The 57,671-nt window shown below is 64.8% G+C and carries 44 protein-coding genes; 18 read left to right on the top strand and 26 right to left on the bottom strand.

The genetic code is table 11. The features are described from left to right. Positions 1-6: 6 nt before the first annotated feature. A complete protein-coding gene (locus MPN20_RS07585) occupies positions 7-522 on the bottom strand; it encodes a hypothetical protein (protein ID WP_242780896.1) in 516 nt (171 codons plus the stop codon). A gap of 149 nt (positions 523-671) precedes the next feature. On the opposite strand from MPN20_RS07585, the gene MPN20_RS07580 reads away from it, so the two are divergent. Continuing rightward, complete coding sequence (locus MPN20_RS07580; RefSeq protein WP_242780895.1) at positions 672-1,460, top strand: LysM domain-containing protein; 789 nt, start codon at positions 672-674, stop codon at positions 1,458-1,460. Then, positions 1,457-1,951 carry an Rv3235 family protein gene (locus MPN20_RS07575; protein ID WP_242780894.1) on the top strand — a complete coding sequence of 165 codons (495 nt, stop codon included), beginning with the start codon at positions 1,457-1,459 and terminating at the stop codon, positions 1,949-1,951. Before MPN20_RS07580 ends, MPN20_RS07575 begins: the two co-directional genes overlap by 4 nt. A gap of 4 nt (positions 1,952-1,955) precedes the next feature. Here MPN20_RS07575 and secA read toward each other — a convergent pair whose 3' ends face one another. The 7 genes from secA to mtrA all read right to left on the bottom strand — a co-directional run bounded on the left by secA (position 1,956) and on the right by mtrA (position 11,826). Next, entirely contained in the window at positions 1,956-4,652 is a 2,697-nt protein-coding gene (gene secA / locus MPN20_RS07570; RefSeq protein WP_242780893.1) for a preprotein translocase subunit SecA, read from the bottom strand. A 54-nt stretch (positions 4,653-4,706) separates the two neighbouring features. Then, positions 4,707-5,951, bottom strand: coding sequence for a crosslink repair DNA glycosylase YcaQ family protein (locus MPN20_RS07565; protein WP_242780892.1), 1,245 nt, complete (start codon positions 5,949-5,951; stop codon positions 4,707-4,709). A gap of 204 nt (positions 5,952-6,155) precedes the next feature. Next, the gene (raiA, locus tag MPN20_RS07560; RefSeq protein ID WP_242780891.1) at positions 6,156-6,815 is read right to left on the bottom strand and encodes a ribosome-associated translation inhibitor RaiA; all 660 of its coding nucleotides are present in this window, start codon (positions 6,813-6,815) and stop codon (positions 6,156-6,158) included. Positions 6,816-6,881: 66 nt separating this feature from the next. Continuing rightward, positions 6,882-7,604, bottom strand: coding sequence for a phosphoribosyltransferase family protein (locus tag MPN20_RS07555; protein ID WP_242780890.1), 723 nt, complete (start codon positions 7,602-7,604; stop codon positions 6,882-6,884). 57 nt (positions 7,605-7,661) lie between these two features. After that, positions 7,662-9,383, bottom strand: coding sequence for an LpqB family beta-propeller domain-containing protein (locus tag MPN20_RS07550; protein WP_242780889.1), 1,722 nt, complete (start codon positions 9,381-9,383; stop codon positions 7,662-7,664). After that, a complete protein-coding gene (mtrB, locus tag MPN20_RS07545; protein WP_242780888.1) occupies positions 9,383-11,149 on the bottom strand; it encodes an MtrAB system histidine kinase MtrB in 1,767 nt (588 codons plus the stop codon). Before mtrB ends, MPN20_RS07550 begins: the two co-directional genes overlap by 1 nt. Further along, complete coding sequence (gene mtrA / locus MPN20_RS07540) at positions 11,146-11,826, bottom strand: MtrAB system response regulator MtrA (protein ID WP_242780887.1); 681 nt, start codon at positions 11,824-11,826, stop codon at positions 11,146-11,148. Before mtrA ends, mtrB begins: the two co-directional genes overlap by 4 nt. A gap of 158 nt (positions 11,827-11,984) precedes the next feature. On the opposite strand from mtrA, the gene MPN20_RS07535 reads away from it, so the two are divergent. From MPN20_RS07535 to MPN20_RS07515, 5 genes are read left to right on the top strand one after another with little or no spacing between them, the layout of a single operon-like run. Continuing rightward, positions 11,985-13,040: a hypothetical protein gene (locus MPN20_RS07535; protein ID WP_242780886.1), complete on the top strand. Its 1,056-nt coding sequence runs from the start codon at positions 11,985-11,987 to the stop codon at positions 13,038-13,040. Beyond that, the gene (locus MPN20_RS07530) at positions 13,037-13,750 is read left to right on the top strand and encodes a DUF4129 domain-containing protein (protein WP_242780885.1); all 714 of its coding nucleotides are present in this window, start codon (positions 13,037-13,039) and stop codon (positions 13,748-13,750) included. The genes MPN20_RS07535 and MPN20_RS07530 overlap by 4 nt, the downstream gene beginning before the upstream one ends. Then, a complete protein-coding gene (locus MPN20_RS07525) occupies positions 13,747-15,003 on the top strand; it encodes a DUF4350 domain-containing protein (protein ID WP_242780884.1) in 1,257 nt (418 codons plus the stop codon). Before MPN20_RS07530 ends, MPN20_RS07525 begins: the two co-directional genes overlap by 4 nt. Continuing rightward, positions 15,000-16,070 carry a MoxR family ATPase gene (locus MPN20_RS07520; protein WP_242780883.1) on the top strand — a complete coding sequence of 357 codons (1,071 nt, stop codon included), beginning with the start codon at positions 15,000-15,002 and terminating at the stop codon, positions 16,068-16,070. Before MPN20_RS07525 ends, MPN20_RS07520 begins: the two co-directional genes overlap by 4 nt. Then, positions 16,071-17,357 (top strand): DUF58 domain-containing protein, encoded by a 1,287-nt coding sequence (locus tag MPN20_RS07515; protein WP_242780882.1) that lies wholly within the window; start codon positions 16,071-16,073, stop codon positions 17,355-17,357. 10 nt (positions 17,358-17,367) lie between these two features. On the opposite strand, the gene MPN20_RS07510 is transcribed toward MPN20_RS07515, so the two are convergent. Then, positions 17,368-18,366 (bottom strand): stage II sporulation protein M, encoded by a 999-nt coding sequence (locus tag MPN20_RS07510; protein WP_242780881.1) that lies wholly within the window; start codon positions 18,364-18,366, stop codon positions 17,368-17,370. Between the two features lie 93 nt (positions 18,367-18,459). On the opposite strand from MPN20_RS07510, the gene MPN20_RS07505 reads away from it, so the two are divergent. Further along, positions 18,460-19,284, top strand: a complete 825-nt coding sequence (locus tag MPN20_RS07505) for an RDD family protein (protein WP_242780880.1) — start codon at positions 18,460-18,462, stop codon at positions 19,282-19,284. An 85-nt stretch (positions 19,285-19,369) separates the two neighbouring features. Here MPN20_RS07505 and ahcY read toward each other — a convergent pair whose 3' ends face one another. From ahcY to MPN20_RS07490, 3 genes are all read right to left on the bottom strand, one after another. Beyond that, positions 19,370-20,830: an adenosylhomocysteinase gene (ahcY, locus tag MPN20_RS07500; RefSeq protein WP_242780879.1), complete on the bottom strand. Its 1,461-nt coding sequence runs from the start codon at positions 20,828-20,830 to the stop codon at positions 19,370-19,372. A gap of 148 nt (positions 20,831-20,978) precedes the next feature. After that, entirely contained in the window at positions 20,979-22,433 is a 1,455-nt protein-coding gene (gene manB, locus MPN20_RS07495) for a phosphomannomutase/phosphoglucomutase (RefSeq protein ID WP_242780878.1), read from the bottom strand. After that, positions 22,430-22,807, bottom strand: a complete 378-nt coding sequence (locus MPN20_RS07490; RefSeq protein ID WP_347566808.1) for a DUF3499 domain-containing protein — start codon at positions 22,805-22,807, stop codon at positions 22,430-22,432. The genes manB and MPN20_RS07490 overlap by 4 nt, the downstream gene beginning before the upstream one ends. An 82-nt stretch (positions 22,808-22,889) precedes the next feature. On the opposite strand from MPN20_RS07490, the gene MPN20_RS07485 reads away from it, so the two are divergent. Beyond that, entirely contained in the window at positions 22,890-23,252 is a 363-nt protein-coding gene (locus MPN20_RS07485) for a metallopeptidase family protein (protein WP_242780877.1), read from the top strand. A gap of 15 nt (positions 23,253-23,267) precedes the next feature. Here MPN20_RS07485 and MPN20_RS07480 read toward each other — a convergent pair whose 3' ends face one another. From MPN20_RS07480 to MPN20_RS17305, 3 genes are read right to left on the bottom strand one after another with little or no spacing between them, the layout of a single operon-like run. Further along, positions 23,268-24,725, bottom strand: a complete 1,458-nt coding sequence (locus MPN20_RS07480; protein ID WP_242780876.1) for a DUF5719 family protein — start codon at positions 24,723-24,725, stop codon at positions 23,268-23,270. After that, a complete protein-coding gene (locus tag MPN20_RS07475) occupies positions 24,722-27,997 on the bottom strand; it encodes a glycosyl transferase (RefSeq protein ID WP_242780875.1) in 3,276 nt (1,091 codons plus the stop codon). Before MPN20_RS07475 ends, MPN20_RS07480 begins: the two co-directional genes overlap by 4 nt. Then, entirely contained in the window at positions 27,994-28,437 is a 444-nt protein-coding gene (locus tag MPN20_RS17305) for a WhiB family transcriptional regulator (protein WP_347566807.1), read from the bottom strand. The genes MPN20_RS07475 and MPN20_RS17305 overlap by 4 nt, the downstream gene beginning before the upstream one ends. A 590-nt stretch (positions 28,438-29,027) precedes the next feature. Here MPN20_RS17305 and MPN20_RS07465 point away from each other — a divergent pair. The 4 genes from MPN20_RS07465 (at position 29,028) to MPN20_RS07450 (ending at position 32,487) form a co-directional block, all read left to right on the top strand. Continuing rightward, positions 29,028-30,155, top strand: a complete 1,128-nt coding sequence (locus MPN20_RS07465; protein ID WP_242780874.1) for a coenzyme F420-0:L-glutamate ligase — start codon at positions 29,028-29,030, stop codon at positions 30,153-30,155. Positions 30,156-30,278: 123 nt separating this feature from the next. Then, positions 30,279-31,052, top strand: a complete 774-nt coding sequence (locus tag MPN20_RS07460) for a hypothetical protein (protein WP_242780873.1) — start codon at positions 30,279-30,281, stop codon at positions 31,050-31,052. Next, on the top strand, positions 31,040-31,810 hold the full coding sequence (locus MPN20_RS07455; protein WP_242780872.1) for a CoA transferase subunit A: 771 nt from the start codon (positions 31,040-31,042) through the stop codon (positions 31,808-31,810). Before MPN20_RS07460 ends, MPN20_RS07455 begins: the two co-directional genes overlap by 13 nt. An 11-nt stretch (positions 31,811-31,821) precedes the next feature. Further along, complete coding sequence (locus tag MPN20_RS07450; protein ID WP_242780871.1) at positions 31,822-32,487, top strand: 3-oxoacid CoA-transferase subunit B; 666 nt, start codon at positions 31,822-31,824, stop codon at positions 32,485-32,487. Between the two features lie 340 nt (positions 32,488-32,827). Here the strand turns inward: MPN20_RS07450 and manA are convergent, their stop codons facing one another. The 9 genes from manA to MPN20_RS07405 form a co-directional block, all read right to left on the bottom strand. Beyond that, positions 32,828-34,144 carry a mannose-6-phosphate isomerase, class I gene (gene manA / locus MPN20_RS07445; protein WP_242780870.1) on the bottom strand — a complete coding sequence of 439 codons (1,317 nt, stop codon included), beginning with the start codon at positions 34,142-34,144 and terminating at the stop codon, positions 32,828-32,830. Between the two features lie 276 nt (positions 34,145-34,420). Next, a complete protein-coding gene (locus tag MPN20_RS07440) occupies positions 34,421-37,201 on the bottom strand; it encodes an NlpC/P60 family protein (protein ID WP_242780869.1) in 2,781 nt (926 codons plus the stop codon). A 264-nt stretch (positions 37,202-37,465) separates the two neighbouring features. Then, complete coding sequence (locus tag MPN20_RS17495) at positions 37,466-38,986, bottom strand: LCP family protein (RefSeq protein WP_242780868.1); 1,521 nt, start codon at positions 38,984-38,986, stop codon at positions 37,466-37,468. Positions 38,987-39,358: 372 nt separating this feature from the next. Further along, positions 39,359-40,507 carry an acyl-CoA dehydrogenase family protein gene (locus tag MPN20_RS07430; protein WP_278189732.1) on the bottom strand — a complete coding sequence of 383 codons (1,149 nt, stop codon included), beginning with the start codon at positions 40,505-40,507 and terminating at the stop codon, positions 39,359-39,361. 37 nt (positions 40,508-40,544) lie between these two features. Beyond that, on the bottom strand, positions 40,545-41,129 hold the full coding sequence (gene purE / locus MPN20_RS07425) for a 5-(carboxyamino)imidazole ribonucleotide mutase (RefSeq protein WP_278189731.1): 585 nt from the start codon (positions 41,127-41,129) through the stop codon (positions 40,545-40,547). 1 nt (position 41,130) lies between these two features. Further along, complete coding sequence (locus MPN20_RS07420) at positions 41,131-42,378, bottom strand: 5-(carboxyamino)imidazole ribonucleotide synthase (protein ID WP_278189730.1); 1,248 nt, start codon at positions 42,376-42,378, stop codon at positions 41,131-41,133. A gap of 37 nt (positions 42,379-42,415) precedes the next feature. Beyond that, positions 42,416-43,684 carry a class I SAM-dependent methyltransferase gene (locus MPN20_RS07415; RefSeq protein ID WP_242780866.1) on the bottom strand — a complete coding sequence of 423 codons (1,269 nt, stop codon included), beginning with the start codon at positions 43,682-43,684 and terminating at the stop codon, positions 42,416-42,418. A gap of 82 nt (positions 43,685-43,766) precedes the next feature. Continuing rightward, positions 43,767-44,930 carry a nucleotide pyrophosphatase/phosphodiesterase family protein gene (locus MPN20_RS07410; protein ID WP_242780865.1) on the bottom strand — a complete coding sequence of 388 codons (1,164 nt, stop codon included), beginning with the start codon at positions 44,928-44,930 and terminating at the stop codon, positions 43,767-43,769. Then, positions 44,930-45,652 (bottom strand): DUF5998 family protein, encoded by a 723-nt coding sequence (locus tag MPN20_RS07405; protein ID WP_242780864.1) that lies wholly within the window; start codon positions 45,650-45,652, stop codon positions 44,930-44,932. The genes MPN20_RS07410 and MPN20_RS07405 overlap by 1 nt, the downstream gene beginning before the upstream one ends. Between MPN20_RS07405 and MPN20_RS07400 the strand changes: the two genes are divergently transcribed. The 3 genes from MPN20_RS07400 to MPN20_RS07390 all read left to right on the top strand — a co-directional run bounded on the left by MPN20_RS07400 (position 45,651) and on the right by MPN20_RS07390 (position 52,177). Beyond that, positions 45,651-48,323, top strand: coding sequence for a bifunctional GNAT family N-acetyltransferase/acetate--CoA ligase family protein (locus MPN20_RS07400; RefSeq protein ID WP_242780863.1), 2,673 nt, complete (start codon positions 45,651-45,653; stop codon positions 48,321-48,323). The two genes, MPN20_RS07405 and MPN20_RS07400, sit on opposite strands and share 2 nt — an antisense overlap. 299 nt (positions 48,324-48,622) lie before the next feature. Next, entirely contained in the window at positions 48,623-49,177 is a 555-nt protein-coding gene (locus tag MPN20_RS07395; RefSeq protein ID WP_242780862.1) for a TetR family transcriptional regulator, read from the top strand. A gap of 201 nt (positions 49,178-49,378) precedes the next feature. Further along, on the top strand, positions 49,379-52,177 hold the full coding sequence (locus tag MPN20_RS07390; protein WP_242780861.1) for a DNA topoisomerase IV subunit A: 2,799 nt from the start codon (positions 49,379-49,381) through the stop codon (positions 52,175-52,177). Between the two features lie 498 nt (positions 52,178-52,675). On the opposite strand, the gene MPN20_RS17490 is transcribed toward MPN20_RS07390, so the two are convergent. Together MPN20_RS17490 and MPN20_RS07380 are read right to left on the bottom strand one after the other, a co-directional pair. Continuing rightward, positions 52,676-53,974 carry an adenylate/guanylate cyclase domain-containing protein gene (locus MPN20_RS17490; protein ID WP_242780860.1) on the bottom strand — a complete coding sequence of 433 codons (1,299 nt, stop codon included), beginning with the start codon at positions 53,972-53,974 and terminating at the stop codon, positions 52,676-52,678. Positions 53,975-54,495: 521 nt separating this feature from the next. Continuing rightward, positions 54,496-55,521: a biotin--[acetyl-CoA-carboxylase] ligase gene (locus MPN20_RS07380; protein WP_242780859.1), complete on the bottom strand. Its 1,026-nt coding sequence runs from the start codon at positions 55,519-55,521 to the stop codon at positions 54,496-54,498. Between the two features lie 67 nt (positions 55,522-55,588). Here MPN20_RS07380 and MPN20_RS07375 point away from each other — a divergent pair, with 67 nt between their 5' ends. After that, positions 55,589-57,169: an acyl-CoA carboxylase subunit beta gene (locus tag MPN20_RS07375; protein WP_242780858.1), complete on the top strand. Its 1,581-nt coding sequence runs from the start codon at positions 55,589-55,591 to the stop codon at positions 57,167-57,169. Beyond that, complete coding sequence (locus MPN20_RS07370) at positions 57,166-57,444, top strand: hypothetical protein (protein ID WP_242780857.1); 279 nt, start codon at positions 57,166-57,168, stop codon at positions 57,442-57,444. The genes MPN20_RS07375 and MPN20_RS07370 overlap by 4 nt, the downstream gene beginning before the upstream one ends. The last annotated feature ends 227 nt before the right edge of the window (positions 57,445-57,671 follow it).

Raw genomic sequence — 57,671 nt, 5'->3', positions numbered from 1 at the left:
GGGCCCTCACCCGAACGGGTTGACCCGCGCCCGGACGACGGCGATAGATCCGAACGGAATGATCCTGCCCGCGATTTCGACGTAGTCGGCGGCGATCATCTCGCTGCGCCCGCGAACCACACCTCCGTCACCGGTCAGTTCGACCGCGATCTCCTCATGGTCGGCCGCCAACCGGCGCAGAGCCGAGCCCATCCCCAACCTCTCGAGGGAGCCGGCCTCGTCTCGATGCCGAGTGGACCGAGTGCGGATCACGCGGATGTGGGCGACCGCGATGATCGCAATCTCCGCGCCCGAGATCACAAGGATCCCATCGCCGAGGAAGACCGCGGTGCCCGAGATCTCGCGGTCGCCGATCAGTACCTGAACCGTCTGTCCGATCGCACCTCGCAGACGCTCTCTCAATGTCAGCTCGGCTGCATGCGCCGCCACCTCATCGCCGAGTTCGCCTCGTCTGGCGTGACGCTGCTGCGCGCTGTGCATCGCCTCCATATCGGACAGGAGGGCATCGATCCGATCGTCCATATCGTGAAGCTTGCCCGAGGCTGCGATGACAATCAAGATGTGCGCACGTGCCGATCGAAACTACACGAACGTATTTATGAATCGCCTATTGACAGCAAATGATATCCAACTGCATTATAAAGAGACGTTGACACCGAAGGACGTCTTTTATGTATCTGCTGATAGCGTGTGGCACATCATGGCTCTGCCTTCTCGGGGCGTTCACGACCACGTGGATGCTGCTTCCGAGTCCGCGCAGCACCACCGATCTCGTTGTGATCATCGTCGTCGGCGCGGCGGCTCTCGCGTTCACCCGGCTCGGCATGGCCTCCCTGTTAGCCCTCGTGATTCGAGCTCTGCCTGCCGGACGCATCCGCACGGCAGCTACAGCGGCCGCGCTGCGCCTGGTCCCGGCGCTTCTGCGCTCGAGCGTTCTCGCAGCCGTCTCGGCAAGCCTGGTCGTCGGTGCCGCACACGCCGCTCCCGTGCCCACCGGCGGGTTCGGAGCTGTGGCCGCCGAACGCCCGCTAGCCCAACCGTCCTCCACACCGCCCGACCCCGGCTGGCCGACGGTGCCGAACGAACCGGCGCCTTCGCCGCATCCGCCTTCACCGTCATCGCCGGCCGAAACACGTCACCCAGCCCCCTTGGACCCGGGTTGGCCCTCCTCACCACCGAGTGACTCTGATGCCGAGGAGCCGCCCGATGACGCGACAGGCGCTCCCGACGACGTCGCACAGCCGGACACACCGCAGCCGGACACACCGCAGCCGGGGACAGAGTCGGACACCCACATCGTGGCCGCGGGAGAGAGCCTATGGTCGATCGCCGCCCGCCTCTCGGACTCGAACAGCTCCGCTTCCGATCTCGCCGATGAGATCTACGCCGACAACCGGGACATGATCGGAGCCGATCCGAACCTCATCATGCCCGGACAACGATTGGAGATCCAGCCATGACCGCACCACTCATCCTCACCCGCCCCCAGGCGGCACCGCCGACGCGCACACGGGTCTCGCCTGTCCGATCATCGGCAGATGGCCAGCCTGATCAGACCCACCGCAGCCCCTCGGGCAGCAGCCCGAGTCGCGCACCGGATCAGGAGCTCGGACGGATAGCGGCCACAGCGACATCTCTGGCAGTTGCCTGCCTCGAGATCTTCTCCGGAGTTCGCCGCAGTGAGTCCATCGCCCGCTGGGTCGAGCGCAGTCTGCTCGAGAAGATCGACCATCGTGCCCAGCTGCGGGCAGAGTTGGCTCCGGCCAAACCGTTCGGCGAACTCTCACGAAAGCGCACGCTCCAGGCCGGCAATGCCCAGGTCTGCCGTGTCACCGACACCGTCGCCGAGGTGACGGTCGTCGTCCGCACTCAGAACCGCTGCCGGGCGGTGGCAGTCCGCTTGGAACTGCTCACCACCCGGTGGACGATGACTGCGATGCAGACGATGTGAGGCGTCAGCGCCCGGCTTTCCGCTTCGCGCGGCGCTGGGCGCGATTGACCGGCTGCGAGTCGTCTGCGGACTCATCCTCATCCTCTGATGCCATTGCCGAGCCGTCCTCCGACGGAGCCGAAAGCTGCATCTTCGGTGTCGTGTGGCGCAGTTCTGCGGCGTCGACCTCGACCTCGGACTCGTCGTCGGACACATCGGCGCTGCGGTTGACAGTCACTTCCAGGGTGTTCGTCAGGCGGACAACGTCCTCCTTGATTCCATCCTGCATGGTCTTGAACATGTCGAAGCCCTCACGCTGGTACTCCACCAGAGGGTCCTTCTGCGCCATCGCACGCAGTCCGATGCCGTTCTTCAGATAGTCCATCTCGTAGAGGTGTTCACGCCAGCGCTTGTCGATGACGGAGAGGACGACTCGGCGTTCGAGTTCACGAGTGGCCTCTTCGCCGAGCTCCTCCTGACGCTGCCGATAGAACACGTCGATGTCGGACTGGATCTCCTGATTGAGTCGGTTCTTCGTCAGGTTTCCGAGTCCGCCGACCTCTTCGGCCAGGTCCTCCTCCGTGATCGAAGGCGTGTAGATCTTGCCCAGGGCCTCGAAGAGATCGCCGATCTTCCAATCCTCGACCGGACCGGTCGTCGCCGAGGCCACGTAGACGTCGATGACCTCCTCACGGAAGCCCGCGACCTGCTCCTCGAGGTCGGCTCCTTCGAGCACGCTGCGACGCTCATCGTAGATGACCGTGCGCTGACGGTTGAGGACGTCGTCGTATTTGAGGACGTTCTTGCGCTGTTCGGCGTTGCGCTGCTCGATCTGCGACTGGGCAGAGAGGATCGCGCGGGACACCATCTTCGATTCGAGCGGCACATCGTCGGGAACGTTGGCTGTGGCCATGATGCGCTCTGCCGCTCCGGAGCCGAAGAGCCGCATCAGGTCATCAGTCAGGGACAGGTAGAAACGGCTCTCGCCGGGGTCACCCTGACGTCCGGAACGACCGCGCAGCTGGTTGTCGATGCGGCGTGATTCGTGACGTTCGGTGCCGAGCACATAGAGACCGCCGAGCTCGGTGACCTCTTCGGCCTCGCTCTTGACGCGCTTCTCAGCCGCCTTGAGCACGTCCTGCCATTCGGCTTCGTACTGCTCTTCGTCCTCCTGCGGGTCGAGACCCCGCTTCTCCATCTCGGACACGGCGATGAACTCGGCGTTTCCGCCGAGCATGATGTCGGTACCGCGGCCTGCCATGTTGGTGGCCACCGTGACGGCGCCTTTGCGGCCGGCCATCGCGATGATGGAAGCCTCACGTGCGTGGTTCTTCGCGTTGAGCACCTCGTGGCGGATTCCCCGCTTGGCCAGGTGCTTCGAGAGGTATTCGCTCTTCTCGACGCTGGTCGTACCGACGAGCACCGGCTGACCGGTCTCGTGGCGTTCGGCGATGTCGTCGACGACCGCGTCGAATTTCGCGACCTCGTTCTTGTAGACGTAGTCGGACTGGTCGACGCGCTTCATCGGCTTGTTCGTCGGAATGGCGACGACGCCCAGCTTGTAGGTCGACATGAACTCCGCAGCCTCGGTCTCAGCCGTACCGGTCATGCCCGACAGAGTCTCGTAGAGTCGGAAGAAGTTCTGCAGGGTGATCGTCGCCAGAGTCTGGTTCTCGGCCTGGACCTTGACACCCTCCTTGGCCTCGATGGCCTGGTGCAGGCCTTCGTTGTAGCGACGACCCTTGAGCACACGACCGGTGTGCTCGTCGACGATGAGGACCTCCCCGTCGATGACCACGTAGTCCTTGTCCTTCTTGAACAGCTCCTTGGCCCGGATGGCGTTGTTGAGGAAGCTGATGAGCGGAGTGTTCTCCGCATCGTAGAGGTTGCCGATGCCCAGGTAGTCCTCGACCCGTTCGATGCCGGGCTCGAGCACGCCGACGGTGCGCTTCTTCTCGTCGACTTCGTAGTCGCGATCGGTCTTGAGCCGCTTGACGACCTTGGCGAACTCGTCATACCAGCGGTTCGAATCACCTTCGGCGGGACCGGAGATGATGAGCGGGGTGCGCGCCTCGTCGATGAGGATCGAGTCGACCTCGTCGACGATGGCGAAGGAGTGGCCGCGCTGGACGAGCTCTTCGGACGACCATGCCATGTTGTCGCGCAGGTAGTCGAAGCCGAATTCGTTGTTCGTGCCATAGGTGATGTCAGCGGCGTACTGCTTGCGGCGATCGTCCGAGGACATGTTGGCCTGGATGCAGCCGGTCTCCATGCCGAGGAACCGGAAGACGCGGCCCATCAGCTCGGACTGGTAGGTGGCCAGGTAGTCGTTGACCGTGATGACGTGGACGCTGTTGCCGGTCAGCGCATTGAGATAGGCGGGAGCAGTGGCGACGAGCGTCTTGCCCTCACCGGTCTTCATCTCGGCGATGTTGCCCAGGTGCAGGGCGGCGCCGCCCATCAGCTGAACGTCGAAGTGTCGCAGTCCCAGGGTACGGCTCGACGCCTCACGAACGGTCGCGAAGGCCTCCGGCAGCAGCGAGTCAAGCGATTCGCCATCCTGGTAGCGCTTCTTGAACCGATCGGTTTCCTCCCGGAGCTCAGCATCCGACATTTCGCTGAACTCATCGGACAGCGCATTGATGGCGTCCGTGTACCGGCGGAGCTTCTTCAGCGTTCGGCCCTCACCGGTGCGCAGAAGCTTCTCGAGGAAATTAGCCACTTTTCTCCTAATCGGCATGAATGCCTGACAACAACTCGAACGACTGTATAGTCCCTAGCTTAATGGCAGGTGAGTGCCTTCCACATCCACCGCTCCCAATCCGAGCCACCTCGCCATCTCGCAGAGTTCGTCCGTGAGCTCCTCCCAATGCTCCTCGCCCGGCTCCCACGTCACCCGATGGGCTCGCAGCGTGTTCGCGGCCGCATCTCGGTGGAGGTCAACACGGGCGACGAGACGCTCGCCGAGGAGGAACGGCAGCACGTAGTAGCCGTAGACACGTTTCGGTGCCGGAGTGTAGATCTCGATGCGGTAGTGGAAGTCGAAGAGCCATTCGATCCGGCGCCGGTAGAAGACCAAGGGATCGAATGGTGCCAGCAGCGTCCGTGCTTCGACTCGCCTCGGGGTCCGCGCCGCGTGCCATTTCAGAGCACGGGTGCCCTCGACGTCGGTCTCGATGAGTTCGCCGGAGTCCACCAGAGCCCGGACCGCCTCGTCTGTGGGGGCACGCTGCTGGCGGAAGTAGTCGGCCAGGCAGTCCGGGCGGGCGATGCCCAGTGCCCGTGCGGCCGTGCGAGTGAGTTCGAGGACGTTGTTCTCCGCACCTGAGATGCCTCTCCGTCGAGAGGCGACCGGGTCGATGAGGCTCAGTTCCGGTGCCTCACTCGGCCCATAGGCCAAGGGTGTCTGCGGCAGGACATCGCTGACGTCGCGCGGGAGTGCATAGATGCGTTCGAAGTGGTCATTGCGACCGGTGGCGCTGACGATTCCACCGGCGAACAGCGCTTCGAGAGCCATCTTGACCTGACTGGGATTCCAGCCCCAGTGTCCCCTGTGCCGTTCCGGGATCTCGTGGTCGACGACGTCGGCGACCCCACGGGCAGTCCTGGGACCGGCTTCTAAAGCATCGAGGACGGAGGCCTGCAGCTTCCGGAATGCCTCGCCGGTCTCCGGATGCCGCTGCCCATAGTCGTTGCGCCACCATTCGGTGCGCTTCTGATCGAAGTGGCGCACTGTCTCGGGCGGGACGAATGCTGCCGCATGCGCCCAGTACTCGACACCCATCCGGGGCGTCGAGTAGAGAAGACGGTCGAGAGTCTCGCGTGGATACGGGCCCAGCCGCGAGTAGAAGGGCAGGTAGTGAGCACGCACGACTCTGGACACCGAGTCGATCTGTGCGAGTCCCATCGTGGAGAACACTGTCTTCAGGTTCCGGGCCGTGACCTTCGCCGGACGCGCTCGGTCGAGGCCCGTCGCGGCGATCGCCGTCCGCCGCGCCGCGGACAATGACATCTTCTGCATGGGTCCACACTAGAACACCCCACTGACACAACTGCCCGCGATCATAGGCTGCCCGCGAGCACAGGCCGTGCAGATGACCGACCGCTGGGACGAAACGCAGATCGCCGAGGTGGATGTCCCACCTCGGCGATCGTGTTGGCGTGTTCAGATCAGTTGATCACTGATCGGTACGGCGCTGTTCGGTACGGCTATGTTCGGTACGGTTCAGTCGCCGACGGCCTGGAGTTCGTGGTCGAGCGTGATGACCCCGTAGCTCCAGCCTTTGCGACGGTAGACGACGGACGGCTTGCTCGACTCCTCGTCGATGAACAGGTAGAAGTCGTGGCCGACGAGCTCCATGCGGTTGAGCGCCTCTTCGATGCCGATCGGGGCACCTTCGAAGGTTTTCTCGCGCAGCACGACCGGCGAGTCGCCCTCGGCCTTGATCCGACCGTTCGTCTTGTCGCTGTTCGCGGACTCGTTCGCGTCGATCGCAGCGCCGTCCTCGGGCACAAGCGATTCGTTGACCGGCATCTTCGCGAGTGCCTCGGCAGTGGACTCCTTCCGGTGGTGGCCCGCTCGGGGCACCTTGTTGCGGTCCCTGGCACGTCGTAATCGCTCGACGAGCTTCGCCCAGGCCAGATCCAGTGCAGCGTACTTGTCGCTCGCCATGGCCTCAGCACGGATGGCCGGGCCCTTCGCAACGACCGTGAGCTCTACGCGCTCGCTCGTCTCCGGCTGACGGGAGTTCTTCTCATGAGCGACGTGTACCTCGACTCGTTGGGCTCGGGGTGCAAGCTGCTCGACCTTCGCGATCTTGTCCTCAATGTGGGCGCGAAAGCTGTCGGAGATGGTCAGTTGACGTCCGTTGACAACAATGTCCATTATGCGTCCTTAGCGACTCGTTCTTCGGATTCATCCGATCCCATTCCCTTGGATGGGTAACCCCCGTTATACAGTAAAGGGAGAGACAAATCGAGTGCCCCCGCGGCCGAGACCGATAACGGCTCCTGCAGTGGGTCTGATCTGCACCGATGCTAATACCCTTGCGCTTTCTGCCAGAGTCGCGCCAGTTGTCGCGAAGTCGTCGACGAGCAGATCGATGCCCCCTCTCGATTCGTTCGCTGACCGGTCCGCCGAGGCGATCGCTGCGGCGAAGGAAGGATCGAGGAACTGCGATCCCGCCACGTTCGCCTCCCGCGCGTGCGCTCCCAGGCCCACCTGGTCCCGGGACCGACGAGTCAGGAGCACGTCGAGGACCTGCAGGGACAGTTCGGGAGCGAGTTCCGCAGCCCGTCTGGCGAGTGCGGCAATATGGGAGCCGCCTCGACGTCGCCGTGCCCTCTGCGAGCTCGGGGCAGGGACCAGACGGACGGGACCACCGGAATGATGCGTCAACTCCAGGGCGGCGGTGATGGAACGCGCAAGCGCCAGAGCCAAGGGGTCGAGGACGTCCCGTCGACCCTCGTCTTTGAAGCTGACCACCATGCGGGACAGTCGTGAGCCGTATTCCGAGACTCCGACGACGGGCATCCGACCGTATCGCGGCTCCATCGCTCGCGGGATCCCACCGAGGAGGGACAGGCAGGCCGTGCACAGCGAGACGTTCTCCCGTCCGCAGCCGGCGCACCGACGGGGCAGGAGGAGTTCACCGACCTCGCTGAGCAGTCCCATGGGAGAAATCTACCCCGTCGCCGGCATCAGGCCATTTGCTCTCATCAGGCCATCGGCTCAGCCCGGGTAGGAGGGATCCTTCGCTGCGATGTCGATGAGCTTCTGCCAAGCGTTGGAGTTGTACGAGTAGATCTCACCCGAGGAACTCGTCACGAGGATCGACCGCCCGTCTTCGGCCGCGGCGATTCGGCTGCCGTCGGGAACCTCACCCAGCTGCTCAGGCGGTCCGGTGACGCCGATCCGGAATGGTTCGATACCTGCGCCTTCCTTCGCCGCCAGGGCCACGAGCGAGGTCGAACCCGCCCACGACATGTCCTTGACGTCGGCGAAGTTCGATCCGACCTCGATCGGAGAGTCGGCCAGCCCGTTCGACGGGTTGCCGGCCTTGTCCCGAGGGATGCCGACCACGTCGATGCGCGAGGGCTCGTCCTTCTTCGTGCTCAGCAGTGCGATCCGCGTACCGTCACGGGAGACCTCGAGATCGACGAGGTCGCGCCCGGAGAGGAAGTCCGCAGCGACCGTGTAGACCTTGCCCTCCCGCCCCACAGCGGTGATCTCACCCTTGTTCTTCGCCTCGCCGGTCCACACGGTGTTGAATCGGTCGATGCTCGGACGCACGAGCTTCTTGCCTTCGAGGATCGGAGTCGCATCGACGCCGTCGGCCTTGAGGCGCATGAGCTGTTTGCCGCTCTTCTGCAGATACACGTACATCGAGTCGTCGAGGGACACAGCAGGGTCGCTCGCTTTGGCCTTCGCCAGGTTCGGACTGTTCTCGACCTTGGCCACGGTCGTCCCGGAGATTCGGGAGAGCCGGTCGTTGGCCAGCACGACCGGCGGGCCGTCGACCTGAACCGAGGAATCCGTCTTCGGCTGCAGGCCCTCGGAGACCGCCTGGCCCCCGATGGTCAGCTCGATGCTCGAGATCGAGGGGACCACCTTGAGCGTCGATGAGATCTGCTGTCGGATCAGACCCTTCTCTCGGTCCGAGGGCGCACTGCCCTGGCTGCCAAGAGAGATGTGCGCAACGCCGTTCTCAATGGTCACCACGTTGGAGTCGCTGAGTTTGGCCCCGTCCGGGATCGCAGTCACGACTGACCCCGACAGATACGAGGCAGGCCCGCTGAGCAGTTCGTTGATGATCGCCGTCGGCGTCGATGAGGACCGTAGGAACCAGCGCGAGTCCGGGACCAGATAGGAGTAGTCGGAAGTGAAGAATTCGAGGGAGTAGTTGAGGAAGATCGTGCGGAACTCGGACTGGGAGATGAGCAGGCCGTTGGGCGCCGAGGAGATCCTCCACTCTCCGTTCTCCTGCCGCAGCGAGAACTCCATGTTCGACTGGGTCCCGGGCTTCGTCGAGCTGAACACGCCCGACGAGTCGACGAGTCCGACTACGGGCGCCGACATCGTCAGCGTCTTCTGGTCGGAGGTGACCTCGTAGTTGAGCGAGTCCAGATCAGTGTCATTGGGAAGCAGCGACACGGACTCCTGCGGATTCCACTCCTGTGCCTCCGCCTCGGTGAGGAACGACTTCGCGACGGAGAAGTTGTTGCCCGTGCCGGATCCGGCGGACAGGAACCCACGGACGATCTCACCGATGCTGTCGCCGGGTTCGGGTCCGTCGGGGATGCGGGCGCTGCTGGCACCGGGATCGCCAGAACCCGCCTCGATGTGGCCCACCGGAGAGCTGGTCGGTATCGACGAGCACGCGGTCAGGGCCACGCAGGCGCAGACAGCGAGGAGGAGCGTACGCAGCCCCTGTTTCCTTCTGGGAGTCCTCATCACCGTGATCCTCCTTCGGAGTCGTCGGCAGGTTCGTCGATATAGCCCTCGTGCGCGGACAATGCGGGATCGGCTTCGACGACGATCGGAATCGATCCGGTCTGGATGCGCACTGAGCCGTCCGAGGACAGCGGGCCGGCGACCAGCGCTGCACCCTGGATCTGAGCATCACGGGGCGGCAGCGGCAGCGGCGAGGAGGTGATCTCCTGATCGGGACGGCGGGGAATGGTCAGACGGAAGCACGCGCCCTCCCCCGGGTTGCCCCACACCTGCAGCCAGCCGTTGTGCAGATGGGCATCCTCAAGCGAGATCGCCAGGCCCAGCCCGGATCCGCCGAGGGTGCGTTTGCGTGCCGGGTCTGCGCGCCAGAATCGGTCGAAGGCGTGTTCGACCTGCTCTTCGTTCATCCCGACTCCGTGGTCGCGCACGCTCACGGCAACCGCCTCGGCGTTGGAGGCGACATAGATGTCGATCGGATTCGCCTCCCCATGCTCGATGGCGTTGACGACGAGGTTGCGCACGATCCGGGTGATGCGGACGCGGTCGACCTCGGCCATGACCGGTGAGGACGGGGCATGGACGACGATGCTCGTCGACATCTGGTCGGCGACCATCGATACGGTCTCAATGACCGAGGTGACGATCGCACCGACGTCGACGGGCTTGGCGACCAGGGCGGCGGCACCGGCGTCGTAGCGGGAGATCTCGAGCAGATCGGAGAGCAGGCTGTCGAAGCGCTCGGCCTGTGAGTTGAGCAGCTCGGCACTGCGGGCGGTGACCGGATCGAGTTCGTCACGAGAGTCGTAGATGAGGTCGGCGGCGGCGCGGATCGTCGTCAGCGGCGTGCGCAGCTCGTGGGAGACATCGGAGACGAACTGCCGCTGCAGCACGGACAGACGCTCCATCTGCTGGATCTGATGCTGAAGGGTGTCGGCCATGTCGTTGAAGGACTCCCCCAGTAGGGCGATCTCGTCGTTGCCGTGCACGGGCATGCGTTCGTCGAGGTCACCGTCGGCGATGAGTCGGGCCACCTCGGCGCCGGTGCGCACAGGGGTCACCACGAGACGGGTCACGATCCACGCCACAGCACCCACGAGGACGACGAGGACGAGGGCCGCGACGAGCATGGACTTCTGGACGAAATCGAGGGTGTCCTGCTGCTCGGTGAGATCGCCGAGGTAGTAGAGCTGGAACTGGCCGGCGCCGGGGATCTGAAGCTCTTGGGAGATCAGCAGGCCCGGGCCCGAGCCGTCGGGCAGGCTCACCGATTGGTAGAGCATGTCATCGGTCGGGGCACGCCCGATGGCCTCTTTCATCTCCTTCGTGATCGGCACGGTCTGGGCCGAACCGTCGGCCGCCGTCGTGCCCGCGTTGATCGTGGAGAACGAGGAGTTCGGGTCGCTGGGCTCGAGAGTCAGAGAGTACACGGAACCGGTCGACCGGTTGTAGATCGAGGACAGCTGGGAGCTCAGGGTCTCCTGGGTCACGACCTTCGCGTCGACAGGGGCGAGGCTGCGCAGCTCGGAGACGATGGTGGCGGCCTGCGATGACAGCGACTGCAGACGGGTGTCGAAGAGTCCGCGCGAGATCTGCTGGGACATGTATGTCCCCACCCCGAAGATCGCGACTGAAGTGAGGACGATGGTGAGGACGACGATGCGCAGCTGGAGCGAATGGCTGAACGAGCGGAGGATGAAACGCCAGAACGAACGGACCGCCGAGGCTGCGGTGCGGAGAGCTCCGCCCACAGCCGAGTAGCGACTCACGCCGCTCTGCCTGCCTTATAACCGACGCCGCGGACCGTGACGATGATGTCGGGCTTCTCAGGGTCGCGTTCGATCTTCGAGCGCAGACGCTGAACATGGACATTGACCAGGCGGGTGTCCGCTGCGTGCCGGTATCCCCACACCTCTTCGAGCAGGGTCTCCCGGGAGAAGACCTGCCACGGTTTGCGGGCCAGTGCGACCAGCAGGTCGAATTCGAGTGGTGTCAGAGAGACGGGCGAACCGCCCTTGGTCACGGTGTGACCGGCAACGTCGACGACGACATCGCCGACGGACAGCAGCTCGGGGGCCTGTGGTTCGGAGATCCGCAGGCGGGCTCGCACCCTGGCGATGAGCTCCTTGGGCTTGAACGGCTTGGGCACGTAGTCATCGGCCCCGGACTCGAGGCCGAGGACGACGTCGACGGTGTCGGACTTGGCGGTGAGCATGATGATCGGAACCGATGAGACCTCACGGATCTCGCGGCAGACCTCGAGGCCGTCCTTTCCGGGCAGCATGAGGTCGAGGAGGACGAGTTCGGGACCGACCTTCTGGAATTCGTCGAAGGCCTGATCTCCGGTGGCGCAGAAGAAGGGTTCGAAGCCTTCGCTCTTGAGCACAATTCCGATCATTTCGGCCAAAGCCGTGTCATCATCAACTACGAGGATACGAGCGTTCATCTTTCTATTGTCGCCTATCGGAGTCCAATCTTTCGACCTCGACACTCCTGCCCGATAATGCAGATGTCGTTGCCCTGATCTTCGGGGCGTCTCCGACGCGCGCCTGATGCGTTTCCGACTCGTGAACATGGTGAGATCCATGGCAGGATTGTGCGGTGATGGGACGAGCAAATGCGTGGACCTCCGAGGTCGACTGGCAGACAGGTCAGTGGCAGAGGCGTGAGCACGGCCCGACCCACCACGAATGGCAGCGACCGTCGCCGCGTGGAGTCCTGGCCAAACGACCGCTGACCTTCTTCGAGGTGCTCGATTCCGGTTTCCGCCTCCTCCGCTTCATCCCCGGTCTCACGATCGGCGCGGCACTCATCGTCTTCACGCTCTGGACCCTGCTGCTGACCGCGATCGGCACCCTCGTCGTGCTGCAGTTCCTCCCCTTCCTCGAGGACATCATGGGCAACGAGGATGCGATGTCCGGCTTCTTGCTGCTCGCACAGATGGGGTCGTTCGCGATCGGTCTGCTCAGCCTCGGCGTGGCCCATTTCCTCGCGGGACTCGCGGCGAGCGGTGCCGAGAATTCCTTCGGGGCCAAGAAGACGACGCTCTCCCAGTCCTGGCAGAGCCTGCGCGGCCGACGCTGGTCACTGGTCCTGGCCACAGCACTCATGTGCACGATCAACCTGGGACTGCTCATCGTGCTCGGGGCGCCCTCGCTGCTGCTTGCACTCTTCGATCAGGTCGTCCTCGCCGCCGTCGCCGTCGTCATCGGCCTGCTTCTGTGGGTGGGCGCAGTCATCTGGCTCAATCTGCGCTTCGCGTTCCTCGGTGCGGCGATCGCGGCGGAGGACCTCGGCATCCGAGCCGGACTGCGGCGCTCGTGGCGGCTGACCGGTCGCGGCTTCTGGCGCACCCTCGGCCAGCTGTCGCTCGGGTACTTCCTATCGAATCAGCTCGTCCAACTCGTCATCGCACCTTTCGTCCTCATCCTCTCTGTCGTCACCGGCGCCGTCCTGGGCACCATGAGCAGCTCGGACACTGCGATGTCGGGCATCGGCATCGTCGCCGGAGCGCTGCTCCTGGCACTGACCGCAGTCTCGTCTGCGGTGCTGTTCGCGTATTTCGCGTGCCTCGTCTGCGTGTCCTACTTCAACCAGCGCATGCGCTCGGAGGGCTTCGACCTCGTCCTCATCCGCCGCGCGGAGGAACTGTCCGAATGAGCATGCTGAGCACTCTGTCCCTGGCCGTCGTCGATCGCGGAACCGGACGCGAATGGGTAGACAAGGAGCTGTCGAAGGACGAATACTCGGCCACCGACCTCACCCCGCTCGAACAGCTCGGCGAGTGGATGGGCCGCGTGTGGGACGCGATCGTCTCGGGTGCCCTGCGGGGCAACTCGCCGTGGCTGATCCTCCTCGTCGTCATCGCTGTGGCCGCGATCGTCGCCCTCATCATCTGGCGCGTGCGGCGCGTCGGACTCAACCGGACGCGAGTCCCCCTCTCGGCCTTCGACCCGGTCGTGGCGACACCCGAGCCAGGTCCGTGGCGCGAAAGTGCGCGAGCGGCGGCCGAGCGCGGGGATCTGCGCAGCGCCGTCATCGACCAGTCCCGGGCGATCTTCGCCGTCCTGTCCGGCAAACACATCGTCGCCCTCGACTCGGCGTCGACGGCCACCGAACTGAGCGGTACGGCCGGTCGCGAACTGCCCGAGCACGCTCGGTCCCTGAATCGCGTGGCCGAAGCCTTCAATGACCTGCTCTACGGCCACGACGCTGGCGATGCTGAGCGTGCTGCAGGCACGGGAGGCGGCATGGGCACCGCCGTGGTTCGCGCCGATGAGCCCGATCTGCACACGACCTATGCCGAATTCCTCGCTCTCGACGAGCAGCTGAGCCGACTCCCGTCCCGGCACCAGTCGGTGGTCGCATGAGCGCCCACCTCGACGTCGCCGCCCGCGGCACGCGGTCGACGCCTGCTGTGCCGCTGACCGCGCGGCTGCGCTCCGCCGGTGTGTGGATCGTGGCGGCTGTCGTCATCCTCATCACGGTCATCGCGACGCTGTTTATGACCTCTGACCGTGAGGCCAACGCCCCGCTCCACTATGACTCGACGGCACGGGACGGAACGAAGGCGATGGTCGAGACCCTGCGCGACCATGGTGTCGACGTGACCACCACCGAGGATTTCGACGCTGCACGAAAGGCCTCCGCACAACCTGACTCCACCCTGCTCATCCCCGTGAATGCCGAAATCCTCTCTGAGGGCGACAGAGATCGACTCGTCTCGGAGCTGGCTTCTCACAACAATCGACTCGCTCTCATCGATCCCGGCTATGCACTCCTTTCGTATACGGATCGCATCACGGTCGACGACGGCACCTCTCCCCTGGCGGCTCCCGATGACGTCACGTCTCCGAGCTGCCAGGTCCCGGCCGCCCGGGCTGCTGGGACAGTCACCACCGGTGCGATGCAGTACGCCGAGGCCAAGCCTCACACGCCGGGAGTGCACACGTGCTATCCATTCACCGGCCCGGGAGTCCAGTCCGTCGACGGCGGCACAGTGCCGAAGGACGCAGCCCGCGGACAGCTCATCACCGATGATGGTGGGGACTTCCCGATCACGGTGTTCGGCAACCCCGAGTGGGCGACCAATCAGGGCATCGACGAACAGGGCAATGCCGCGCTCATGCTCTCCGAGCTGTCACGGACCCAGCACCTCGTCGTCTACTACCCCGGCCAGACCAGCGACGACATGGACGAACCGCCGTCGACCATCGACTATGTGCCCAGCTGGTTCATCGCCGGGGCGCTGTGGCTGGTGCCCTGCCTCTTCATCCTGCTCCTCATCCTTGGGCGTCGCTTCGGGCCGCTGGCCGTCGAACGCCTGCCGGTCATCGTTCCCGCGGTCGAGACGGTCCACGGTCGAGCCGCGCTCTCGGCCCGCAGCCACGACCGGGCCGGAGCGCTGCACACCCTGCGCACGGCTTCGCTGCTGCGCATCGCGAAGCGACTCGCTCTCGACTCTCAGGCCGGCAAGCCTGAGATCATCGCCCGGATCGCGCACACCACCGGCCGCGATCCGGCACAGGTCGACTGGGTCTTCTCCTCCGCCACACCCACCACAGACGCAGATCTGACGACCATCGTCCGCCAGCTCACCCTCATCGAAAGTGAGATCCCATGACATTGCCTCCTGACGAGACAGCCAGCCCTCAGCGGCCGATTCAGCAGCCGACTCAGCCGCCGCACAACCCTGCGCCGCCGACCGAGCCTGCGCAGGCTCGCGCACAGGCACAGCAGCGCGATCCGCTGCGTGATGCTCTCAACGGTGTGCGCACGCAGATCGCGAAGGCCGTGGTCGGCCAGGACGAAGCAGTCACCGGAATGCTCATCGCCCTCCTGTGCCAGGGCCATGTGCTCCTCGAGGGGGTGCCCGGAGTGGCCAAGACCCTGCTCGTGCGCAGCTTCGCCCGGTCACTGAGCCTCGACAACACGCGCATCCAGTTCACGCCCGACCTCATGCCCAGCGACGTCACCGGTTCGCTCGTCTACGACGCCTCGGCATCCAACTTCGAGTTCCGGTCCGGGCCGGTGTTCACGAACATCCTCATCGCCGACGAGATCAACCGCACCCCGCCCAAGACCCAGTCGGCGCTGCTCGAAGCCATGGAGGAGCACCAGGTCTCCGTCGGCGGTCGATCCCGCCCGCTGCCCGAGCCGTTTCTCGTCGCCGCCACCCAGAACCCGCTCGAATACGAGGGCACCTATCCCCTGCCGGAGGCGCAGCTCGACCGCTTCCTGTTCAAACTCGTCCTCGGTCTGCCCGAACGTGATCATGAGATGGAGATCCTCAACCGTCACGCCCGCGGCTTTGACGCCTCCCACCTCGCCGAGGCGGGTCTTGAGCCGGTCGCCGACGTGACCATGATCCGCGCGGCTCGGGATGCCATCGCCGAGGTCTACATCGCGCCCGAGATCATCACCTACATCGTCGACCTCGCCCGCGCGACTCGCCAGGCCCCGTCCTTGGCCCTGGGCGTCTCACCCCGCGGCGCGACCCGCATGCTCAGCGCTGCCCGCGCGTACGCCTGGCTGTCCGGGCGCGGCTTCGTCACCCCCGACGACGTCAAAGCGCTCGTGCACATGACGCTGAGCCACCGTGTGATCCTGCGCCCCGAGGCTCAGATGGACGGCCTCACCGTCGGCCAGGTCCTCGACTCGATCGTCGCCACGACCGACGTCCCGCGCTGAATGACCACCCGACTGCTCCTGCTGGCCCTGTTCGGGCTCGTCCCAGTCATGCTCGTGCCGGGATGGACGACCGCGCTCGTCGTCGCGGGCGTCATCGTCATCGCCGGTCTCGTCGACTTCTTCCTCGTGCCTGCCCCGAGGCTGGTCGGCCTCCAGCGCACGCCTGGACTCATGGTCCGGCTCGGTGATCCCACACACTGCACACTTTCGCTCGTCAACCTCTCCGACCGACGCCTGCGACTGAAGGTCAGAGATGCCTGGGCTCCGAGCGCAGGCGCCGCGAAGACTCGCTCGGCGTTCGTTCTCGCCGGTGAGGAGGATGCGCAGGTGCGCACCGAGCTCCTGCCCACCCGACGAGGTGCACTGCACGCGGACAGGGTGACGATCCGCAGCCGCAGCATCCTCGGGCTCATCAGCAGACAGAAGAGCTTCGATGTGCCTGCGATCGTGCGCGTTCTGCCGCCGTTCGTCTCCCGTCGTGAGCTGCCCTCGAAGATGGCGAAGCTGCGTGAGCTCGACGGCCGCTCGGCCGTGATGATTCGAGGCATGGGCACGGAGTTCGACTCTCTGCGCGACTACGTCGACGGCGATGATGTGCGCTCGATCGACTGGCGGGCCAGCGCCCGCGCGCAGGACCTCGTCGTCAAGACGTGGCGGCCCGAGCGGGACCGTCGTGTCGTCATCGTCGTCGATTCCTCACGCTTGGCCGCCCGACGGTGCGGAGACGGCACGGTCTTCGACGCCGCGCTCGAGTCCGCCCTGCTGCTGACCGCACTGGCCGCGGGCGCCGGGGATCGGGTCGATGTCATCGTCGCCGATGCCCGCGTCCGCGCACTCGCGTCGAGCCACCGGTCGAAGGATCCCGTCCACGATCTGTCCGTGGCACTGACTCCGGTCCACCCGGAGCTCTATGACGCCGATTGGGAGCAGATCGCCGCGACGGTCCTCTCCACCTCACGGCAGCATGCGCTCGTCGTGCTCGTCACGGCTCTTGACGAAGGCAGCGTCTCCGATGAGATCCTGCCGGTGCTGCCTGCGCTCATGGCCCGACACCGTGTCGTCCTCGCCTCTGTCGAAGACCCCCGCCTGAGTAAGCTCGCCGCCGAACGCGACGACGCCGACGCGATCTTCACCGCAGCTGCGGCGGAGTCGGAGCTGCTGACGTCGAAGTCTCTGCAGACCCGTCTGCGCGGAGCCGGCGTCCAGTCCGTCGAGGCCGGCCCCGAGGATCTGCCCGGAACCTTGGCAGACCTCTACATCGGGCTCAAAGCCACCGGGAAGCTGTAGACCGGCGTTCCTACCTGTCGGTGGCGAGGATCGAATACCCGGCCTGGTTCTCCTCGAGATCGGCGCTCAGCCCCGCGCGTGCGGCCCGGCGGCCGAACCGCCAGGCATAGGCGATCACAGCGGCCGTGTAGAGGACGCCGATGGCGATCTTGAGTGCCGGGGGTATCGGGTTCGGGGTCACAAAGCCTTCGATGAGTCCCGAGCCGAACAGCAGGATCACGAGGCCGCCGGCCACGGTCAGCAGCGAGCGAGCCTCGGTGGCCAGCTTGTTCCTCCGCAGCTGCGGACCGGGGATCACCCACGCGAAGAACAGGCGCAGACCGGCCGCGGCGGCGAGGATGATGCAGCTGATCTCAGGAATTCCGTGCGGGAGGATGTAGAGGAAGAAGTCGGACCCGCGGTCGAACTCGAACATCATCGCCCCGGAGAACCCGACGTTGATCGCATTCGAGAACAGGCCCGAGACGACGAAGACGCCGGTGATGCCCAGCAGGACGAACTGCACGGCGATCCACGCGTTGTTCGTCCACACGCCCACGGCGAAGAACCCGTTCGGATTTTCCTTGTAGTAGTCGACGAAGTCATGCTCGGCGAACTGCTTGCGGAACTCGTGCGGACCGAAGGTCTCGAGGACCTCTGGGTGCATGCCGGCCCAGATCCCGCCGAGCACCGCGACGACCAGGAATGCCGCAGCGATGATAAGGAAGTCCCAGCGCAGTCGGTAGATCGACAGCGGCAGGCTGACGACGAAGAAGCGGGACAGGCCGGAGAGCCCTCCGGACGGAACAGCCGAAAGGTGGTTACGGGAGCGATGGACGATCGCCGACAGCCGCGCCGCTTCGAGCGAGTCGGGGGCGACGCTCATAATCCGTGAGAGGTCCTTCGACGCGTCCCTATAGAGGTCGAGGAATCGCTGAGTCTGGCGCGGACTCAGGGTGTTCTTCTTCGCCAGCATGGACAGTTCTCGCCAGTTGTCGCCGTGGAGTTCGGCCAGCAGGTTCGGGTCCATGCTTCAACCCTATCCGACCACAGCTCCGACTCGAATGACCGTTGCAGGCGATGCACGATGAAGTGCGGCGCTCGATTATGACAGGATGGATCCGTGAGTACTTTGGTGACCGGCGAAGCGGTCGAGCTGAGCATCCAGCCCGCGGCTCTGGCGGCCCGCGCCCTGAGCTGCCTCATCGACTATGTCGTCTATTCGATCATCAACATCGGACTCATCATCGCGGCCTTCTGGTTCCTCCTGCGCATCCTCGAGGTCAACGGCTTGCTGCTGACGTCGATCATGACCATCATGAGCATCGCCGTGTTCGTGCTTCTGCCGATGATCGTCGAGGTTCTCACGCATGGCCGCTCCCTCGGCAAGCTCATCCTGGGGCTGCGCGTGGTCCGTGACGACGGCGGCGCGGTGCGCGCCCGGCACTCATTCATCCGGGCCATCCTCTGGCCCTTCGAGATCCTCTCAAGCGGCGGCGGAATCGCGGCCCTGTCGGGCCTCGTGTCTCCGCAGACCAAGCGCCTCGGCGACTACCTGGCCGGCACGATGGCCGTCAGCGAGAGAACGGCGCCGCCGCCTCCCGTACACACCCATGTCGCTCCGCAGCTCCACGCCTGGCTGTCCCGGGCCGATGTCAGCACGCTGCCGGCGGGACTGCACCGCCGCATCGTCCAGTTCCTGTCGACCGCGGAGACGCTTGGTCGGGACTCCCGGTGGGAACGGGCGAAGGAACTCGCAACCGAGCTCAATCCCTACGTCGCCCCGGCCCCGCCCGAGGGAACGATGCCCGAGCAGTTCCTCTCAGCGGTCATCCACCGCCAGCGGGCAGCGGAGTACGAGCGTCAGCAGCGCCGGGCCGCGGCGTCCCAGGCGTTTCGCCGCGGGGTGGACACGCTCCCTCACGGCCTGAGACTGCGCGGCAGCTGAACCTGACCAGCCAGGTGACGGCACACCGACGGCGCCCGCCGACCGAAGTCAGCGGGCGCCGTCGAGCACTTCTTCAGGACAGGTCTCAGTACCGGTAGTGCTCGGGCTTGTACGGTCCGGCAACGTCGACGCCGATGTATTCGGCCTGTTCCTTCGTCAGCTCCGACAGGTTCGCGCCCAGAGCCGGCAGGTGGAGTCGCGCGACCTTCTCGTCGAGCTCCTTCGCCAGTCGATGCACGCTGTTGTCGTAGCGGTCGTTGCTGACCCAGAGTTCGATCTGAGCGAGCACCTGGTTGGCGAATGATGCGCTCATGACGAATGAGGGATGTCCGGTCGCGTTGCCCAGATTGAGCAGACGCCCCTCGGACAGGACGAGGAAGTCGGTGGTCTCCCGGTCGAGTCCGAGGTCGGCGGGAACGGGAACTGTCCATTCGTGGACCTGCGGCTTGATCTCGATCGTCGAGACTCCCGGAAGCCTGCGCAGGCCAGCCAGGTCGATCTCATCGTCGAAGTGTCCGACGTTGCCGACGATCGCACCCGGCTTGAGGCTCTGCAAGACCTCCACGCCGACCACGTGGGTGTTGCCGGTGGTCGTGATGATGATGTCTGCGGTCGGGGCCACCGTGGCGAGGTGCTCGACCTGGTAGCCGTCCATGGTCGCCTGCAGGGCGCAGATCGGATCGATCTCCGTGATGATGACACGAGCCCCCTGACCGCGCAGCGCCTCGGCGGCTCCCTTGCCCACATCGCCGTAGCCGATGACCACAGCGATCTTGCCGCCGATGAGCACATCGGTGGCCCGGTTGAGACCATCGGGCAGAGAGTGGCGGATGCCGTAGCGGTTGTCGAACTTCGACTTCGTCACCGAGTCGTTGACATTGATGGCGGGGAACGGCAGACCGCCTTCCGTAGCCAGACGGTAGAGGCGATTGACACCGGTGGTCGTCTCTTCGCTGACGCCCTTGATTTCGGCAGCCAGCGCAGAGAAGCGACCGGGTGAGGCATCAAGCGATTTCTGGATCTGGGACAAGAGGACCTTGTATTCGTCAGGATCCTCGTCGCCAGCGGTGGGGACTCCCCCGTCAGCTTCGGCCTGCGCACCTTTGAGAACGTACATCGTGGCGTCGCCGCCGTCGTCGAGGATGAGGTTGGGGCCTTCGGCGAAGTCGAAGATCTTGTCCGCAGCCCACCAGTACTCCTCGAGGGTCTCACCCTTCCAGGCGAAGACTGGCACACCTGAAGGAGCCTCGACGCTGCCGGAGCCGACGACGACCGCAGCGGCCGCCTCGTCCTGAGTGGAGAAGATGTTGCAGCTGGCCCAGCGCACCTGCGCGCCAAGGGCGACGAGAGTTTCGATCAGGACAGCGGTCTGCACCGTCATGTGCAGGCTTCCGGCGATCCGGGCGCCGGCCAACGGCTGGCTGCCGCCGAACTCCTCGCGCAGTGCCATCAGGCCGGGCATCTCGCGTTCGGCCAGTCGGATCTGATGACGGCCGGCTTCGGCCAGACTCAGATCGGCAACCTTGAAGTCGGTGGAATCGAGCACAGTACCTCCAGAGAGAACGAAGATGATCGGATCTGCGTCGAGTCTATTGCCTTGGCCGGACCAGAGCCCACGATTTCGCCATGTGGTCGATTCGCCATGTGGTCGATTCCCGGGCAGCTGTGGTCGCTCCCCGGACAGCTGTGGTCGCTCAGCGGGCCTGAGACTCCACGAAGGCGCTGACTCGTGACGTCAGTTCGAGCATCTGGTCCTGATCAGCGGCTTCGACATTGAGGCGCACGAGCGGCTCGGTGTTGGATTTGCGCAGATTGACCCACCAGTCCTCACCCTGGAGCCCGATGCCGTCGAGGTCGTCGACGGTGTTCGTCGGGAAGTCACCCGAGGTCGTCGCGAAGGCCGTCAGCACGGCATCAGGATCGGGCACCGTGAAGTTGATCTCGCCGGACTGGACGAAGATGTCATAGGACGAGACGAGACGCGAGGCCGGTGCTTTCGTCGCCGAGAGGGCTGCGATGAGGTGGCAGGCCGCGAGCACGCCCGAGTCCGCGCAGTAGAACTCCTCGAAGTAGAAGTGCGCCGAGTGCTCGCAGGCGAAGACGGCGCCTTCTTCCCGCATGAGTGTCTTGATCCCCGAATGGCCGACCTTCGAGCGCACAGCGCGACCGCCTGCGGCCTCGATCGTGGCTGGGACGCTGCGAGAGGTGATGAGGTTGTGGATGACCACGGGCTCAGGGGTGCCCGCTGACTGCGCCCGCGCGATCTCCCGCTCGGCCACCAGCGCACCGACTGCCGAGGCCGACATTGTCGCACCTGTCTCATCGATGAAGAAGCACCGGTCTGCATCGCCGTCGAAGGCCAGGCCCAGATCAGCGCCGTGCTCGACCACTGCGCGGGAGACGTCGAGGAGGTTCTCCGGTTTGAGAGGGTTCGCCTCGTGGTTGGGGAATGTGCCGTCGAGTTCGGTGAAGAGACCGATGGCGGTGAAGGGCACGGCTGCGAAGCCTGCGTCGGTGCCGAAGACCTCGCCCAGCAGTTTCCCGGCCATGCCGTTTCCACAGTCGACGACGACCGTTAGGTCAGGGACCTCGTCGACGCGGGTCAGCGTTCGGATGCGTTCGACGTAGCGGCGGCGCATGTCCGCGGCAGCCGCCTCATCGATCGCGACTGTGGGGATTCCAGCGCCGGCGTGTGCCGGTGCGTTCGGGGCCAGGTCCCGGATCTGGCCGAGTCCCGAGGCGAGGCTGACCCCGCCGGCCTGCGGTGCGCAGATCTTGATGCCGTTGTAATCCGCGGGGTTGTGGCTGGCTGTGATCATCGCACCGGGCAGGTCGAAGATCCCCGAGGAGAAGTACAGCTGATCGGTCGAACACAGTCCCAGCAGGACCGGGCGCAAGCCCGCGACCGCGATGCCCGCGGCGAAGGCCTGGGCGAAACCGGCGGAGCTCGGTCGCATATCGTGACCGACAACCACCTCGGCGCGCGAATGCAGTTCGGACATGGTCCTGGCAGTGGCCCACCCGAGGGCGAAGAGCACATCCTCGTCGAGCTGATCGGGGATCCGCCCGCGGATGTCGTAGGCGCCGACGGCCGAGGCGAGAGCACTCACCCGATGGTCGATGAGGGCGGCGGAAGCAGGTTCGCTCATGAGTCGCCGATGATGCGCAGGTGGCCGTGCTTGCGGCCGGGCATCGACCCGTCGGAGCGGGAGACTCCGTCAGTTCCGGAGGACGCGTCGGCAGGACGGCTGTCGCGGGGGCCACCGGCGGCTTCGCGGACGGCGTCGGCGATCGCCAACAGATCGTCGTGGGTGCGCTCGGGAGGAGCCTGGCCACTGTCGATGCGGATGAGCTGCCAGCCCACCGGCGGGGTGAGTCTGGCGGCATGATCGGCGCACAGGTCATGGGCGCCCGGCTCGGCGCGCCTGGCCAGAGGACCGATGACCACGCAGGCATCAGCGTGCACATACGTCATGGTGGCGGCGGCACTGCGCGAGCAGCTGACTTTTGAACACAATCTCACGGCTGACACAGTCCACAACTCTACACGCAGACCCCGCCTGTCCCCGGCAGCCGGGGCCGCATGGTCAGTACAATATTCATTCATGAGCACCAGGCGTCATCGAAATCGGCACGGCCGCGGTCTGCGGTCCCCACTCTTCTTGGCCGATGTCCCCGCCCGACAACGGCGCAGCGACAGCTTCGCCCGTGTCGCGGCCGAGGAGTTCGCTCGTTTTCGGGCGAAGGAACCAGCCCTGCTCGCCGAGGTGGTCCTCGCCGTTGATGCTGTCCCGCCGGCGAGTTCGACGGAGCCGGCCTTCGGTCGGGTGTTCCCCGCGACCGCTGCGCGGCCCACGCACATCGTCCTCTACCGACGAGTCATCGAATACCACGCCACGAGCGGACAGAGAGATGACCTCATCGCCGAGGTGGTCGCCGATCAGGTCGAGATCCTGCGGCATTCCTGACCGTCGGGCGCGCCCCTAGCCCAGACGGATGTCGCGGTAGGCGACACCGGCAGGTGCCGGAGCGGGCATGACTGCGGAGACCCCGTCCTCGGTCGTGACCACGAGAGTGGCGTGGACACCATTCGCCTGTGATCCGGAGGCGTTCTCGCCGCTGAGGACCACGGCGCGAACCGCCTCACTGGAGATCTCCGCGGGACTGAACTCGGTGGTGCCGGTGGGGTTGAGGTCGATCGACTGCGGGTCGGTGAGCGAACCGTCGTCGAGCATGGCGCGGACCTGGACTGTGCCCTGTCCCGGCGAGAGGTAGACCTTACCCGTGCCTGTGCGCGGCAGGGCCATGAGCTGGGAATCCGCCAGAGAGTCCGTGGCCGAGATGCTGCCGAAGTCTCCTCCTCCGCCTTTCCCGTCCTGGCCGATGAAGGCGCTGGCCTGAATTGCACTGTCGGAGTCGAGCACGACGCTCGTGGCGTTGAGGTCGCCCAGGTCGGCCTCGGCAACACCGCGTCCTACGACGGACATCGACGAGCGCGGGATGTCAGTTTCGCCGTCCGGACCATAGGCCTTGATCGAGACGTCGGCGAGGTCGTCGTTCGGGTTGGCCACGCGCAGTCGCACGTCCTTGCCGTTGAGTCCGGTGATGACCTGCTGCCTGTCGGCGTCGGCCCCGCTGGTGGCGAGGTCGATGCCCTTCGGTGTGAGCCCGTCGAGCACCGTCTCCTGCACGGAGCCGGCGACGACTCCCCCGTCGACGGTGACGTCGATGCCCAGGGCGTCGGCGCCGGCGGCAAGGCCACCCAGGCGCACAGCGCGTTGGGCTCCCGCCTTGATGCTGACTTCCGTGGGTTCGGCGCGCTGTCCGGAGGGGGTCATGATGGCGACCTTCGCCTGGACGGGAACATCGCCGGGATTGCTCAGCAGCAGCTGCGAGTTCGACCCTGTCGACCCGGAGCCGGCGAGGATCCGGAACGAACTCGAGGCCTGCCCGCAGGTCAGGGTCGCAAGACCGGTGAGGTCACCGGAGGTGCCCTCGACCGTCTCGAGTCCCGTCGTCAGCGCCGGTGCGCCGGGTCGGGCGAAGCCGGTGATGAGCTTGGTCGCCGCGATCGAATCGTCGCCGGAGACGAAGCCGTCGGAGGCCGGGTTGTCGAAGTTCGCAGAGCCGCCGAGGTCGGCGACCTGGAGGCGGGCCGCTGAGACCGAACCGTCGGCCGCGCTGATCGGCGCAGAGGCAGAGACGACCCGAGTCGAGACGTTGGAGTCGTCGACGAACTCCGCGTCCGTGCCTTCGGCCTCGGCATCGGTCAGGAGCGGACCCGGGCAGACGACGCGTGTGTCGGCTGTGGGCATGCGAACCTGTTCGGGGCTGCGGTCGAGCGTGCCCGGCGTCAGCGGCGTCAGGAACGACGTCGTGGCCACGAGCACTCCGGGCACAGCGATCGCCGCGAAGGTCGCGATGCTTCGCATGTGTTTCATGGCTTCGCCTCCACTGCCTCGCCCGGACCGTCGCCCGTGCCCGACGGCTTCTGCACAGACTGCTTCTGCACAGACTGCTTCTTCTTTGCAGCCTTCGCCCGGGCTGTGTCCTGACCTTTGCCATCGTTGTTCACTGTGGCGTCACCCTTCGCACCTGTCGCCGATTCAGCGCTCGTCGTCGACGTTGCCGCGGCCGAGTCGTCAGCGGGGCGCCGTGCAGACTCGCGCTTTGGCCGCACAGTGCGCGTACGCGGATCCGTCTGTCGCTGGGTGCCGAACGGAATCGCCACGATGAGGCAGAACACACCGAGGATCCAGCCGATGATGACGGCAGGGGCGAACAGCGGCGAACCGGTGCTCAGTTCGACCTGACCGCCTGCAGTCGGCAAGGAGAATTCGGCCGCCCAGTCGCTGCCTGCACCCTTCGGTGCGGGCAGTTCCTGCCCGTCGATCTCGGCCTTCACTGTGCCTTTGCCCTCGGCGACGATGAGCTTGCGGCCGTCTTCACCGGGAGCAACCTCGACGGTGGTGCCGTCGACCGGAGCGGTGCTCAGCGTGCCGTCCGGCTCTTCGACGAGGAAGCGTCCGCTGTACGGCGTGTCCACCCGCCACAGCTGGCCGGATTCGGTGGGACCGACCTGGACAAGACCGTCGGCGGCGGCCACGGCGTTCGTCAGATCCTTCGCACCGTTCTCGGCCAGGACGAAGTCGACCCCGAGGCGGCCCAGAAGGTCGCGCACGTCTCCGGAGTCATCGGCCGACAACGCGGCGGCAGCCTGCGCCACGAGGACCTGGTCCTCACCGATCGGCAGAGGGCGACGTTCCCATGGCCAGCCTCCGACCGCCTCGGCGGATCTGATCGTCGAGGTGCCGATGACGGTGCCGTCGTCGCTCGAGATGAGTGTGGCCAGCACTTGGCCGTCGACATCGTCGAGGCGCAGGGTCCGCGCCTGCGAATCCCCGCTCGCGCGATCGGCGGCCAAGGCCGGGACCGTGCCGTGCTCCTGGGTCGTCAAGGTGTCCGCCGAGGTGGTCGTCCGACCTGCTCCGACGATCATGAGTCCCACGGCGGCGATCGCAACGAGTGCCGCCAGGGATTTCATGGGAAGTCGTGTGTTCGTCGCCGAGGACGTCGTCCGGTCGGCGCCGAGGGTCAGGAGCATGATCGCACCGAGGCTGAGCAGCGTCAGGCCTGCTGCAGGGTACGAACCGATGAGGTTGAACGGCCCGGTCTGCGCGGGCACGAGGATCTGCACGGTGGCGATGATGAGGCCGGCGAGGTAGAGGCCGACCGCCCACAGCAGCCGTGAGAGGTTGAGGCGCGCCTCGATGAGGGTGAGGAACGCGAGGATGAGCATCGGCAGGACGAGCACCGGGACCCAGAGCTGCAGGATGCCCGGTTGCACACCGCTGAGACCGATCGCGGCGAGAAGATCGGCCAGCCACGACATGTCGATCGGTTCGGGGAATCCGACTGCGAGCAGATAGGTCGGCGGGGCGGCCGGAGCCACCGTCTGCCCGGGCATGGTGAGCAGGGCGCCGGGTTCGCGAATGAGCGACCACAGCCAAGGCCAGGCCAGGACGAGGGTCGGGGCGAGCAGCCATAGATGGCGCGGTCCCCGCCCGGTGCCGAGAAGGGCGATGGTGATGATGATGCCGATGACGAGCATCGCGGGAACGCCCGCGATCATCAGGAACAGCAGCAGCCCCGCGGTCGCGGCGGCGGCGATCGAGCCGGTGTGCAGGCTGCGACGCAAAGCGATGACGAACAGCGGTGCGGCGAGCCAGACGAGGATCACGCCGAGGCGGCCGTCGGAGAGCGCCGTGATGAAGATCGGGGAGGCCAGCCACAGCAGTCCTGCGAATCCGCGGACCCACTTCGTCCTGACGATCGTCCCGGCGGCGCTGTAGGCGGCGATGACAGCGGGGATGGGCGCTGCCAGGATGAGGCTGCGCACCATGATGTCGACATGTCCGAAGAACGGCAGGCTGAGGATCGCGAGCACGAGCTGGTACGGGTCGGCGACGACGGAGGCACCTGTGGACACGTCGAGGTGCTGACTGAGCAGACGGGCGACGAGGTCGCCGAACTTCACGTCGGTCGAGCCCAATGCTCCGCCGACGAGGTGGCCTGGACCGAAGAGTGCGAAGGAGACGAATCCGCTCATCGCCGCTGCCGCAATCAGCAGGTAGGTCAAGGGGTGGCGGAAGGCCCCGGAGCCGCCGCTGATCTCGAGTCGGGAGAACGAGTCGATGGCCTCTTCGGTGTCGCCGACGGGATTGAGCTCGGTCTCATCGGCTGCGCCGGAACCAGCTGCGGTCCCCGGCTCTGCACGGGTGCGGCGAGTCTCCTCGGCGGAATTCATCGATCGTCTCTGCACTGCGAGTTCGTCGGGATCAGCGTAGAGCGCGGCCACGTGAGCCGTTGTCGTGCGTTTAGCGAGGCGGTTGCGTCGGGTGCTGGCGCGGCGCAGACGAGCAGTGGTCCGGACGTCGGCGGCCAGTCCGAACAGTGCGGAGAAGTACCACGAGGCGGGCCTGACGTTGTTCGACAGCAGACCGGCGAGTGCGTTGCCCAGCTGGGTCAGCGCGAGCAGACAGACGAGTGCGACGATGCCAGGACGGGCGAGGCTGAGACGGTAGCGCTGTTCGGTCCTGATCTGGAACTTCGAGATCGGAGGCAGCGGGGAGGAGCCGAGCTGGTCCGCGGTGGATGCGGAGACCGAGAGCTTCGCACCGGGGGCGGCGACCACTCGCTTGCCGAGGTCACGAAGCCTGCGGGAGTATTCGAGACCGCGGTAGGCCACACCCAGGACACGCGAGGGCGCACCGATCTTCTCGAGTTCGGTCGTGGCGATGAGCAGCCCGGGCAGATCGAGGCCCAGCGTCTCGCTCTGACCGTCTCGCTGGCCCTGGTCGATCTCACCGTCGGCGACGGGGTTGAACCGGGCGCCGGCGGCGGTTGTGGTCACGCCTGCGGAGACGATGCGGTCACCGTGCATGATCTTCGGACCGACGGCGGCGATTGATTCGGTGGCGCCGATCGCATCGAGCAGTTCCTCGAGGCAGTCGGGTTCGGGACGGGAATCGGGAGTGAGGAACCACATGTGGGTGCTCTCGGCGACTGCTGGGAGCTCGAGTGCTTCTGTGACGGTAAGACCCCCGAGATCCACAATGGGGATCTCGGGGTAGGTCGTGCGGAGAGCTGTTTCGAGCTCAGTCCGGCTGGAGTCGTCGCCGGAAGTGACGACAACAGTGACGGCAGATCTCACACGACTCGTTTCTTGAGTCGGCGACGCTCGCGTTCTGACATTCCGCCCCAGATTCCGAAGCGCTCGTCGTTCGCCAAGGCGTACTCGAGGCATTCCGAGCGGACATCGCAGGATGCGCAGACGCGTTTGGCCTCGCGAGTCGATCCGCCCTTCTCAGGGAAGAATGCCTCCGGGTCTGTCTGAGCGCAAAGCGCTTGGTCCTGCCAGGACAGTTCTCCGTCGTCGCCGGCGGCTCCGAGGAGCAGCGAGAGCGGTGAGACTGCGGAGTTGTCCGTGGGCAGCGGTGTCAGATCGTTCGGATCGATCGCCAATGGATCGGGCAGTGTATCGGGTGTGCGCGATCCAGGTTCGACGAACCAGTCTTCGGCCCTGCGAGAAGTGACTCCGGGTACAGCGGAGTACTCCTCCAGTTCCTGCCTTTTGCTCTGTGCGCTTTGCACGGTTTTCCCCTTTCTCACGCTCAGCACGTCCACCACCGCGAGCATCATCTGCGGTACCGTTCGAGGAGTGTTCCGGTCTTCATGAAGACCGGCTCCCCGGGCGGTTCCAGCCGCGAAGCTCGTGCTGAGGATATCAGCGTGGTGTGCGGTCGAATCCGAGAATTCGTGCTAAGCGCGTTCCCCTTTAGATATAAATTACACGCGTGTCATTACCGCCTCGTCAAGCCCTGGTGGAGTATTGCAGAGGGCTACCGGAGACTAATCGAACACACTTTCACATACACACGCGCCATCGACACCACATGTAGCGACTGAGCCCGAGTATTGACACAACCTGTGGTAGCCAGCTGGGCGCAGTGGAAGAATTTCGAAAAGATTCACGGTCAGTGGGATTATGGAGGGATGAGAGTCGAATCACCTGCCGAGAAGGCCCGAACGCCGCTTTCGTCCCTCGAAACCGGACCACAGGGGCGCCTCTCCCCCGACTCACGGCAGGGGGATCCGACACCGGACGCCGGTGCGCTGCCATCGGCGCTCGATGCGCTGCCGGGGATGCCCGCCGCGAATTCGCGAATGAGACGGAGCAGACGATGAACGACCGCCTCCTCACCGTCTACGCCCCACCAGTCGACGAGGACATCACTGCCGGTTCCGACCTCGCCGCGATCCTGATCAATGCGCTGCGTCGCAATCGGATTGACCTCAAAGACGGCGACATCCTCGTCATCGCCTCGAAGGTCGTGTCGAAGGCCGAGGGGCGACTGTGCAGCGTGGCCGACAGAGCCGAGTTCGAGGACCTAGTCAAGGACTCCTCGGCCCACCTAGTTGCCGAGCGGACCTATGCCTCGGGCACCACGGTCCAAGTCGTGCGCACACACTCCGGCACCGTCCAGGCGGCGGCAGGCCTCGACCAGTCGAACTCCCGCGGCGCCGTCGTCCTCCATCCTCACGACAGCGACCGCTCGGCCGACGGCCTCCGCGCCTTAGTCGAGCAGGCGTTCTCCGTGCGCATCGGCGTCGTCATCTCCGACACGACCTCACGTCCTTGGCGGGTCGGCGTCGGCGACTTCGCGCTCGGACTCTCCGGATTCTCCGGTCTTGACGATCAGCGCGGCAAGCCCGACGACGACGGTCGGGTGCAGTCGGTGACCGTGCGTGCAGTCGCCGATGAGATCGCCGCCGCCGCCGACCTGGTCAAAGGCTCCTCCCGCGGACTGCCGATGGCGCTCGTCCGGGGCGCCGGCGGGTATCTGAACAACGGTCGGGACGGGGCGAAGGTGCTCAACCGCGACATCGTCGAGGACTGGTTCCGCTTCGGCCACGTCGAGGCGATCCAGCGGGGCCTCGGCGTCACCGAGCTGCCCGGTCGAGCCGCAGCCGGTGACAACGGCGACGACATCCTCGAGCGCGTCTCCCGCGCGATCCGGGTCGTACGAGCCGGGCACTCCCGCACCCCCGGGCACGGCGCCTGGCGGATGCGCATCGAGGGCTCGGGCTCGAGGATCACGATGAGCCCTTCTCACTCCCCCGCGACCGCGCAGTCCGACGGCCCGCCGCTGCTCGAAGCGATGGTCGGTCTCGGGTCCCTCGTCGAACGCATGCACACAGCGCTCTATGCCGAGGACCTGAGCGCATCGACGAAGTGGCAGTGGGCAGACGGCGATCTGGGCACCTTCCCTCGCGGCGTGATCATCGACATCGGGCTGCTCTCCCCCTGAGAGAACTCACACTTCGATGATCGTCCGCAACGCTCCCATCCTGCCTCCGACCGCAGCTCCAACGAACGCAGCTCCAACGACCACAGCTCCGAGCCCGTACTTCAGAAAGCAGGTCATCCACTCGTGGATCTCTCCATCATCAGCCGCACCGGCGGCCCCGTCCTCCTCTGGCGCGGTCCCGACTACGACAGCCTCGACCTCACCGGACCCGTCGTCGCCAACTGGGTCAACAAAGGGGTAGGTCTCTTCGGTGACTACGACCTGGGCCCGGACTTCACCCTCTTCGCGCCGATGCCCGAGGGCCTGCACTGGCGAGAGCTCGTCGCGATCCTCAGCGTGCTCCTGGCCGGGGGTCGAGTCGTGCTCGCCAGCGGCGACGCTTCCACAGCCGGCACAGACGCTTCCACAGCCGGCACGACAGCTGCGCCGCCCGACGGCGACTTCTTCGCCCTCGTTCCCTTCGGGCACGAATCGGCTGAGAACCTCGTCGACGCCGAAGAGATCTTCGTCTTCAACCCACCCGCGCTGGCGCTGAGCACCCCGGTCGACGAGGACTTCATCGACGTCAATTCCGCGATCCGCGCATATCCGGACGTCACCCCACGACGTCTGGCCGCGACCGGCACCCTCGAGATCGACGGCGAGAACATCGACTGGACGAATATCGGCGCCTCAGCAGCCCCGGGAGCGGACGGCTCTGCAGCCGGACCCGGTCGCCCGGCGGGAATCCTCGTGTCGAAGTCGACCCCGCGACCAGATCAGTGGGCGGCGTTTCTCAACCACCTCCTCGGCGGGGGTGAGATTCTTCTGGCCAATGGGATCGACGACGCCCGTCTTGTGGACCTGGCGGACAGCCTCGGCGAGGTCCGTGGCAGACTGGGTGCATGGACAAAGTAGTTGATACTCCCGCCGAGGCGGTAGCCGATATTGCAGATGGATCATCGATCGCCGTGGGCGGCTTCGGTGTCGTGGGCGTGCCGGAGTTCCTGATCCGAGCGATCAAGGAGCAGGGCGCAAAAGACCTCGAGGTGATCTCGAACAATGCCGGTGTCGACGGACGAGGCCTGGGCCTTCTGCTCGCCGACCACCGCCTGAGCCGGATCATCGCCTCGTACGTGGGCGAGAACAAGGAATTCGCACGTCAGTACCTCTCCGGTGAGCTCGAGGTCGAACTGACCCCGCAGGGCACCCTGGCTGAGAAGCTGCGCGCCGGTGGGGCCGGAATCCCCGCGTTCTACACGATCACCGGAGCCGGTACTCAGGTCGCCGACGGCGGCATGCCGTGGAAGTACGATTCTGAGGGCAACGTCGTCAAGGAATCGCCGGCCAAGGACACTCGGGTCTTCGACACCTTCGGTGAAGAGCAGGAATACGTCCTCGAAGAGTCACTCGCCCCTGATTACGCACTCGTTCGCGCCGCAGTCGGTGACCGCCACGGAAACCTCGTCTTCCACTCCTCGGCCAGGAACTTCAATCCCCCGGCCGCGCAGTCGGCACGGATCACCATCGCCGAGGTCGAGAAGCTCGTCGAGCCCGGCGAGATCGATCCCGATGACGTCCACGTTCCCGGGATCTTCGTCCACCGCGTCGTTCCGTTGACAGCGGAACAGGTGGCCGACAAGCCCATCGAAAAACGCACCGTCCGCGAAGCCTGAGGAGAGCCGATATGTCATTGACAAGAAACCAGATGGCCGCCCGCGCAGCGCAGGAGCTCGAGGACGGCAGCTACGTCAACCTGGGTATCGGCATGCCCACGCTGGTGCCGAACTACCTGCCCGAGGGCGTCGACCTGGTCCTCCAGTCGGAGAACGGACTGCTGGGCGTCGGTCCTTACCCGACCGAGGATGAGATCGACCCTGATCTCATCAACGCCGGCAAGGAGATCGTCACGATGGCCCCCGGCGCGTCGTACTTCGACTCAGCGGCCAGCTTCGGCATGATCCGCGGCGGCAAGATCAACGCCGCGATCCTCGGCGCGATGCAGGTCGCCACGAACGGCGACATCGCAAACTGGATGATCCCCGGCAAGATGGTCAAGGGCATGGGCGGGGCGATGGACCTCGTCCACGGCGCCCAGCGCGTCATTGTGATCATGGATCATGTCGCCAAGGACGGCTCGCACAAGCTGCTCAAGACCTGTGAACTGCCCCTGACAGGTAAGCGCGTGGTCAGCCGCATTATCACCGACATCGCCGTCCTCGACGCCAGCGGAGACTCGTTCACCCTCGTCGAGCTGGCTCCCGGAGTCACCGTCGACGAGGTCAAGGAGAAGACCGGCGCCGAGGTGAACGTCCCCGATGACGTCCCCACCATGACCGTCGCCGACGTCTGAGACAGTCGTCCCGCCGGCTGGCTCCGATCGCCGCCAGCCGGTCCAGGTCGCTCAGCTCAGGCGAACTGCCAGTGTGGTGAAGTGACGAGGGCAGACTGCCCACCATGACAGCTTGCCCATTGAGCCCTCGTAGGCAGACAACCATTCAGCCCTCGCAGACAGACAAGTGGACGTTTCGGTCCAAATCCGATCAAGGATTTCGTTCCGAAGCGTCCACTTCGCATAAGTGAGGCGGTTCGCGACTCGGCGCTGCACACGCCCATCGTCGAAACCCGCCCCACTGGGGTGATGCTTCAGCGCTGGCCGTTACCGTTCCCGCGCAAGAGCCGCTGCGAGGAACTCAGGCGAACGGCAGCGACGTATCGAGACCCGTCGTCGCCACGAACAGGTCTCCGTGGCCGTCAGCGGTGACTGTGGGCTCGTTGGCGGCGACGAAGACGCTCTCTCCGCGCGACAGGGTCACCGACGAGCCCAGAGACGTCAGAGAGATGGTTCCCGACGTACACAGGACGATGCTCGCGCCTCGCCGTTCGATCTTCTTCAGACGAGGGCAGCGCAGCGCCTGGAGCGCGAAGTCCTCCGTCGTGCCGAGCAGGATGCCGTCACGATCAGGCTCGACCATCCGCGGCGGCGCCGAAGAGAACTTCGCGACGGCACCGAGCTCTGGAATGTCGATGTGCTTGCTCGTCAGGCCACCGCGCAGCACGTTGTCGCTCGAGGCCATGATCTCGATGCCAGTGCCGTAGAGGTAGGCGTGCAGGACGCCGGACTCCATGATCAGTGCCTCCCCCGGCTGCAGGTGGACCCTGTTGAGCATGAGCGCGACGAGGACGCCGGGATCCGAGGGATAGTCGGCGACAAGCTCGCGGAACGTCTGCCCGGGGTCGACCGACGAACCGATTCGGCTCGCGTGACCGAAGGGCGGTTCCGCCAGTGTCTGGGCTGCGGCTTCGTCGACGAAGCCGGGCGAGCGAGGGTCGCCGAGCACCATCTCGACAGCTCGTGAGAATGCCTTCGTCTCGTTCAGGGGCCTCAGAGCCCCGATCACGTCGCCCAGGAAGTCCAACGAGTCAGGGCTCAGCGACAGCGACAGCATGCGCTCGAAGGTGGCACGCACGGCCTTGCGTGGGCGGAAGCCGGTCAGAGCATGGAACTCGGTGAGTGCATAGATGAGCTCCGGCTTGGCCGAAGGATCTTTGTAATTGCGATTCGGGGCATCGAGGTCCGGCCCCTCAGCCTCCTCACGGGCGAAACCGACGGCTGCCTGCTCAGGGTCCGGATGCACCTGGATCGAGAGTGCCTTCTGCGCAGAGAGGACCTTGAGCAGGAAGGGCAGCCGCGGCCCGAAGACCTCGACCGAATCATGGCCGAGAAGCCCTGCGGGATCGCCGGCGAGGTATTCGATGAGGTTGGGTCCGGTGCTGACATCTCTTCCGGTTTTCACATCGAGGGACGAACTCGAGCCGGCCAGACGACTGCGGCCGCCCGCAGATTTCTGTTCCGCGGTGCCGAGGTCGAGACGTGACGGGCTGAGCGGATGTGCTCCGAGCCAGAGTTCGGCACAGGGCGTACCGTCGGGAACTGTGCCCAGAATCGCCGGAATCGCGTCTGTGCTGCCCCACTCAAAGTTCTTGACTGCGTTGTGCAATCGTCGCACTGTCGTAAGCCCCTTCGGATGGACTGATCGGATGCACGCGCCTGGTACTCGCGCGTTGTTCAACGGTAGCGCGTCCGCCTGGCCCGATCCTGCAATTCTATGGTGACTTCACGATTTATTCAGCCCAGGTCATGCGCTGTTCACCGGGGCTCACCTGCTGTTCGACTCCGGCAACGCAACGGTGCCCCGCCGCCGGTCCTTTGTCAGGACCGGCCACGGGGCACCGGAGGCGCTGCACTCCTCGGACATCACCGCAGCGACGTCGAACAGCGGGTGTCAGCCGACGACGCGGATGACCTTCGCACCACGGTTGAGCATCCAGCTGTAGCTGCGCTTCGTCGTGTTCGTGCGGGTCGAGCCGGCATCGTACATCTGGCCCTTGGCCTCGGAGATGATTCCGATGTGACCGGGGATCCAGATCAGGTCGCCTGCCTTGGCATCCTTCACCGGGATGACCTTCCCGGCATTACGCTGCTGGCTTGTTGTGCGCGGCAGTTTGATCCCGTGCTTGCCATAGACGTACTGCGTGTAGCCGGAGCAGTCCCATCCCTTCGTCGGCGAGGTGCCGCCCCAGACGTACTTCACGCCGAGGTGGGACTTCGCCTCCTTGACGATGGAGTTGCGCTGAGCCTGGATCTGCTCAGCCTTGGACGGCTTCTTGTCCTTTTTGTCGTTCTTGGACTTATCGTCCTTGGACTTGTCGTCCTTCTTGTCATCCTTCGGCTTGTCGGCCTTGGGCTTATCCGCCTTGGGCTTATCGTTCTTCGACTTATCGTCACCCTTGGAGTTTTTGTCGTCTGCAGAACCTTCCCCGGAGTCTGCAGCCGAACCGCCATCTGTGGCCTTGTCTCCTGGCGGCGATGTGTCGGTCGCGCCGCCGGTGATGGTGCCGCTGGGCGAGAACTCCGTGGTTCCGTATCCTTCGGCCCAGACGAGTCGAGCACCTTGGAACAGTTGCTCTCCTCGCCCGTCCTTGTATACGGGATCGGACTTCGGGTAACCGAGGTGACCCTTTTCCTTGCCCTTGTCCTTCCAGTATTTCTGCAGCGTTCCCGTGGAGAAGTGCGCCCCGGTCTTGCTGGACCAGTGCATCTCACCCTTGGCGAACTTCTGGTAAGCACCGCCGCCCTTCAGGCCGCCCTTCTCATTCGAGGTGGGCAGCCCGAGCTGGGTGACGACGTCACCCTTGTAGGACTTGGCGATGGCACCACCGAGGTGGTAAGCACCGGTCTTGCTTGACCAGTAGACAGTGCCCTTTTCGTATTTCTGGCCTTTGCCCCCGGTCAGTCCCGTGACGTCGAATTCCTTGCCGACGGCCTTGCCGAGCTCCTTGGCGTGATCGGCCGCATACTTCTCAAGCGGAGTCTTCGGCTTCGGAGTCGCCTTCTTGCCGTCATCCTTCTTCTTGCCGTCGTCCTTTTTCTTGCTGTCGTCCTTCTTGTCATCCTTTTTGCTGTCGTCCTTCTTGTCATCCTTTTTGCTGTCGTCCTTCTTATCGTCGGACGGCAACTTTCCGGACTTGAGGATTCCTGCAGCAGTCGAGCGGATTTCACCCATCTTGCCGTAGAACGCATCACCTGGGCAGGTGGTGTTGGCGAGGTCGCGGTGGGCGACGACTGTCTTCTTGCTGACCGAGAGGCCATTGAGCGAAAGCTTCCAGGCGATCGCAGACGCCACAGCGTCGCGAGTCTTCTTCGGCGGAGCAGCCTTGTCGTAGGAGCCGATCACCGAGATGCCGAACGTACCGGTGTTGTGACCGGCGACGTGGGCGCCGATGACGGCCTTCTTGATATCACCGGCACGCGCCTGCCAGAGGCGGCCATACTTATCGGCGATGACGTTGTATCCGATGTCCGACCAACCGCGTCCCGACTGGTGGTAGGACTGGATGCCGCGGAGGATCGAAGGAACATCCTGAGCCGAGTAGCTGTTCGAGCCGGCAGTGTGGTGAACCACTGTCTGCTTGACGCTGCTCGCGTAGTCAGGGCTGCCCTTGTACGCCTTGGCACCCCACGAAGAGCGCGAAGCGATCTTCGGCTTGGGCACCTTGGTCTTGGCCACGGAGTGCACAGAGGAAGACCCTGGCACGTAGTTCTGGTTGCTGACTTCGGCTTCTCCGGCAGCAGCGGCGTTTTCGGTGCTTCCGGTTCCCGCAGTGTCAGTCGATGTTGAGGAATCGTCGGCAGAATCGGTCGACGTCGAACCCTGCGACGGCAGTTCGACCGGAGCGTTGTCAGCCACAGCCGAGGCATCCTTGGCATCGCGCTTCGGGTCGACGAGCACGAGCTCGGCGTCGCTGGGGGCCTTATCGCCGAGGATGCGCATCTGCACACCCGAAGCGTGGGTGACGGTGAACGGCTCTGAACCTTCGTTCTTCGCCTGATCCGCCGGCTCCTCGTCAAGGCTCGTCCAGCTTCCCCATTCGGATCCGCTCTTGGTGCGGATCTGGATGCGGATGTTGGAGGACGATTCCTTGAAGGTGAATCCGACCAGGCTCGGGTTGTTCGACGGAACATCGAGCACATCCGAGATGAGCGCGATGTTGACGCCGTCTTCGGTCTTCTGGCGAACCCCACCCGAGATGTCGTCGCCGGAGTCCTGAGACGAGCCGGAGTCCTGAGACGAGCCAGATTCCTTAGACGAGTCTGACGAGCCGGACGGGTCCGTGGAATCCTTTGCCGGCGCCGAGCCCTCTGAGGGAACGGCCTCGTTCGAATCGCTCGGACCAGTCAGACCCGCCGAGACGGGATTGATCGATCCGGTCGAGGCGTTCGCACTGACGTTGACGGTGGCAGGCACCTGCGTCGTGGCGAGAGCCGTCTGCGATTTGAAGATGTTCGGCAGATTGCTCGTAGCGCTCTGGTTGGCGGCAGTGGCCTTGGGATCACTGGAGTCGCGTGCTCCGGGGACGTTGAGTCCCTCTTCGCTCACGCTCAGCGCCTTCTGGGTCACTTCCGGCTCGTTCGATGCCGCGAAGGCAGTCGGGGCCGTGATCGCCAGGGTGCCAACGAGTGCAACTGAAGCGCAGCCCGCAACTGTGGGCAATATGTGTTTCATCGTTACAGCCTTTTCGAGGAAGTCAGGGAAGTTCAGGCTCGGGGGGTTGCTTCACCGTTGGCAGAACGGTGGGAAACCCCAACATCTCAAAATTGTTACACATTTCCGGCGTGTCAGACTAGCCAAATAACAAAATAATCAAGTTACACCGGTGTGGTTCCCAGTGTTCTCAAGGGACACACCGAGGGAAAGTTTTTTCGGAAATCATGCCTGCCTTCACGCTTTCGGTCATGATCACACAAGACCCACTGCGTGATCGACGTCTCACGGGACGTAGCAGATTGCCTTCGCATCGGCGCTTTCGCCCTTGTCAGCACTGCTGTCCGTGCTCCCCTGAGCAACGGTCTGCGGCTGTGAACCGAGATGCTTTCCGAGCCCCGCAGACACACCTGCACGGGCTCCTGAAGTGGTTCCCGAGGCCGATTGGGCGCTCTTGTCCTTCTCAGCATCCTTTTCGGAAGCATCGATCTTCTTGGCAACCAGACGTCGAGCCTCGGCGAAGTCCGGATGTGATGGTGTCACGTTCGGCGGAGTCAGGTCAAGTGACTCGATCTTCTGCGACTTGACCTTCAACGCGAGGTCGACGAACGAGTCGACCTGCGACTGCGGGATCGATGTCGACACTGCCCCCGGCGTCGCCTTGGCGATGCTCTGGTAGCGGGTCAGAACCGTCGCCGGGTCCAGCTGCTTGACCATCGCGGTCTGGACGCAGCGCTGGCGGATCATGCGCTCGTAGTCACTTGAGAATTCCCGCGACCGGGCGAACCACAGTGCATGGAAACCGTCGAGCTTCTGCTTGCCCGGCTCGATCCACCCCTTGACGGGACCGTGCTGACCGGTCGTCGGGTCGACCTTCGACGAGATCGGCACCCGCTTGCCTGAGACGAGCGTGATGCCGCCCAGTGAGTCGATGAGCTTCTGGAAGCCCTTGAGGTTGACCATGGCGTAGTACTGGACCTCGAGGCCGGTGATCGCCGAGGCGGCATCCATCGTGGCCTGCTCCCCCGCCATCTTCGGATCCTCGAACTCATCCTTGTGCCGCTCGCCCTGCTGGAATACGGCGTTGAGGAGGCATTCGTTGCCGCAGTCGTATCCCTGCGGATAGTGCTTGTGCAGGGGGGAATCCTTGGGGAACGGCACGTTCTGCATGTTGCGCGGCAGTCCGATGATGACGGTCTTTCCGGTCTTCGCATCGACTGACACCAGCGACATCGAGTCTGGGCGGATGCCGGTGCGTCCCTTACCGGCGTCGGAACCGAGCAGGAGGATGTTGTAGCGCCCGTTGACCGGCTTCGCCGCCTTGCCCGAGGCGAAGAGGTCGCTCATCAGTCCGCGCTGAGAGTTGAGCATTGTCGTTCCCCAGGCCAGAGGACCCACGACGATGAGCACAAGGGCACAGAAGGCCGCGACGAACCGTTTGCGGGCCCGGGCCGAGACCGTGACGAGCTTGATGCGTCGCAGTGAATCGAAGAGGCAGACGACCCAGTTGATCGCGATGACGGGAACCCAGATCGACAGAAACGTGAGGATGAACGGGTTCGTGCCGATCGTGAAGAGGAACGTCTTGTTGATCAGGATCACCACAAGAGCGATGATCGCAAGAATCCAGCTGATGGCGGTGATGGACAGTGAGATCTTGGCCCACCGGCGCGCACGGAACAGCAGCTGTACGCCACCGGGAATGAGCGCGGTCACGAGGAGAAGAACCCACGCCCGCACGTCCCGTGTCGGCTGCGAGGCATACGACGGGTAGCGAATGGGGTCGACATATCTCGTTTCGGCCACTGACCTGCCTTTGCCTCGTGCTCGTTGCTGATGCGGCCGCCCGAACCGACTGTTCGGACGCTGCGCCACAGGAACTACTGTGCCAAAAAATTGTCAGAGTCCTCTGTGTTCATCCATTGTGTCGCGTGCATGTCCCCGAACCCTGCACATCCGCCCTGCGCATGTCGCACAGAGTGTGAGGACGTTCACGAAGGTCCCAACCGAGCCGATGCGGCGCATCCTCAACGAGGGCATTCGCTCCCGTCAGGCACACAGCAGAACATACCCAGCAGACACACACAGGGTCCCACGCAGGGCCCCGCACAGGAGAAGATCCCCGCCCGAAGGCAAGGATCTTCTGCCGAGCAGGACAGGTTCTGCGCGTGACCGGACTCAGGCGATGAGCTTGCGGCCCATCACCATGCGCTGGATCTGGTTAGTGCCTTCGTAGATCTGAGTGATCTTCGCATCGCGCATCATCCGCTCGACCGGGTGGTCGACGACGTAGCCCGCACCGCCGAGCAGCTGCACGGCATCCGTGGTGATCTCCATGGCCGCATCCGAGGCGAAGGCCTTCGCGGCGGCTCCGAAGTATGTGAGGTCATCGTCGAAACGCTGGCTCTTCGCAGCGGCGGTGTAGGTGAGCGACCGGGCGGCTTCGAGCTTCATCCCCATATCGGCGAGCATGAACTGAATCGCCTGGTTCTCAGCGATGCTCTTGCCGAACTGCTGACGTTCCTTCACATAGCTGACCGCATAGTCCAGAGCACCCTGTGCGATGCCGACGGCCTGTGCCGCAATCGTCACGCGGGTGTGGTCGAGGGTGCGCAGAGCGATCTTCAGGCCCTCACCCGGTTCGCCGACGATCCGGTCGCCGGGCAGTCGGACGTTGTCGAAGAGGAGTTCGCGGGTGGGCGATCCCTTGATGCCGAGCTTGCGCTCCTTCTCACCGAAGGTGAAGCCCTCATCGGACTTTTCAACGACGAAAGCTGAGATGTTGCGTCCCCGTGCTCCGTCAGGGTCGGTCACAGCCATGACCGTGTAGTACTCGGACTCGCCGGCGTTTGTGATCCAGGTTTTCACGCCGTTGAGGATCCAGTCATCGCCGTCGCGCACGGCACGGGTCTTCATCGAAGCAGTGTCGGAGCCGGCTTCGCGCTCGGAGAGCCCGTAGGAGAAGCCGGCTTCACCCCGGGCGACCTGCGGGAAGTACTTCTGCTTGATCTCTTCGCTGCCGCCGAGCTGGACGGGCAAGCTGCCGAGCTTGTTGACTGCTGGGATGAGGGAGGATGAGGCGCACCCACGTGCGACCTCTTCGATGATGATGGCCACAGCCAGTGCATCCGCACCCATGCCGCCGTATTCCTCGGGAATGTGCGCGGCGAAGAAATCGGTCTCGACCAGAGCGTCGTGAGCTTCCTGCGGGTAGCGAGAATCCTGGTCGACTTCGGCGGCGAACGGCGTGATCTTCTTCTCGACGACGTTGCGCACAGCGGCGCGAATCTCTTCGTGTTCTTCGCTGGGCTGATAAAGGTCGAACATCATACTCCTAGAACTGATCGATCGTTAAGTAGCTCTATTATCGCCGCAGTGCACTGCCTTTGTCGAGAGCGACCTGCCGCAGCTGGCTTCGATACTCGTCGAGTCGAGAGCGAATCGCAGCGGCTTCCTCGCCTTCACCGGCGCCGAGGATCCGGGCCGCGAGGAGGCCCGCGTTCTTCGCCCCTCCGATCGAGACGGTGGCCACGGGAACGCCTCCGGGCATCTGCACGATAGACAGCAGAGAGTCCATCCCGTCGAGGTACTTCAGTGGGACGGGTACGCCGATGACCGGCAGTGACGTCATCGAGGCGATCATTCCCGGCAGGTGAGCCGCTCCCCCGGCGCCGGCGATGACGACGCGCAGTCCACGATCGGCTGCGGTCTTCGCCCATTCGACCATGTCTTCGGGCATGCGGTGAGCGGAGACGACCTCGGCGATGGAGTCGATGCCCAATTCCTCAAGCGCCTCGGCGGCGGCCTTCATCGTCGGCCAGTCCGAATCCGAGCCCATGACGATCCCAACTCGCACGGTGCCGGGATTCGCAGAGTTGTTTTGAGGATTCGCAGCGGATTCACTCGCCGAGGCGGCGTCCAGGTTCGCGTCGTCTGTTGCAGGGGGCATATCAGGCCCTTTCGTCTGGTGCAGGATCGGCGGGAGCAGAGGTCGCAGATGTGGCAGGTGAGCCGGAATTGGCATCGAGATCGGCCGGGGCCGGCATCTGCGGGTGCGGGTTGACGTCGACTCCGGCGATGAAGTCTGCGGCGTGACGGGCCCGTGCGAGGACGAGCTCGCGGTCGTGGCCGTAGGCGTTGACGTGGCCTACCTTGCGACCCGGGCGCACGCTCTTACCATAGAGGTGGACCTTCACTGCCGGGTCGTGGGCCATGACGTGCAGATAGGGCTGGTAGAGATCCTCGTGGTCGGCGCCGAGGATGTTGACCATCACGGACACGTCCTCCCGGGCTGCAGGGCTGCCGAGGGGCAGGTCGAGGACGGCGCGCAGATGCTGTTCGAACTGACTCGTCACGGCCCCGTCCTGGGTCCAGTGGCCGGTGTTGTGCGGGCGCATGGCGAACTCGTTGATGAGGAAGCCGTCGGCGGTCTCGAACATCTCCATCGCCATAACGCCGGTGACGTCGAGGGCCCCGGCGACCTTGAGGATCGCAGCGGTGATCTCCGTCGACGTTTCGGCGGGCAGGCTCGGAGCCGGCGCGATCGCCTCTTTGCAGACTCCGTTCTGCTGCCAGGTTTCAACGACCGGCCACACAGCGGTCTGACCCATCGGGGATCGTGCGACCATGACAGCGAGCTCACGGGTGAAGTCGACCTTCTCCTCGGCGAGCAGCTGCGGAACCTCACGCAGCCAATCGGCGACCTCGTCGATCGACTCGATCACGCGTACACCCTTGCCGTCGTAGCCCCCGCGCGGAGTCTTCAGAATGAATGGGTAGCCGACTCGAGCGGCGAAGTCCTCGGCTTCGGCCACAGAGTTGATCTGGGCCCAGGCGGGGTTCGGCAGCCCGAGCTCGTCCATCTTCTCGCGCATGAGGATCTTGTCCTGGGCGAAGATGAGAGCCTGCGGCCCGGGGCGCACCGCGTGGCCCGCCTCGGTCAGCGCCTGCAGATGTTCCGGGGGCACATGTTCGTGGTCGAAGGTCACCACGTCGACGGTCTCCGCGAACGCCTTGAGCGTCGCGAAGTCCGTGTAGTCGCCCACGGTCACCTCATTGATGACCTGGGTGGCCGGGGCATCCGCTGTCTCCGCGAGGACGGAGAATCGGACGCCGAGGGCTTCTGCGGCAGGGGCAAGCATACGTGCCAATTGGCCTCCGCCAATCACACCAACACGAGGAAAAGTCACGATCGCCATTCTATCCGCAGGCACTGACACAGTCCGGTCAGGTCCGTCAGGTGAGTCGAAGGCGCCACAGAGAGGTCACCTCGCGGCTGCGAGCGGCGTGGAGTTCGTCCTCGGCATCCCGTGCCCGAGGGTGTCTAGGAGCGGTGTCGATTCGGTCGATGACCGTCAGTCCCGCCCCGGCGATGCGTGCGAGGAGGTCGGCCCGCGTCCTCAGTCCGAGGTGCTCGGCCAGGTCGGAGATGATGAGCCAGCCTTCGCCGCCCGGGTTGAGGTGGGCGGGAAGTCCGGCGAGGAATCGGTGCAGCACGTCTGAGTCCGGATCGTAGATACCAGCTTCAAGCGCTGACGTCGGCTGCGCGGGCAGCCAGGGCGGATTGCAGACGACGAGATCGGCCCGAGGCGTGTCAGTGGTTCCGCCCACAGCCGCGCCCTCAGGATAGAGATCGGCCTCGACGACCTCGGCCATGTTGTCGAGGCCCAGGCGACCAAGATTCTCGCGGGCGCATGCCACCGCTCGCGGGTTGATGTCAGTGGCCACGACGCGAGCGATGCCACGGCGCAGCAGCAACGCGGCGAGAACTCCGGTGCCGGTGCCGAGATCGAACGCTGTCGATCCACGGGCTGCCGTCGGTTCAGGGGTCACTGTCGGTTCAGGGACTGCCGCACCTGCTGCCAGTGACTCGGGCAACGGAGTCCGTGCGACGAGGTCGACGTATTCGCCTCGGATCGGCGAGAACACACCGAAGCGAGGATGAATGGTCTCGCCCAGAGCAGGTACGTCCACTCCCTTGAGCTGCCACTGATAGGCACTGAGGACACCGTTGAGTTCGGTCAGCGACACGCACATGGGTCCGCTCGGCTCCCCGTAGGCTGCGCGGCAGGCGGCGCTGACGTCCGGGGCCCGGCGCAGGTCGAGTTCGAAGCCCGCACCGAGTTCGATGACGACATGGCCGAGCAGGCGCGCACGATCTGCCGTGGCCCGACGCTGACTGCTGAAGCTGTGTTGACTGCTGAAGCTGTGCTGACCGTTCGCTTTGTCGTGCGACCGGCTCTTCTGCCGTGAAGTCTGGCGTTCCTGCTGCTTCTTGAACCGCCGTCCCATCGCCTGCACCAGCTGGCGGCCGTTGTGGAAGTCCCCGCGCCAGAGCATGGCCGTCCCGGACTTCGCGAGTCGGAATGCCTGGTCGGCCGTGACGTCGTCGCTGATCACGACCACGTGCTCCGGCGCTGGGACGTGACTCTCCGAATGCCAAGTCGCCGACGCCTCGGCACCGTCCTCGACCCAGCGAATCACGGACTTGGGATGGGGTGACATCGGCTGCTCCTGAGCGGTCGCGGGACGATTGGGGCAGAGAAGACGATCTGGCCACAGATCAGTGAATTCGGGTGAGGCTGCCTCACACGACGATGAGGGGAATCTCCAGCTCGCGTGTCGTCGTCGATCCGTGATGGCCGATGAGAGCCAGCGCCGAGGCGGAGTCGTGCTCCGAATCGACTATGGCGAACTCGTCCTGGCAGATGATGACGAAGTCCCCGATGCGCTCCCGCACCCGTGGAACGACGGGTCCGAAGTACCCGCGCCGAATGGCCTCCGCACGACTGAGCATGAGCCCGCGACCATTGATGGTCTCGGTCCACGCAGACGCCACGTCCGCCTCGGCGCCGGGTTCGACATAGAGATGGAGTGCACGCGGCTCTCCCCCGACGTGGCGCACACCGGTACGCAGCCACGGGGCATCGGCGAGGTCAAGACGCAGCTCATGGTCGATGTCGACCATCCCATGGTCGGCCGTGACGATCATCGTCGAATCCGCCGGGAGGTCGTTGGCCAGCTGGGACAGTGCGAGATCGACATGCTCGAGCTCCTCGGTCCACTGCGAGGAATGCGATCCGTGGACGTGACCGGCCTTGTCGAGGTTGCCCCAGTAGAGGTAGATGAGACGGCGACCGGGGGCCCGCGCCTCGGCGATGGCATGCCTGCAGCGCTCCTCGAGCGTCTTCGACGCACGGAACCGACCACCGCGCAGAGACGCCTTGTTCAGGCCGCGACCGGCGAACTTCGCCTCGCCGAGGCTGACCACATCAACGCCCGTGTCACTGAGACGCTCGAACAGAGTCGCGTCGGGCACCCACGCGACGGGGTCGACGTCGAGGTCCCAGGTCAGCTGGTTGAACACGGCGTCCTTCGCCGGGTCGAGCACACGGTAACCCACGACTCCGTGGGCACCGGGCAGACGGCCGGTGGCCAGCGACGACAGTGAGTTCGCTGTGGTCGAGGGGAAGCCGGTCGACAGGGTCCGACGGCCAGAGGCCAGGGAGCGGAAGAACGGGGTGTACCCGCTGTACTCCTTCAGCTGCTGCTCGCCCATGCCGTCGATGAGGACGACGATCGTCGTCCGCGACTCCCGGTCCAGGCCGAGTGCTCGGGCCCGGGCGCGGGCCGTATCGTCGAAGATCTCCCCCGCGCCGAGGCCCAGCGCCGCAGCCGGAACGACATCGGAGAGGATGGGGCCGGAATAGTCGGGTGGACCCATCAGGGTCGAGGCGTGAACGTCCGTCATCAGCGACGCGACCGGAGCCTGGCCTGGAAGACTGCTGAGCGCAGCTTCCCAGCGAACTCCGCGATGCGGTCGACGGCAGACTGGCCCTCGGCTTCGGCAGAGACGCGCAACATGACGTCCTCAGCGAAGATCGAGCCGCCGTAGCCGTGATCGCCCACGCAATCGGGGTCGCCGCAGGTTTCAGGGAAGGCTTCGAGTCGGCGTGAGGCGCCCCACGAGAGAGTCAGCGACACCTCGACGGGTTTGTCGCCGGGTTTGAACGCGGCGGGATCGGCGAAGGTCCGACCGACCATGACGGTGCCGAGTCGTTCGAGTTCGATGTCCTCGCTGCTCGTGACCGCGCGCGGCTTCGACCCCGGTGCGACATTGGGATCGTCATCGACGTGGGCAAGGAGGAGCCGGGTCTCAGTGAGCACGAACGCCGTGACGTGACGGTGGATCGACTCGATGTCGACATGCGTGTCGATGTGGACGAAATGGGCGAGCACCGGTTCGTCGAACAGAGAATCGGCGAGGATGCCCTGCGTGAGTTGCGGATAGTAACCTGCCGACTGCAGATCGTGGACGAGAACCTCGGGTAAAGCCATGGTTCCCATTGTGCCCCACTCGCCCGCAGCATCCCAGTTCGGCTCGTGGGCGAACTCCTGTTCGGCCACTGTTCGGGCACTTGTCTGCTCGTGTGCCTCCCCGCGCCGAGGTGGTGGCGCATATGCTGGGACCATGGAAAACTATCCTGCCGGTTGGGAAGCTGATGTCGTCCTCCGCGACGGTGGAACCGCGCATCTGCGTCCCATCACTCCAGCCGATGCCGAAGCCATCTCGCGCCTGCACGAGGCGCAGTCGCCCGAGTCCATCTATCTGCGCTTCTTCGCCCCCCTGCCGCGTCTGCCCAAGCGCGATCTCGAACGGTTCGTCAACGTCGACCACCACGACAGGGTGGCCCTGGTCATGCTCATCGGCAACGACATCATCGGAGTCGGCCGGTTCGACAAAATCACACCCACTTCGGCGGAGGTCGCCTTCAACATCGCGGATGCCCACCAAGGTCGCGGAATCGGCTCGATCCTCCTCGAGCACCTCGCCGCTGCCGCCCGGGATCTGGGGATCCGGAAGTTCACCGCCGAAGTGCTCCCCCAGAACCGCTCGATGCTCCAGGTCTTCCAGGCCGCCGGCTACGAGGTGTCCCGGGGTTTCGACGACGGCGTCGTCGCCGTGAACTTCGACATCGACCCCACGGCACGCTCGGTCGAGGTTCAGTCCTCACGCGAGCACCGCGCCGAGGCCCTGAGCGTGCGCACGGTCCTCCACCCCGCCTCGGTAGTGGTCATCGGTGCCAGCCGCAAGCGCAACTCCACCGGCAATCTCCTCATCCGCAACATCACCTCGGCGAAGTTCACTGGCGACCTGTGGGTCGTGCACCCCGAAGCCGACCAGGTCGCAGGCGTACAGGCATACCCGAGCCTCGGCGACCTTCCGGGCACGGCCGACCTGGCCGTGATCGCGGTACCTGCGGAATCCGCCACCGAGGTGGTACAGGAGTGCGCCGCCCACGGCGTCAAGGCCGTGCTCGTCATCTCCTCGGGCTTCGCAGAGACAGGGGCCGAGGGCGCCGAACTGCAGCGGCAAATGGTCTCGACAGCCCGTGCCTACGGTATGCGCGTGGTCGGGCCGAACTCCTTCGGCCTTGTCAATGAGGCACAGGACATCTCGCTCAACGCCTCGCTGGCGCCGTTCCTGCCCGCTTCAGGCACGCTGGGCCTCTTCAGCCAGTCCGGCGCACTGGGCACTGCCCTCCTCGCCGCGGCGAAGAAGCGCGGGCTCGGCATCTCGACGTTCGTCTCGGCCGGAAACCGTGCGGATCTGTCCGGCAACGACCTCCTCCAGTACTGGGAGGAGGACCCGGCGACTAAGACAGTCGGCCTCTATCTCGAGTCGATCGGCAACCCGCGCAAGTTCTCGCGCATCGCCCGCCGGGTCTCACGCGTCAAGCCCGTCGTCGTCATCAAATCCGACCTGACCGGCCGTGAACTGCCGCCGGGACACATCGTGCGCACATCCTCGTTGGCTCCCAACACCCTCGACCAGGTGCTCGGGCAGGCCGGGGTGATCAGGGCCGGTACTATCCACCAGCTCTTCGACTTAGCCCAGGTCTTCTCCACACAGCCGCTGCCGGCCGGCCGTCGAGTCGGTGTCATCGGCAACTCCGCGGCAATGTCGACCCTCATCGTCCAGCGCGCCCGCTCCGAAGGTCTGCACATCGAAGCCGATCCCGTCTCACTGCACCCCGAGGTCGAGGCGGAGACCTTCCGCACCGAGCTCGACGCGATGTACGCCCGCGACGACATCGATTCGGTCGTCGTCACCTTCACCCCCTCGGCCGGTGCCGAGGAAGCCGAGATCGCCGCCCACCTCTCCGAGGCCGCCGCCCGTTCGAAGAAGACGACCGTTGCCTGCTTCCTCGGCATCCAGGGCGTCCAGGACGAACTGACGTCGTTCCTCAGCGACAGCGAGGGAAACCGCATCTCCCATACTGTGCCCAGCTACGTCGGCCCCGAGGACGCGGTCTGGTCTCTGGCCAGAGCGACCGACTACGCCCGCTGGCGCTCGGCCGAACACGGTCGCTTCCTCGACGTCGAAGACCTCGATGACAAAGGCGTGCGCACGATCATCGAAACGGCCCTGTCTGATGCGGTGCCCGGCACACCGGTGCGTCTCGAGCGCGACCAGGCCACCGAACTGCTCAAGTGCTACGGGATCGAGGTCCTGCCCTACCTCACCGCCGCCTCGGTGGATGAGGGTCTGGCCGCAGCGGAGACGATCGGGTACCCGGTCGCACTCAAAGCCGTGTCGTCCACCCTGCGGCACCGAATGGAACTCGGCGGGGTACGGCTCAACATCGAATCCCCGGAGGAGCTGAGAGAGGATTTTCAGGCGATCCAAGAGCTCATCGGCACGCTCGCCCTCGACGAGGAACCTCTCGTCGATGTGCAGGCGATGGCTCCTCCGGGCGTGCCCTGCGTCATCCGCGCCGGCGAGGATCGGCTGCTGGGCCCGTTGCTCTCGTTCTCCCTGGCCGGTGACACGACCGAGCTGCTCGGAGACGTCGAGCATCGTGTGGCTCCGCTGACAGACAAGGATGCTGAGAACATGATCCGGTCGGTCAAGTCCTCGCCGCGGCTGTTCGGCTATCGCGGTCTGCCACCGGTCAATATCGATCCGCTCAAGAACGTGCTCGAGCGCCTCTCGGTCCTCGTCGAACGGCACCCGCAGATCCTCGAACTCGAGATCCATCCGATGGTGGCGACCGTCACCGACGGGCATCTGCTCAGTGTCAGGATCGAACTCCTCATGGACACCACGCGCATCGATTCGACTCGGCGTCTGCTCAGCTGAAGCGTCAGCTGAGGCGCCCTCCGGCAGGTGCCCTCTGATGCCGTTGATACGGAGCTTTCACCCAGCCCTGGAGCACGAGATGGACCGTTTAGTGGGAACCGACTGCCAATTTGGCGAGTCTTATACCAATTGATCGGCTTTGAAGGTAGTGTCTGTATCCGTTCCAGCACAAACCGTTATCGGATTGTGTTTCTGTGCATGGCCATCAAATGGTCATAGTCTGTGACCAGATATCTGGTCATCCACCGTCCGAAATCACCTCGACTGCAGGTGTCTCAAGATAGCGAGGCCGCAAAGAAATGATCTCTCGAAGAGACGTCGTGACCGATTCCGCGATAGCCGTAGTGGCAGAACAGGGTGTCCGCGGGCTGACCCACCGGGCAGTCGATGCCCTGGCCGAGCTGCCCGTCGGATCCACCTCGAATGTTTACCGCACCCGCGACGCTCTGATCACCGGGATCATGGAGCGGATCACCGAACTCAACTCCCAGCAGCTCGAGCGTCTGCCCGGAACCCTGCGCAGCAGCGACAAGTCGATCGAGGTCGTCGCCGTCGACTTCTGCATGAACTGGCTGACCACCGACCGGAACCGCTTCTACACGATGATCATGCTCAGCCTCGACCCAGCACTCCCCGACGAGGCTGTCTTCGCAAAGCAGAGGAACCTCCGAGGCATCCAGGACTTCGTCATGCGCTTCGGCGAGGTCGACGCAGAGATGGCTCGGACCATGACCAGCTCGGTGATGGGCATGATGGTCACCGAACTCATGGCGGGAACCGCAGAGCGCGCGAACATCGAGGCCTACATGACCCGATTCATCCAGTGGAAGCACAGCCTCGCACCAACCTCCTGATGGCGGCAGGCAGCTCCTGCACTCCTCCCCCGCCTGGCCGCCCGTTCGACCGGCCGGCGACACGGACGCCCCGGAAAACCGGGGTTGAGCCGTAGAACTCAAATAGAACGCTAGAATCAACGGGTGCTCTCTGTTGCCGATGCACCACCTCGGTGCGGGCGGTGCAGCAGATACGGATAATTCTTGCGTCAAAGGAGTTCCATGACCGAAGGCAGAGTCATCGATGTCGACGTCTCGTCGGAGATGGAGAGTTCGTACCTCGAGTATGCGTATTCGGTCATCTACTCACGCGCCCTGCCCGATGCACGTGACGGCCTCAAACCCGTCCAGCGTCGCATCGTCTACCAGATGGGAGACATGGGCCTGCGCCCTGAGCGCGGCCATGTGAAGTCCTCCCGCATCGTCGGCGATGTCATGGGTAAACTGCACCCGCACGGTGACTCGGCGATCTACGACGCGCTGGTGCGTCTGAGCCAGGACTTCATCATGCGCGTGCCGCTCGTCGACGGACACGGCAACTTCGGCTCGCTCGACGACGGCCCGGCTGCCCCGCGCTACACCGAGGCGCGCCTGACCACGGCGTCGATGCACATGATCGCCGGCCTTGACGAGGATGTCGTCGACTTCGTCGGAAACTATGACAACACGCTGACTCAGCCCGAGGTTCTGCCCAGCGCGTTCCCCAACCTGCTCATCAACGGCGCGTCAGGCATCGCCGTGGGCATGGCCACGAACATGGCGCCGCACAACCCGGGTGAAGTCATCGCCGCCTGCTGCCACCTGATCCGCAACCCCGAGGCCGGACTGGCCGAGCTCATGCGCTTCATCCCGGGTCCCGATCTGCCCACAGGCGGTCGGATCATCGGACTCGACGGTGTCCGCGAGGCCTACGAGAGCGGACGCGGCACCTTCCGGACCCGCGCGACCGTCTCGATCGAGAACGTCAGCGCCCGCCGCAAGGGCATCGTCGTCACCGAGCTGCCCTACCTCGTCGGACCGGAGAAGGTCGTGGCGAAGGTCAAGGACGCCGTCGGAGCGAAGAAGCTCACGGGCATCGCCTCAATCGACGACTACTCGGACCGCAAGAACGGCATGCGCCTGGTCATCGGCATCAAGAACGGGTTCAACCCGGAAGCCGTGCTGGCCGAGCTCTACCGCCAGACTCCCCTCGAGGAGTCGTTCGGCATCAACAACGTCTGCCTCGTCGAAGGCCAGCCGCGGACCTTGGGCCTGCGGGAGCTGCTCACCGTCTATCTCGCGCACCGCATCGACGTCGTGCGTCGCCGCACGGTCTTCCAGCTGCGCAAGGCCAAGGACCGTCTGCACTTGGTCGAGGGACTGCTCATCGCGATCCTCGACATCGACGAGGTCATCCAGCTCATCCGCGCCTCCGACGATGCGTCCGCCGCTCGCTCAAGGCTGATGGACGTCTTCGAGCTCTCCGAGCTCCAGGCCACCTACATCCTCGATTTGCAGCTGCGTCGGCTGACGAAGTTCTCGCGCATCGAGCTCGAAGCCGAGCGCGATGAACTGCGCAAGAAGATCGAGTATCTCGAATCGCTCCTCGCTGACGAGGCCATGCTGCGCGAACTCGTCGCCTCCGAACTTGAGGCGACTGCGGAGATCATCGGGACTCCGCGCCGGACTGTCCTCATCGAAGGTTCCATGAAGGAACTCTCCGCCAAGGGCAAGAAGGCCCAGACCGACCTCAAGATTGCCGATGCGCCGTGCCGGGTGCTGCTGTCGACCTCGGGTCGCATCGCCCGCACCTCTGATGCCGCGCCGCTGCAGCGGACGGGGAAGCGCTCGAGCCACGATGCTCTGCGCTCCGAGATCGTCTCGAGCACCCAGGGCACCGTCGGAGGCATCACCTCGGCAGGTCGGATCCACATGGTCGACGTCGTCGATCTGCCTGCTCTGCCGCCTGCTGTCTCCCGTCCCAATGTTGCCGGCGGCGTGAAGATCGCCGACTACATGGCACTCGAGAAGGACGAGAAGGTCATCGGTCTCATCGACCTTGATCGAGAGTTCGTCCTCGGCACGGCCGACGGCGTCGTCAAGCGCGTGTCCGTGGCCGGACGGCCGAACAAGACCGAGTGGGATGCCATCGGACTCAAGGGCAAGGACACCGTCATCGGCGTCGCTCAGCCCGACGACATCGACGCGTCTCTGGCCGTGTTCGTCACGTCCAACGCACAGCTCCTCGCCTTCGACGCCTCCGGTCTGCGCGCCCAGGGCTGGAACGCATCGGGGGTCGCCGGCATCAAGGTCGCCGCCGATGCGCGCGCGATCTTCTTCGGCATGACGTCGAAGGACGCGAAGACCGACGAAGACGGAGACGCCGATGAGAGCATCGGCAGCTTCGCTGTGGTCACGATCGCCAGCGGAGAGAACTTCTACGGAGCCCCGTCCTCGTCGATCAAGGTCAGCGAATTCTCCGAGTTCCCGACCAAGGGTCGTGCGACCTCGGGCGTGCGCGCCCATAAGTTCCTCAAAGGCGAGACCGAACTGTCCCTGGCATGGGTCGGCGACAGCCCGCAGGCTGCTGCTCAGGCAGGCGGAGCCAGGACCCTGCCGACCGAGCTGTCGCGACGCGATGCCACCGGTTCCCCGCTCGAGTCGAAGATCGATGTCGTCGGCACACTTCCCCGCCTCGGCGGAGCTGAAGCCGAGGACCACAGCCCGGCTGCTGCCGGCGATGACGGTGCCGACTTTGAGATCGACGATGCCGACGCCAGCTCAGCTGCGGCTGGGGGTTCAGCCAAGGCTGGGTCGAAGTCATCGAAGAGGAAGTCATCGAAGAAGTCCGGAACGCAGGGTCTGGCGACGAGCTTCGATGAGCTCGCCCTCGATCTCGAGGAGCCGCAGCGCGCCGAACAGTCGGATGAACTCGACCAGAAGAAGGAAGAGATCGCCCGGTCGAAGATGGACTTCGACGGCGCCGTCATCGTCTCCCACGACGACGATGATGACGAGGACGACGACACCGCGCTGTTCTGAGGGGCCAGGGGCTGAGGGGGCATCGTTCGGCCTCGGCGGTCTCAATGCGAAGCGGATTCCGCGCCCAAGGACGCTTGCTCAAAAGCCGCTTTTCGGCCGAATTCGCAGCCGTGTGTATGTCCGCCGCAAAAGGCCAATTCGACAAATTGACGATTCGCACGGGCGCATACCGGCGGTGCCCATTCATCGCCGCGCTCACTTCGCCTACTGTAAGCCGCGGAACACACCGTTCACTTCGCTTGTCCTACGCTCACCTGCACTCACCACCATTGCAGGTGTAGGACGAGCGGCTGACAGTGGAAGACGAACCTAGACGACCATCACCGTCACTTGCGCGACCGGACACATTGTCGGCTGCACGACGACAGAGTCAGCGGCGCGAAGATCGCCCACTGAAATGACTCTTGGGCTAACCTGCCTGTCGGGCTGAGCTGCCTGTCGGATTGCGCCGCCTGTCGGGCTGAACTGACTGTCGGAACTGAAACCGCGCTCCGCGCCTCAGTTCTCGTCGTCGTCGAGATCGAGCTTCATCCGCGCAGCCGTACCGCGCTTCATCTCGCCGATGCCAGTCTCTCCCAGCCCGTGCAACGAGAGCGACTCCCGGCGTTCGAAGACATAGGCGTCCGACGTCGAGAGGACACGCGCCGTGTCCTCATCGGTGAAGATCGTGCCGGGATCCGCGACTGCCGTCAGGCGAGCCGCAAGGTTGACGCTCGAGCCGAAGATATCGCCCAGTCGGGACAGGACCCTGCCCCACACGAAGCCAACGCGCGCCTGCGGCAGATCCTCGGCCGCAGTCACACGCTCCATCAAGGTCATCGCGATCTCCGCCCCGCCCAGCGGCGTCTCGGCGGCGAAGAACACTTCGTCGCCGACGGTCTTGATGACCCGACCGCCGCCGGTGGCCACGATGTTGTACGCCATGCCCTGGAACTCCTGGACGAGGTTCGCCAGCTGCCTGGGCTCCATCTTCTGCGACAGGCGCGTGTAGGAGACAAGGTCGATGAAGCCGACCGCGCGGGCCAGCGGCATCGACGAGTCGTACCAGCCCTGCCGGTTGTCGATGGCCAGACCATCGGAGACGTTGACGTTGAGTCGGCCCATCACCTCGGCGAGGTTGCGCCGCCACGAATACGTCAGCATCTTTTGCAGCGGATCGACCATGTCCTCGACGACCTGCAGCGCGTCGCGCCTAGCCTCGGGGTCGGTCAGGCCCTTCTCCTCGGTGAGGAAGTCGACGAGCGTCTCCATCTGCCACACCACGAGTCGGTCCGTGGTCTGCCCGATCGCACGGGCCAGCGACAGGGCCGTGCCCTGATCGATGAGGCCATCGGCGACCGGTTTCGCCCACATCCGCAGGGCGTGAGCGTCGCTGAGCGTGTAGGCCTTCTCTTCGGCGACCGTCTGCGACATGCCCAGCGCACGCCACATCTTGCGCGCCGAGACGGTCGAGATCCCGCCGAGCTTCGCGGCCTCCCGCCGGTCGAGGACACGCTTGCCGTCGAGGAGGATCTCCTCGAGTCTCTCGGCAGCGCTGCGCGTCTCGTAGATCGTCTCGTCCGCGACGTCGTCTTCCGCCTCGTCGACGATCTGCATCGCCGAAGTGCGGGGATCCTCATGCAGTCCACTGAAGAAGTCCTCGTCGGCGGAGCTGTGCGAATCGTCGGCGGCCACTGTACCGTCGTCGTTCGTCCCTGAAGTGTCGGACTCCCCCATCGCCGAGGTAGTGGCCAGGTCCTCATCGCCGAGTTCGATCCCGGGGACCGATGCCGGCGCCGAGGCGGGTACAGGGTTCACGATCGGTGTCCCCATGTTCGATGTGGCAGGTCTCGGGCTCGCTGCGGTAGGCCTCGAACTCGCCGACGCTGAGTTGCTCTGACTATTCGTGGTGGACTGATGATTCGCTGTGACCTGATGATTCGCGGTGACCTGATGATTCGCTGTGACCTGATCATCCGTGATCAGTGGGATCGAGTTCGGCGGCTCGGCGCCGCCTCCCGAAACCAACGCCGCCGAGGAATCGGATGCCGCGGATGAACCAGCCTCGGAAGAACCGTCCGCAAGCGATTCGGAGTGAGCACCGGCCGCCGCCCCGTTGCTCGGCTGGTCCGTTGCCTGCTGCTCTCCGCGACCCGACGACGGCGACTGAGACTGCGAGGAGGACGACTCCTGAGATACAGACTGAGACTGAGACTGCGCCTGAGATACAGACTGAGACTGCGACTGAGATGGAGCCTGAGCCGTCTCATCAGCTCTCTTCGGGTGGGCAGCCTCGTCGGAGACGACCTTGAGCTGCGCGGTGAAGTCCGAGGTGCCGGTCATCGACCGCCTCCGAATCCCGTTGACGTCGAGTCCCCATCGCCGACCACACTGCTCTCGTCGTCGGTCACACTGCTCCCATCGCCGACCACACTGCCCTCGGCACTGCTCGCACCGACGTTGCCCTCATCGGCATTGCGCAGGTGGTGCACGTCCCCGGCGCTGACGACCGTCTTGTCGTCAATGATGAGGTCGCCGCCGGAGTCGAGTCCGGTGGCCTGGCCGTAGAGGTTCGTTCCGTCTGGTCGCTCGACCCGGACCCTGGTTCCGAGAGTCACCATGTTCTCACGCACCGCGGCGGCAGAGGTGCTGCTGCTGAAATCAACATCGCCATACTCGACAAGCTCCCTGTAGGCAGGAATCAATCTGCTCAGAATCGAGATTAACAACACTTCATGATCAATCTCTGAGCCGTCCGTACCCTTCTCGATCGCGATGGAGCTCGCGCTCTCACGAGGCAGATCGGTCGGCTCGAGGCGCGTATTGATTCCCATCCCCAGCACGATCCGTGGGCCCGACGCCAGCGTCTCGACGCGAGCGAGGATCCCGCACAGCTTCTTGCCTTCAGCCGTCAGCACATCGTTGGGCCATTTGAGTACGGCGGGAGCACCCGCCTCGGTGATGGCGGCGCGCACGGCCTCACCGGCTAGCAGCGGGATCCAGCCCCAGGAGTCGAAGACCGATCCGGGTTCAAGGAGGATCGAGAACGTCAACGACCTGCGCTCGGGCACGGTCCAGACCCGGCCGAGCCGGCCGTGACCGGCGTTTTGGAAATCGGTGCCGTGCACGGTGAACTCGGCGGGCACCTCGGCGAGGTCGATGCCGTCAGCGGTACTCACCGAACGCGTGATGCCAGCAGGCGCCTCGGCGAGGGTTGAGGTTCCACGGACCAGATCAGACAACTCATCATTCGTCGATGGGCACGAATCGTCCCAGATGACAATGGGTATGTCGAGACCTCTGGCGGCAGCGTTGCGGCGCAGCGAATCGACATCGACGAGGAAGGAATTGTGTTGGCTGTTCACCAGTCCACTCTAGATTCTTTTGGCGGGAGTGCACAATGAACGCGTCGGTCCTCGTTATTGTGGAGACATGACGGAAACCCCACGCACAACAGCTGAGCGCATCGACGCTTTGGTCCAGCGCCGCGATGCGGCCCACACCGGCAATGTGAAGTCGGTGGAGAACCAGCACAAACGCGGCAAGCAGACCGCTCGCGAACGCATCGATCAGCTCCTCGACGATGACTCGTTCCAGGAGATCGACGAGTTCGCCCGTCACCACAACCACCAGTTCGGGATGGAGAACAACCGCCCAGACGGTGACGGCGTCGTCTGCGGCCTGGGCACGATCGACGGGAAGACCGTGGCCGTGTTCGCCCACGACTTCACGGTGCTCGGCGGATCCCTCGCCGAGGCGAACGGCCGAAAGATCGTCAAGGTCCAGAAGCTCGCGATCAAGTTGGGATGCCCCATCATCGGGATCAACGACTCCGGGGGTGCACGCATCCAGGAGGGCGTGGGCTCGATCGCTTTGTTCGCTGAGATCTTCCGCCTCAACGTGGCATCCTCGGGCGTTGTCCCGCAGATCTCACTCATCATGGGCCCCTCGGCTGGCGGCGCGGTGTACTCCCCCGCGCTGACCGACGTCACGGTCATGGTCGACCAGACGAGCCACATGTACATCACGGGCCCCGACGTCATCAAGACCGTGACCGGCGAAGAAGTCGGCCACGAGGAGCTCGGCGGCGGACGCACCAATAACACGGTCTCCGGCAACGCCCACTATCTGGCCGCCGATGAGGAGGACGCGATCAACTACGTGCGCGACCTGCTCTCATTCCTGCCGCAGAACAACATCGATCCGGCGGATGCCGACGAGTTCGAATCAGACCTCTCCGTCACGCCCGATGACGAGGCGCTCGACACCCTGATGCCGGACTCTCCCTCGCAGCCCTATGACATCCTCGACGTCGTCACCACGGTCCTCGACGATGCCGAGTTCCTCGAGGTCTCCGAGCTCTTCGCTCCCAACGTCGTGACCGGTTTCGGCCGCGTCGAAGGAGTCAGCGTCGGCATCATCGCCAACCAGCCCATGCAGCTGGCGGGAACTCTCGACATCGACGCTTCGGAGAAGGCAGCGCGCTTCGTCCGTCTCTGCGACGCCTTCAACATCCCGATCCTCACCTTCGTCGATGTCCCCGGCTTCCTGCCCGGCACGGATCAGGAGCTCGGCGGAATCATCCGCCGCGGCGCCAAGCTCATCTACGCCTATGGTGAGGCGACGGTTCCGCTCATCACTCTCATCACCCGCAAAGCCTATGGCGGCGCATACTGCGTGATGGGGTCGAAGCAGCTGGGCGCGGACATCAACCTCGCGTGGCCGAGCGCGCAGATCGCTGTGATGGGCGCGCAGGGTGCGGCGAACATCGTCTACCGTCGCAAGCTCAAGGCCGCCGGTGAGGCTGGCGAGGATGTCGACGCTCTGCGTGACGAGCTGATCCAGGACTACGAGGATGCTCTTCTCAACCCGTACCTGGCAGCCGAAGAGGGCTACATCGACGCGGTCATCAAACCCAGTGAGACGCGCAATCGAATCGTGCGGGCATTGCGGGCGCTGAAGAACAAGCACGTCGACGCGCCGGCGCGCAAGCACGGTAACATCCCACTATGAGCCAGGATGCACAGGAGCACGTGATCGCCGCGGTCGAGAACCGCACAGAGGTGCGCGCGCACGATGGCGAACCCGTCAGCGATGACATGGCCAGTGCTGCTGCCGTCGCCGCAGTCGTCGCGATCCGTCAGGTTGCTCGCGCGTATGCTGCCAACCAGGCGGCCGCGTTGAATCAGCTGGAGACGCAGAAGCATGATCGGGCGGGCTTCAACGCTCCCCGACGCAACATGCGCAAGCGTCTCCCGCAGTCGTGGACCCAGACGCTGGGCCGCTGAGCAGGAAGTGAGGCTCTGACCCGCGCAGCTGATGAGCTACGCGGGTGCTGTGGTGCACGGCTGATGAGCTACGCGGGTGCTGAGGTGCGCGGCTGATGAGCTACGCGGGTACTGAGCCGCGCGGCTGATGCGCTTATGCAGCCCTTGAGCCGCGTGACTCATGAGGTGCCCGCTATTCGCCGAGCGGACCACTTATCGTCGAGTGGACCAGTTGTAGCTGGTTCGCT

Origin of the sequence: Brevibacterium sp. ZH18 (assembly GCF_022748595.1) — a bacterium.
Lineage (GTDB): Bacteria > Actinomycetota > Actinomycetes > Actinomycetales > Brevibacteriaceae > Brevibacterium.
Note: the sequence above shows the minus strand (reverse complement) of the source record. Positions and strands in the feature narration are given on the sequence as shown.

What these genes read in the sequence shown, in the direction of transcription:
- MPN20_RS07485 (WP_242780877.1), top strand. Translation starts at nt 22,890, where the DNA reads ATGAGCACCAGGCGTCATCGAAATCGGCACGGCCGCGGTCTGCGGTCC.
- MPN20_RS07410 (WP_242780865.1), bottom strand. Translation starts at nt 44,930, where the DNA reads ATGACGGACGTTCACGCCTCGACCCTGATGGGTCCACCCGACTATTCC.
- MPN20_RS07465 (WP_242780874.1), top strand. Translation starts at nt 29,028, where the DNA reads ATGAACGACCGCCTCCTCACCGTCTACGCCCCACCAGTCGACGAGGAC.
- MPN20_RS07430 (WP_278189732.1), bottom strand. Translation starts at nt 40,507, where the DNA reads ATGTTCGACCTTTATCAGCCCAGCGAAGAACACGAAGAGATTCGCGCC.
- mtrA (WP_242780887.1), bottom strand. Translation starts at nt 11,826, where the DNA reads ATGAACGCTCGTATCCTCGTAGTTGATGATGACACGGCTTTGGCCGAA.
- MPN20_RS07575 (WP_242780894.1), top strand. Translation starts at nt 1,457, where the DNA reads ATGACCGCACCACTCATCCTCACCCGCCCCCAGGCGGCACCGCCGACG.
- MPN20_RS07525 (WP_242780884.1), top strand. Translation starts at nt 13,747, where the DNA reads ATGAGCGCCCACCTCGACGTCGCCGCCCGCGGCACGCGGTCGACGCCT.
- MPN20_RS07565 (WP_242780892.1), bottom strand. Translation starts at nt 5,951, where the DNA reads ATGCAGAAGATGTCATTGTCCGCGGCGCGGCGGACGGCGATCGCCGCG.
- MPN20_RS07580 (WP_242780895.1), top strand. Translation starts at nt 672, where the DNA reads ATGTATCTGCTGATAGCGTGTGGCACATCATGGCTCTGCCTTCTCGGG.
- MPN20_RS07390 (WP_242780861.1), top strand. Translation starts at nt 49,379, where the DNA reads ATGACCGAAGGCAGAGTCATCGATGTCGACGTCTCGTCGGAGATGGAG.
- purE (WP_278189731.1), bottom strand. Translation starts at nt 41,129, where the DNA reads ATGCCCCCTGCAACAGACGACGCGAACCTGGACGCCGCCTCGGCGAGT.
- MPN20_RS07405 (WP_242780864.1), bottom strand. Translation starts at nt 45,652, where the DNA reads ATGGTCCCAGCATATGCGCCACCACCTCGGCGCGGGGAGGCACACGAG.
- MPN20_RS07450 (WP_242780871.1), top strand. Translation starts at nt 31,822, where the DNA reads ATGTCATTGACAAGAAACCAGATGGCCGCCCGCGCAGCGCAGGAGCTC.
- MPN20_RS07555 (WP_242780890.1), bottom strand. Translation starts at nt 7,604, where the DNA reads ATGGGACTGCTCAGCGAGGTCGGTGAACTCCTCCTGCCCCGTCGGTGC.
- MPN20_RS07370 (WP_242780857.1), top strand. Translation starts at nt 57,166, where the DNA reads ATGAGCCAGGATGCACAGGAGCACGTGATCGCCGCGGTCGAGAACCGC.
- raiA (WP_242780891.1), bottom strand. Translation starts at nt 6,815, where the DNA reads ATGGACATTGTTGTCAACGGACGTCAACTGACCATCTCCGACAGCTTT.
- MPN20_RS07585 (WP_242780896.1), bottom strand. Translation starts at nt 522, where the DNA reads ATGGACGATCGGATCGATGCCCTCCTGTCCGATATGGAGGCGATGCAC.
- MPN20_RS07455 (WP_242780872.1), top strand. Translation starts at nt 31,040, where the DNA reads ATGGACAAAGTAGTTGATACTCCCGCCGAGGCGGTAGCCGATATTGCA.
- MPN20_RS07535 (WP_242780886.1), top strand. Translation starts at nt 11,985, where the DNA reads ATGGGACGAGCAAATGCGTGGACCTCCGAGGTCGACTGGCAGACAGGT.
- MPN20_RS07375 (WP_242780858.1), top strand. Translation starts at nt 55,589, where the DNA reads ATGACGGAAACCCCACGCACAACAGCTGAGCGCATCGACGCTTTGGTC.
- MPN20_RS07415 (WP_242780866.1), bottom strand. Translation starts at nt 43,684, where the DNA reads ATGTCACCCCATCCCAAGTCCGTGATTCGCTGGGTCGAGGACGGTGCC.
- MPN20_RS07420 (WP_278189730.1), bottom strand. Translation starts at nt 42,378, where the DNA reads ATGGCGATCGTGACTTTTCCTCGTGTTGGTGTGATTGGCGGAGGCCAA.
- MPN20_RS07440 (WP_242780869.1), bottom strand. Translation starts at nt 37,201, where the DNA reads ATGAAACACATATTGCCCACAGTTGCGGGCTGCGCTTCAGTTGCACTC.
- MPN20_RS07480 (WP_242780876.1), bottom strand. Translation starts at nt 24,725, where the DNA reads ATGAAACACATGCGAAGCATCGCGACCTTCGCGGCGATCGCTGTGCCC.
- MPN20_RS07515 (WP_242780882.1), top strand. Translation starts at nt 16,071, where the DNA reads ATGACCACCCGACTGCTCCTGCTGGCCCTGTTCGGGCTCGTCCCAGTC.
- MPN20_RS07520 (WP_242780883.1), top strand. Translation starts at nt 15,000, where the DNA reads ATGACATTGCCTCCTGACGAGACAGCCAGCCCTCAGCGGCCGATTCAG.
- MPN20_RS07550 (WP_242780889.1), bottom strand. Translation starts at nt 9,383, where the DNA reads ATGAGGACTCCCAGAAGGAAACAGGGGCTGCGTACGCTCCTCCTCGCT.
- MPN20_RS07400 (WP_242780863.1), top strand. Translation starts at nt 45,651, where the DNA reads ATGGAAAACTATCCTGCCGGTTGGGAAGCTGATGTCGTCCTCCGCGAC.
- MPN20_RS07510 (WP_242780881.1), bottom strand. Translation starts at nt 18,366, where the DNA reads ATGGACCCGAACCTGCTGGCCGAACTCCACGGCGACAACTGGCGAGAA.
- MPN20_RS07530 (WP_242780885.1), top strand. Translation starts at nt 13,037, where the DNA reads ATGAGCATGCTGAGCACTCTGTCCCTGGCCGTCGTCGATCGCGGAACC.
- manB (WP_242780878.1), bottom strand. Translation starts at nt 22,433, where the DNA reads ATGAGCGAACCTGCTTCCGCCGCCCTCATCGACCATCGGGTGAGTGCT.
- MPN20_RS07395 (WP_242780862.1), top strand. Translation starts at nt 48,623, where the DNA reads ATGATCTCTCGAAGAGACGTCGTGACCGATTCCGCGATAGCCGTAGTG.